This is a genomic window from Streptococcus sp. A69 (genome assembly GCF_058556195.1).
Genome location: NZ_JBZUJU010000003.1, coordinates 1 through 57,671, shown reverse-complemented (window position 1 = coordinate 57,671; position 57,671 = coordinate 1). Strand labels below are relative to the sequence as shown.

The window sequence follows — 57,671 nt, the reverse complement described above, 5'->3', positions numbered from 1 at the left end:
AATATTGCGCGTACTTGCGCTGCGACCACTTCTCCCCTTCACATCATCAAACCGATGGGATTTCCTATTGATGATCGCAAGATGAAGCGGGCTGGTTTGGATTACTGGGATAAGTTAGAGATTCATTTTTATGACAGTTTGGAAGATTTTATGTCTCAGATGAAGGGTAAACTCTATCTGATTTCGAAATTCGCGGAAAAGGTGTACTCTGAGGCAGATTTATCGACTGACGAAGCCCATTATTTTCTCTTCGGACGTGAAGACAAGGGCTTGCCTGAGGACTTTATGAGAGAACATCCTGAGAAAGCTCTCCGTATTCCTATGAACGATGAACACGTCCGCAGTCTCAATGTTTCCAATACGGTCTGCATGATTGTCTATGAAGCCCTTCGTCAACAACATTTTGCTGGTTTAGAACTCGTTCACACCTATGAAGCGGATAAATTGAAATAAACAAAATGCTTGCACTTGCAAGCGTTTTTTGTTATGATTAAAGGGTCTTCAGGGCTGGGTGAAATTCCCGACCGGCGGTGATTTTAACTAGCTATTTTAGCTTTCTCGTCGTTGTCTTGTCTCGATATACTTTAAGTATTATCTTCGACTGCGACGCCTAGGTAAATCTAAAATATCTTAGCCAAATAAGTCCGCGAGCGCAAGCTGATGTGGTGTGATTCCACAACCGACAGTATAGTCTGGATGGGAGAAGACGAAAGAATAGCTTTGTCTGTTCGGATGAGTTTATAGATAAATTGCAACCGCTTGCTCTAAAGAGTGAGGGGGAACTTTTGGGATATAAAAAGTGAGAATAGATAGAGGGATTCTTTCCAACTTCTTCTGATTTTATAGAAAATTGGAGGAACCTGTTATGACAAACACACGTCGACTTTCGACCATTGCGATTTTATCAGCCATTTCATTTGTGCTGATGTACTTTGACTTTCCGCTCTTGCCAGCGGCGACCTTCCTCAAGATCGAGTTTAGTATCTTACCAGTCCTTGTGGGCTTGGTGGTGATGGATTTGCCTGCTGCTCTAGGGATTCTCTTGTTGCGATCACTCTTGAAGTTGCTTCTCAATAGCCAGGGAGTGAATACTTACATTGGCTTGCCAATGAATATCGTGGCCTTGGGAGTTTTTGTTATTGCTTTTGGTTTGATTTGGAAAAAGGAACGCAGCACCCTTCGTTTCCTACTAGCATCTCTAGCGGGAACTGTCGGCTTGACTGCTGCTATGTTGGTTCTCAACTATGTCTATGCGGTTCCTTTGTACGCGCAGTTTGCCAACTTTGATATTGGAAAAATTTTGGGACTTTCCAACTACCTAATGACCATGGTTTTACCTTTTAACTTGATTGAGGGTATCATCTTTGCCGTTTCATTCTGGTTGTTATACGTCCTCTTGAAACCAACCTTAAAACATTATGAGAGATAAACAAATATTTTTAATGAAGGGCAGTTTTGCCCTTTTACTTTTCGTCCTTCTTGGCTATATGGTTAAGTTCTATCCTGAAACGTTGGTCGGTTTTGATCAACCAATTCAGACTGCCCTTCGTGGGGACTTGCCAGATTATTTGACAGTTCTGTTCCGTACCCTTACGCATTTGATTGATATTCCAGTGATTATCACCTGGGTTACCATCGCAGCCTTTATCTTTTATCGTAAGCAGTGGAAGATAGAAAGCTACTTCATGGCGGGTAATCTAGCCTTAGCCGGTCTTTTAATCGTGACCTTCAAAAACATCTACCAGCGCCCACGGCCAGCTATCTTACACTTGGTAGAGGAGAAGGGTTTTTCTTTTCCAAGTGGCCATTCTCTGGCTGTAACCTTGATGGTAGGCACTCTGATTGTCATTCTCAGTCAACGGATGAAAAATCCAGTCTGGAGAAAAATCGTGCAAATCGTCCTTGGCCTCTACCTAGTCAGTGTGCTGCTATCTCGGGTCTATCTGGGAGTTCACTACCCATCAGATGTTCTTGCCAGTCTCTGTGTGGGCTTGGGAGTCTTGTTTATCGAATTTCCTTTCTATGACAAGCTTCGCTTCCAATGGCGATTTAAAGGCAAGCAGAAGTGAGTATCGAATTCCCTTGAGGAGAAAGAAATGAAAGGGAAAGCAGATGAAACAGATCTTACAAATAGATAGTGCATTGCGTCTTGTTCCTTTTTATATTGAAATTAGTCTGGTCTAACTTGTTTTTTAACTAAAAATTTGATAAACTATGTAGTAATCGAATAGAAATCCGCAAGACTAGTAACTCAAGGGAAGTATATCAGGGAGGAGAGCCGTGACTGCAAGCTCTCTATATGAAAGCTGGGTGAATTCACTTGCGCATGGATTTAGAAATGAAGGTCTGACTTGTCAGATGAAACGGATGGTACCGCGTGTCAACGCTCCGAGTGGAGTTTTTGACATGTGGTTTTCTTTTTATCTACGAGCGACTGATGGAGGAATTATGTCAACTATTGAAGAACAATTAAAAGCGCTTCGCGAAGAAACGCTGGCTAGCTTGAAGCAGATTACTGCTGAAAATGAAAAAGAGATGCAAGAATTACGTGTCTCTGTCCTTGGTAAAAAAGGGTCGCTTACTGAAATCCTTAAAGGGATGAAGGATGTATCGGCTGAAATGCGCCCTGTCATCGGAAAACACGTTAATGAAGCTCGTGATGTCTTGACAGCAGCCTTTGAGGAAACAGCGAAACTCTTGGAAGAAAAGAAAGTCGCAGCTCAACTTGCTAGTGAGAGCATCGATGTAACACTTCCAGGTCGTCCTGTTGCGGTTGGTCACCGTCATGTTCTTACACAAACCAGTGAAGAAATCGAAGATATTTTTATCGGGATGGGTTACCAAGTCGTGGATGGTTTTGAAGTGGAGCAAGACTACTATAACTTCGAGCGTATGAACCTTCCAAAAGATCACCCAGCTCGCGATATGCAGGATACTTTCTACATCACAGAAGAAATCTTACTCCGTACTCACACGTCTCCAGTTCAGGCGCGTGCTATGGACGCCCATGATTTTTCAAAAGGTCCTTTGAAAATGATCTCACCTGGGCGTGTATTCCGTCGTGATACGGACGATGCGACCCACAGTCACCAGTTCCACCAAATCGAAGGCTTGGTTGTTGGGAAGAACATTTCTATGGCAGATCTTCAAGGAACCCTTCAATTGATCGTTCAAAAAATGTTTGGTGAAGAGCGTCAGATTCGTCTGCGTCCATCCTATTTCCCATTCACAGAGCCATCTGTCGAGGTGGATGTTTCTTGCTTTAAGTGTGGTGGAGAAGGCTGTAACGTATGTAAGAAAACAGGTTGGATCGAGATTATGGGTGCTGGTATGGTTCACCCACGTGTCCTTGAGATGAGTGGTATTGATGCAACTGTTTACTCTGGCTTTGCCTTTGGTCTTGGTCAAGAGCGTGTTGCTATGCTCCGTTACGGAATCAATGATATCCGTGGTTTCTACCAAGGCGATGTCCGCTTCTCAGAACAGTTTAAATAAGATTGAAACCTGAAACACAGTCCTATACAGTCCTAGTCATTTTCTCTTGATGAGAATGGTGAGGACTGACTCGAAGAAAAAGAAAGGAATTGAAAAGAACTTACTTGTGGGTTCTTACAATCAGAATTATGCTTGTATCTTATAAATGGTTAAAAGAATTGGTGGACATTGATGTGCCATCACAAGAGTTGGCTGAAAAAATGTCAACTACAGGGATTGAGGTCGAAGGTGTGGAATCACCTGCTGCTGGTCTCTCAAAAATTGTCGTCGGTGAGGTCTTGTCTTGCGAAGATGTGCCAGAAACTCACCTCCATGTTTGTCAGGTTAACGTTGGCGAAGAAGAAGCACGTCAAATCGTTTGTGGTGCACCGAATGTGCGTGCTGGTATTAAGGTTATGGTGGCTCTTCCAGGAGCTCGTATTGCTGACAATTACAAGATTAAAAAAGGGAAAATCCGTGGCTTAGAGTCACTTGGAATGATCTGTTCACTTGGTGAATTAGGTATTTCTGACTCAGTTGTACCAAAGGAATTCGCAGATGGTATTCAAATCTTGCCTCAAGATGCTGTTCCTGGGGACGAAGTCTTTTCTTACCTAGACTTGGATGATGAAATCATCGAACTTTCTATCACACCAAACCGTGCAGACGCTCTATCTATGCGTGGAGTAGCGTACGAAGTGGCAGCCATCTATGACAAGGCAGTCAACTTTAAAGAATTCAGTTTAATAGAAACAAATGAAGCTGCAACAGATGCCCTTTCTGTAGGCATTGAGACAGACAAGGCGCCTTACTATGCAGCCCGTATCTTGGACAATGTGACCATCGCACCAAGTCCGCAATGGTTGCAAAATCTTCTTATGAACGAAGGCATCCGTCCGATTAACAATGTGGTCGACGTGACCAACTATATCCTACTCTACTTTGGTCAGCCTATGCATGCCTTTGACTTGGATACCTTTGAAGGCAATGACATCCGTGTGCGTGAAGCGCGTACTGGTGAAAAGTTGGTGACCTTGGACGGTGAAGAACGTGACTTGGAAACAAATGACTTAGTCATCACTGTGGCTGACAAACCAGTAGCCCTTGCAGGTGTCATGGGTGGAGAGGCTACAGAAATCTCTGAAAATTCTAGTCGCGTTGTGTTAGAAGCAGCTGTTTTCAATGGCACATCCATTCGTAAGACTAGCGGACGCCTTAACCTTCGTTCGGAATCATCTTCTCGTTTTGAAAAAGGGATTAATGTGGCAACAGTCGATGAGGCCTTGGATGCTGCAGCGAGCATGATTGCAGAACTTGCAGGTGCGACGGTGCGTAAGGGTATCGTTTCAGCGGGTGCGCTTGACACTTCTGATGTAGAAGTATCTTCAACTCTGGCTGATGTCAACCGTGTCCTTGGTACGGAGCTTTCATATGCTGATGTGGAAGATGTCTTCCGTCGTCTTGGCTTTGGTCTTTCTGGCAATGCAGACAGCTTTACCGTTAGTGTTCCACGTCGTCGTTGGGATATCACCATCGAAGCGGACCTCTTTGAAGAAATCGCTCGTATCTATGGTTACGATCGCTTGCCAACTAGTCTTCCAAAAGATGACGGTACAGCAGGTGAATTGACTGCGACACAAAAATTGCGCCGTCAAGTTCGTACCATTGCTGAAGGAGCTGGTTTGACAGAAATCATCACCTACGCTCTAACAACGCCTGAAAAAGCAGTTGAGTTTACAGCTCAACCAAGTAACCTTACAGAACTCATGTGGCCAATGACTGTGGACCGTTCTGTCCTTCGTCAAAATATGGTTTCAGGTATTTTGGATACAGTTGCCTACAACGTAGCACGTAAGAATAAAAACTTGGCTCTTTACGAGATTGGAAAAGTCTTCGAGCAAACGGGTAATCCAAAAGAAGACTTGCCAAATGAAATTAACAGCTTTGCCTTTGCCTTGACTGGCTTAGTCGCCGAAAAAGACTTCCAAACAGCAGCAGTTCCTGTTGACTTCTTCTATGCCAAAGGAATTTTGGAAGCCCTCTTTGCTCGCTTGGGTCTTGAAGTGACTTATACAGCAACTTCTGAAATTGCTAGTCTTCACCCAGGACGTACAGCCTTGATCTCACTCGGTGACCAAGTTCTTGGTTTCCTCGGACAAGTCCACCCTGTGACAGCTAAGGCTTATGATATTCCTGAGACTTATGTGGCTGAGCTTAACCTTTCAGCTATTGAAGCAGCCCTTCAACCAGCTACTCCATTTGTGGAAATTACTAAATTCCCAGCAGTCAGCCGTGATATCGCACTTCTCTTGAAAGCAGAAGTGACTCACCAAGATGTGGTTGATGCGATCAAATCAGCTGGCGTGAAACGTTTGACAGATATCAAACTCTTTGACGTCTTCTCAGGTGAAAAATTGGGACTTGGTATGAAATCAATGGCCTATAGCTTGACCTTCCAAAATCCAGAAGATAGCTTGACAGACGAAGAAGTCGCACGCTATATGGAAAAAATCCAAGCATCACTCGAAGAAAAAGTCAATGCAGAAGTGCGTTAATTCATCAATCCATCCTTCGGGGTGGATTTTTAGTTTTAGGAGAACAGTTCAGAAGAGAAAAGCGACAGTTGAGGAGGAAACTATCTCAGAAATCCTTTAATGAACTATACTTAAGTTATTACTAGAGCGCTTAAAAAACTTAGATTTGGTAGATTTTTACTATAAATAATATCGATAAAAATGGACATAAATCGTTGTAAAGGCTATCAAAAAGGAGTATAATAAGTGCAACATATCTCGGAGGTGGAAGATGCTAGAAGTAAGAAATCTAGAGAAAAGTTTCGGTTCCAAGCAAGTCTTGTTTGGTGTCGATTTTCAGGCAAGTCCAGGACGGATTCTGGGCTTGGTCGGGAAGAATGGGGCTGGGAAAACAACGATTTTCCACAGTATGTTGAAATTTTTGGAGTATCAAGGAGAGATCAGTCTGGATGGGCAGGAGATTCGTCAGGAAACCTATGCTCGGATTGGCTATCTACCTGAGGAACGCAGCCTCATGCCCAAGCTGACAGTCCTTGAACAAGTTCGCTACTTGGCTACTCTAAAGGGCATGGATGCTAAGGAGGTCAAGGAAAAACTCCCTCAATGGATGGAAAGACTTGAAGTGAAGGGCAAATTGACCGACAAAATCAAGAGTCTTTCTAAAGGGAATCAACAGAAAATTCAGCTGATTATCACCCTAATCCATGAGCCAGACTTGATTATCCTGGATGAGCCTTTTAGTGGTTTGGATCCAGTCAATACCGAGTTGCTCAAACAGGTCATCTTGAAAGAGAAAGAGCGCGGTGCAATCATTATCTTTTCTGACCATGTCATGACCAATGTTGAGGAACTTTGCGATGATATCCTGATGATTCGTGATGGACGTGTAGTCTTGCATGGACCAGTTCAGGATGTTCGCAATCAATACGGGAAAACACGTCTCTTTGTTTCAAGTGAACAAAGCAAGGAAGAATTGGAAAAACTTCCTCACGTCAAACAGGTGATCTTGACCAAGCAAGGTAGTTGGAAATTGATTCTAGATGATGAGAGCGCTGGAAGAGAACTCTTCCCAATCCTCACTCAAGGTCAATACATCGCGACCTTTGACCAGCAAGCTCCAACAATCGATGAAATCTTTAAACTAGAATCAGGGGTGGAAGTATGAGAAATATGTGGGTTGTAATGAAGGAAACCTATCTTCGACATGTTAAGTCATGGAGTTTCTTCTTTATGGTGATTTCGCCGTTCCTCTTTTTAGCCTTATCTGTAGGAATCGGCTTTCTCCAAGGGTCTTCTATGGCCAAGAATAGTAAGATAGCAGTAGTAACAACTGTACCATCTGTGGAAGAAGGGCTCAAGGGTACCAATGGTATCAACTTTGATTATAAGGATGAAGCCAGTGCCCAAGCTGCTATCAAGGATGAAAAAATCAAGGGTTACCTAACCATTGATCAAGAGGATAGTGTCATCAAAGCCGTTTACCATGGTGAAACTTCTCTTGAAACAGGCATCAAGCTAGCAGTAACCAATAAACTCAATGAGCTTCAATACCAACTGAATCGTTCGGCAGCCAATTTGTCTCAAGAACAGGAAAAACGCCTGAGTCAAACCGTTGATTTTACTGAGAAGATTGATGAATCTAAGGAAAACAAAAAAATTGTTCAAACCATTGCGGCCGCAGGGCTTGGTTTCTTCCTTTATATGATTTTGATTACCTATGCTAGTGTCACTGCTCAGGAAGTGGCTAGCGAGAAAGGAACCAAAATCATGGAGGTGGTCTTCTCTAGTATCCGAGCAAGTCATTATTTTTACGCTCGCATGCTGGCTCTGCTTCTTGTGATTTTGACTCATATTGGCATTTACGTCGTGGGTGGGCTGGCTGCCATTCTGCTCTTTAAAGACCTACCAATCTTGGCACAATCTGGTATTTTAAACCATATAGGAGAGGCCTTCTCGCTCAATACCTTATTGTTTGTCTTGGTTAGCCTCTTTATGTATGTAGTTTTGGCAGCCTTCCTTGGTTCCATGGTTACTCGTCCTGAAGATGCCGGTAAGGCCTTGTCGCCATTGATGATCTTGATTATAGCAGGCTTTATGGGGGTAACAGCCTTGGGCGCTGCAGGAGACAATTTGGTTTTGAAAATTGGGTCTTACATTCCCTTTATTTCGACCTTCTTTATGCCATTTAGAGCCATCAATGGTTATGCAAGTGATTTAGAAGCTTGGATTTCACTAGCGATTACAGTCGTTTTTGCGGTGACTGCAACAGCCTTTATCGGACGCATGTATGCCAGCCTAGTCCTTCAGACAGATGACTTAGGTCTATGGAAAAGCTTCAAACGTGCCTTAGCTTACAAATAGCAATAGAAACCTCGTTTTCACGAGGTTTTTGTGATATTTTAAAGGTTAAATAGGGAAAATTATTTTTCATATCTATTGACTTTTAGTAGTAAAATTTGGTATGATAGTAGACGGTATTGTTTACCCCATTTGTAAGGCCCCGGAACCTTTCAAATACCCCGCGGACCGGAACATCCGCCCAGTAAACAAAAACGATATTCATATAGGAGAAATCATGAACAAAACTACATTCATGGCTAAACCAGGCCAAGTAGAACGCAAATGGTACGTTGTTGACGCAACTGATGTACCTCTTGGACGCCTTTCAGCAGTTGTTGCTAGCGTACTTCGCGGAAAAAACAAACCAACATTCACACCACACACTGATACAGGTGACTTCGTAATCGTTATCAATGCTGAAAAAGTTAAATTGACTGGTAAAAAAGCAACTGATAAGATCTACTACACTCACTCAAACCACCCAGGTGGATTGAAACAAATCTCTGCTGGTGAACTTCGTTCTAAAAATGCAGTACGTTTGATCGAAAAATCAGTTAAAGGTATGCTTCCACACAATACTCTTGGCCGCGCTCAAGGTATGAAATTGAAAGTATTCGTTGGAGCTGAGCACACTCACGCTGCACAACAACCAGAAGTTCTTGATATTTCAGGACTTATCTAAGGAAAGGAACAATAAAGTATGTCACAAGCACAATATGCAGGTACTGGACGTCGTAAAAACGCTGTTGCACGCGTTCGCCTTGTTCCAGGAACTGGTAAAATCACTGTTAACAAAAAAGATGTTGAAGAGTACATCCCACACGCTGACCTTCGTCTTGTAATCAACCAACCATTCGCAGTTACTTCAACTGTAGGTTCATACGACGTTTTCGTTAACGTTGTAGGTGGTGGATACGCTGGTCAATCAGGAGCTATCCGTCATGGTATCGCTCGTGCCCTTCTTCAAGTAGACCCAGACTTCCGCGATTCATTGAAACGCGCAGGACTTCTTACACGTGACTCACGTAAAGTTGAGCGTAAGAAGCCAGGTCTTAAGAAAGCTCGTAAAGCATCACAATTCTCAAAACGTTAATCAATACGATACTATCAACGTTTACAGACATTCAAGAGAACTCTCTTGGATGTCTTTTTTGTTTCAAAAAATCAAAGTTCACCCCAAATATTTGAACCTTGAATTTCCGTGAATAGGTTCCATTACGACTATTACCAGAATTATAGCCTACTTTATCGTAAGGTTCATACCCTAAAAGGGCTGATAATTCTGCTTTAAGCAGGTCGTTCATAGCTGTTTCAAGAGAAGAACGAAAAAATTCATCGATATCTCGTTTTTTGAGTAGGAAGTTAAGAAATTCTGTGGTAAACTGTGTTATAGAAGTAAATCTCTTTCTAGTAATGTTTCGCAACTCTACTATAACGGATTTGTTCCTTTTTGTGTTTACACAATTTATTTTACACTACCTGGTCGAATAACATTAGAAACGAATGTCTTTTATGTTTTAGGTATAGCACAATAGTGGGAATACAGGTAGTATTGTACTGAGAGGTATCTTATGTTTAGTAAACTAAGTGACCATGACTTTAAAAAAGGAGTCTTTAGAACAAAGTTCAGTCAATTAGTAACTCCATTAGGAAAAGAATCTGACTGGGCTCATTCAAAAGGTCCAGAATATCTTTGGATTGGATTAGCTCTGCAATATGGAAATCGAATAGAGCAAATGGAAAGAATGAGGTTAGCTCTGAATAATTTATCAAAAGCATTAGATTTAGAAACAATCTTGCCTTTACCGGCAATGAGTTTAATACTTAATTTAGATATTGATGAGAAGAAAATTTTTGTTGAATCATTAAGTTCTGTTTTCGACTTATCAATATTTTCTCCGCTTTCAATAGTTTTACCTGATAGCGAAGAGGTTTTGAGTAAAAATTTTTACAGCAAGAGTCACTCTTTTAATCAAAGACTAGATATACTTGTTAAAGTACTAAATGAAGTATCTGACCAATCTAGTCAATTATCAACGGATATAAGATATTTTTTACTGTATTACAAGATGCTACAGGGAAAAATTAAATTTGTAGAATCGCAGTTACACATGGTAGACGGATTAAGTAAGTACCCCTACTTAGACGTATCGGATCCAGAAATGAGAATTATTCGTCCTCAGATTCGCTCAATGGAGGTAGCTTTATCAATGTCCGAAGATATGAATTATCCTTATAGTAAAAGATTTTGGAACAATATTAGTCAACTAACTGATTGTGAGGTATATTCAATTGTTATGGATAGAAGTAATGCTATAGATTTGAATAAGATAAAAGATACAGTATCTTCGGCATTAAAATATTACAGAGATATGCTTCAAAGTATAGAGCCTTTTAACGAGAAACTCTATGTTCTAACTAGTATCCTAACTTATTCTTATAAGCGGTCGCTAGAATTAATGAATCATGATTTGCAATATACGATTTCAGGTCGTTCCATAGTAAGATCGTGCATTGAAAACTATGTGATGACAAAATATTTAATTGCTGAAGAAGAAAAACACAAAAATATTTGGGAAGAATATCAATATTATGGTATTGGTGGATATAAACTAATTTCAGAACGCTATATAGAAAATCAGCCTGAATTAACAAACTCTCATATTAATTTTGAATATCTAAATTTACTAATATCTGAATTTCAAAATAAAGAATTTATAGATATGGATACTAGATATTTCGGAAATGGGAATATAAGACAAAAGTTTAAACAAGTTGAGGAAGATGATTTATATAAATATCACTATGATTATGATTCTCAATTTGAACATGGACTTTGGGGAGCGATTAGAGAAAGCTCAATTTTGAAATGCACATCTGCTGGACACCAATTCCACGGTATTCCCGATGTAGACGATATTCAAAAATTACCTGATGTTAGTCATGATCTGGTGATGGTTTTAACAAAGCATCTATCAGTCATTAAAGAAGTGTTTCCTATTCCAAGTGAGCAAATAGAAGGTGATAGTTTATGCTAGAAAGACTAAGACAATCACAAAATGAATATTTAGAGTTACTGAAGAGAGTTAGAGGGGACTTGGACTTAGAGAATGTAGCTTATCATTTAGATAAAATTAGAAATTTTTGGTTTAGAAAACAAAAATTATTAGAGATGTGTAGCCAATATCTCTTTAATAATTCGAACACATATTTTTATACAGCAGTTTCTAAATTTAATGTAGATAACTCAGATAAGAACATCCTCTTTGCATTAGGGAATTATCAAATATTTGACGATCCAATACTATCCTATTTAGAAGTAATGGAAACAGGAAATACAGTACATCAAATAGAAAGATACTTCAAAAAATTAAAAGAAAAAATTGTAGAGTCAATAGATGATTTGATAGTTTTATTAGAAAAAGAGATTCCAAATTTTTACGTATTACCACTAAGATTTTCTAGTTCAACTATCAACAAAGAAAAAGTTGATATCAGACCGTTTATTGAAAACTTCTTTATAGAAGGCATTGATTTTAATAATTTACACAAGTACGAGAATATAGATACTGTGGTCGTGCATGAATACTTGTCGCATATATTACTCTTTGATTATGATGATCCTACACAAGCGATAAAAGACCGTTTAAAACAATATCGAATTGAGTACTCAGATATAGTCCCACAAGATATGAATGATACAGAACTTTTCCGATTTATTATCTATGGCTATTTCAGCCAAACTATGGATATTTTTCTGACTTCCTACTCTTTCAATATTTCCCCATTCTTTTCTAGATTAACTACATACATAAATTATAATGTTTTCTTATTAAATATCGTGCACAATTCGAAAAAAGAAAAACTAGAACATTTCTTAAAAATGTCAAGATTAATTTTACCCATTTGGTTTGAATACGATAAAAAAGGAGTTGAGCTAAGTATTTCTGAAATACGTGAAAGAGCAAAAAATATAAACTTTTCAGAACGTATAAGAGAGATTTATAATGCTCTTGATGACTTCAACACCAAAGAGCAGTTGATTACTGAGGTTGAGAATTGTGTACATTTATTGATAAATTATGAAGGTAGAGGTTGCTAGTAATGTTGTTTCTCAATAACATAAGCTCCGAAAAAGAATTTTTTGGTAATCTAATGATAATCCATTGTTTGTAAGATTAGGTTATAAGTGTTTATTTCCAACGAAAATGAAGTTTGAATGCTTAATTTAATAGGCTTTTACAGATATTTGATTTTTGTTACCCAAAACTAGGCGTGAAAAAAGCTCGTAAAGCATCACAATTCTTAAAACATTAATCAATACGATTATATCAACGTTTACAGACATTCAAGAATTTTCTCTTGGGTGTCTTTTTTGTTTCAAAAATACAAAGTTCACCACCCTATCAATGATAGATTGTGTCGTTCCTGAGACGTTTTTGTACTCTCAAGATTTAAGTAGCTATACAAAGCTTAGCTTGAAGTATGAACATTTTGGTATAGGAGGCATTCACTTTTTTAACACTTCTTAATTCGATTATTATAATATATGTTTTAAAATGGCAATCATTTTGATATAATTGTAGATGAAAAAATGAAAAGAGGATAACATTATGCCTTTCACTGATTTAGAAAATTTATTGCCGGATGAAGAAATTTTGATGGAGGGATTTGCTAATTGGAATACGACTTTAAATTCAAAAGGTGGTAAGCTGTTCTTAACAAATAAAAGAATTATTTTTAAAGCTCACTTAATCAATTTTGGGAAAAAGTATTTTGAATGTTACTTAGATGAAATTTATGTTGAAAAAAATACAATCACAATATTTGTTGTTTCTAATTTAGTCTCTTTTACAATTAGTTTTAGAACGAAAAATGGTGAAGAACATTCGTTTGTAGTTACTAGGGGGGATAAAGATTTATGGGTTTCTAAAATTAGTGAAGCTGTATTAAATACAGTTCAATCTAATCTATCAGTTCCGAGTGAGTTATCTGAAACTGAAAAACAAGAGATTAAATCTAATGTAGGTGTGGTTTGTTGTGGAGGTTGTGGAGCCTTTGTTGTTTCTGTTGCTGGCCAACCTACAAAATGTAATTACTGTGGTCGTTTAATCTAATAGGAGAAGATAATGGGACTAATAAAGACAACTATTGGCAGTGTATCCGGAGTTTTGGATGATCAGTGGAAAGAATATTTTTATTGCGATAGCTTACCTGCTACAGTATTAATAAAAAAAGGTTTAAGTACAAGAAAAACACACGAAGATAATATTATAGCTAACGGAAGTATAATTGCTGTTAATCAAGGTCAATGTGCTCTTATAATAGAAGATGGAGAAATAATAGATATCGTTTCAGAACCTGGACAGTTTATTTGGGATTCTTCAACCTCTCCATGTGTTTTTACTGGGAATCTTAAAGATAGTGTTAGGGAATCATTTAGAGAAATTTCTAAGCGTTTTCAATTTCAAGGAACTACTGGTAAGGACCAGAGAATTTATTTTATTAATTTGAAACTAATTGAAAATAATCTCTTTGGCACCCAAACCCCCATTGCTTTTAGATTTGTGGACATCTCTATCAATGCGGATTTTGATTTACATATTCAATGTAGAGGTCGTTTTTCTTACCAAATTATTGATCCTATTAAATTTTATTCTAATATTGCAGGTAACGTTGAAGATGTTTATCATTCAAGTGAGATTTGTGAACAACTGAGGGCAGAGTTCATGAATTCGTTTTATATTGCGCTAAGTTCAATTTCCTCGATTGGTATGAGACCAAGTGAGTTATTAAAATATACTAATGTTATTGTGAATGAAATGAATAGCAATATGGAGGATTCTTGGGGAAATTTAAGAGGAATTAAATTAATATCAATTGCATTTGAAGCAATTAATTTACCTGATGAAGAACAAAAAATATTGACAAATTTACAAGAGAAGAGGGCGTATTCGACTCAAGATGTTGCTCTTGGTCACTTTAATCAAGCACGTGGAGATGCTTTGAGAATGGCTGCTTCAAATGAAAATGGGAATATTTTAGCATTTGCTGGAGTTGACATAGCAATGAATAAGGGAGAAGAAATCACTCGTTCACTAGAAACTAATCAAGATTTAAAAAATAATTCAATAGAATTAAGATTACAGCGATTAGACCTACTAAAAGACAAAATTTCTCAGGAAGCTTACGATAAAAAAATAGAAGAAATATTAAGTGAAATCTAAATATGACTTATCTTCATCAGTACTTCTGTAAATTCATATTGTTATAATATATATTTGAACAAGCAAAGATTTTTAAATATACATTTACCGTTCTTTAGATGTAAATCATGTAAAATCGGGTACTACTTATAATAGATATTAATTTTTCTTTACTAAGAAATTCCCCTATTTCGATTAAACTTGTTCAAATTTTATGAAATTAATCAGTAGATATAGTTCCGAAAAGCCTAGGTATTGCGCCGTTTTTAGTTCAAGTAAAAACAATACTTTCCAAACCAGGTCCTAAGAAAGCTCGTAAAGCTAGCCAGTTCTCTAAACATTAATTATCTGGGAGTTATCAATCTTTCCAGACATTCAAGAATTTACTCTTGGATGTCTTTTTTGTTCAAAATAGATAAGTGGTGCTGTTTAAACTTGTTTTTTCTAGTGGACAATCGTTCACTTTTTTTATATAATAAAACTAAACCGGAATGGTTGAGTTTTGAAAATATAAGCTCGACCATCAATTTGTCTTTCTAAGGGAGATAATGTCCATTAAAGCATCACACTAGGAGGTGAATCATGTACCAACCAGAAAAACTCAAGGCTCGGAGAAAAGAGTTAAAATTGACACAGAAGGAAATTGCAGAGGAGTTGGGGATTAGTTTTCAGGCTTACTCGGCTTGGGAACGTGGGGTCAAGGAACCATCCAAGGAGAAGGTTGCTCAGCTAGAGAAGATTTTAAAAGTCGCAAAAGGCTATTTCACCCAGATAGAGATTGTCCGTCTCTACAATAGCCTCTCCAAGCAAGGGAAAGAAAAGATTGTTCTTTATGCTCGCAATCTGGCTCAAGAGGAACAAGTTCAGAAAGTGACAGCCATGCCAGAGCGTCTCTACGAGTATCACGTCTATGAACGCATGTCAGCAGGGATTGGGGCTTCGATCTATGATGACAGAAATTTTGATACGGTCTACTTTAATGAAGAACTAGCCCATGATTTTGCGTCCTGGGTCTCTGGGGATTCCATGGAGCCTAAATATCAAAATGGTTCTGTGGCTCTGATTCGGGAAACAGGATTTGATTACGATGGGGCGGTTTACGCAGTGGTTTGCAACAACCAGACCTATATCAAACGAGTTTATCGTGAGGAAGATGGCTTGCGTCTGGTCTCTATCAATCCCAAATACAAGGATATTTTCATCTCCTATGAGGAAGATCCTCGGATAGTGGGGATTATCGTTGGAAACTTTGTGCCAATGGAGGGCTAGCCTATGGGCTACTTTGATTATTCCAGAGAGCCCAAAAGTGATATTGCCTTTGTCGATATGAAATCCTTTTATGCCAGTGTCGAGTGTGTGAAAAGGGGCTTGCATCCGCTGAAGACCTCACTTTGTGTCATGAGTCGCGCGGATAATTCGACTGGCCTGATCCTAGCCTCCTCTCCCATGTTTAAGAAGATTTTTGGAAAGTCAAATGTTGGCCGGGCCTATGATCTGCCCTTTGATATCAAGACCCGCAAATTTTCCTACTATAATGCCAGAAAGCAGGGGTTGCCTACAGATTCAGACTATGTGCGCTACATCGAAGATTGGGCTCAAGTCACCTTGATTGTCCCTCCTCGGATGGACGAGTACATCGCAGTCAATATGGAAATCCAGCGAATCTTTCAAAACTATGGGAGTCCAGAGGATATTTATCCTTACTCTATCGATGAGGGCTTTATCGATCTAACCAGTTCGCTCAACTATTTCATCCCAGACAAGAATCTCTCTCGCAAAGACAAGCTGGATATGCTTTCTGCTCGTATCCAGAGGGATATTTGGAGGCAGACAGGGATTTACTCTACAGTAGGTATGTCCAATGCCAATCCCTTACTGGCTAAGTTGGCACTGGATAATGAGGCCAAGCACACCCCGACCATGAGGGCTAACTGGTCTTACCAAGACGTGGAAGAGAAGGTTTGGGCCATTCCCAAGATGACGGACTTTTGGGGGATTGGCAGGCGGATGGAGAAACGCTTGCATGCTCTGGGGATTTTTTCTATCAAGGAATTGGCCACCAGCAATCCAGACCAGCTACAGAAAACACTTGGTCAGGCTGGCCTGCGTTTGTGGTTTCATGCTAACGGGATTGATGAGAGTAATGTTCATAAACCCTATAAAGCCAAGTCCCAAGGCTTGGGAAATTCTCAAATCTTGCCGAGAGACTACGTGAAGTTACGGGATATTGAAATTATTCTCCGAGAAATGGCGGAGCAGGTGGCTATTAGACTGAGAAGGGCGGGCAAGAAAACAACCCTTGTCTCTATCTATGTCGGTTTCTCTAAAGAGGAGGTCAGGCCGTCTATTCACACACAAATGAAGGTCGAACCGACCAACAATACAGCTATCTTAACGGATTATGTTTTGAAGCTATTTCATAATAAATACACTTCTGGAGCGGTCAGAAGTGTCGGAGTCAACTATTCAGGATTTGTAGACGAGTCCTTTGGTTTGATCTCCCTCTTTGATGATGTTGACAAGTTAGAAAAAGAAGAAAGGCTCCAGACAGCTATTGACTCCATTCGGCAACAATTTGGTTTCACTTCTCTCTTAAAGGCCAATGCACTGGAAGAAGCCTCTAGGAGTCTTGCTAGAAGCAAGCTGATTGGTGGGCATTCTGCTGGAGGATTAGATGGATTACAATGATTGATCGTTCTTATTTACCTTTTCAATCTGCGCGAGACTATCAAGATCCAGGGATGCAGAAGTGGATGGGCTTTTTCCTCTCAGAGCATACCAGCTCGCTTGGTGAAGAAAAAAATCGTGTTGATTTTTCGACGAATTTGAATTTAGTTGAGAAGCTACGCTTGCTTTCTCAGCTTTATGTTGGTCAATTAAAGGGATGTTTTGTTGTCAAGGAAAGAAAGCAAAAAATGACAATCATCGGCGAGGTGAGTGAATTATCACCTCAAACTCTATCTATTAGGACAAATGAGGGATATAGGCTGGTAGGGATTGTAGATATCCTCGAAATTCGACTGTGTGAGGAGGAAGTTTATGACTAGAAAAGAGCTGTATGAAAACAAACTACAGATGGATTATTTTTCAGATAGTTATATCCGCTTTGAAGAGGATTTCCAAAAATACTCTGCCATGAATGTTCCCTTGACTTTTTTGATCGATGATATCCTACGAACCATGGCAATGAATCAGAAGAACTACTTCGTCTTGAACAAGGAAAATGCCAAGGATGGGCGGGAGCATCGCTTTTATTTTAGGGTGGTGACGGAAAAAGAGTCTCCTAGAAATCGAACTTATGCATATGCTGGAGTCGAGAATACTGACCAACAGCTCTATTTTGGTTGAAAGGATACGTTTAAAAAGAAATTAGAGTATTTTTTGGAGAGACTCTTGGATGGTTTGGGGGTCTGTTTTGGAAGAGAAGCGCTCAAGTACTTGCCCATCTCGGCTAATGAGAAACTTAGCAAAATTCCATTCGATTCGTTTTCCTAGAGGACCAGCTTTCTTGTCTTTTAGCCAAACATAAAGAGGATCTGCTTCCTTGCCGTTGACCTTGATCTTGGCAAAGCGAGGGAAAGTTGTCTGATAGTGTAGGCTGCAGAAGCTATTGATTTCCTCTGCGCTGCCGGGTGCCTGTCCCATAAATTGATTGCAAGGGAAATCTAGGATTTCAAAGCTCTTATCTTGATAGCGTTCATAGAGTTCTTGAAGTCCCTGGTACTGGGGTGTTAAACCACATCCAGTAGTAGTATTGACAATCAAGAGAACTTTGCCACGATAGCTCTCCAGGGGAGTTGCTTGGTTATTTTGGTTTAAAACGGAAAAATCATATATACTAGTCATTTTTCTATATTCTCCTTCTGCCTTCCTGATTCAGAGTGTTTCATTTCGTGTTCCGATAAAAAGGCGCAGGTCATGGTTCCAAAGATGGCACCAATTCCCAAACCTAAGACTAGTAAAGGGAGCGTTTTATCGAACTGGGAGAGGTTGTCCCAAAAGGTATTGAGGGGGAGATGCTGAACAAAGAGTTTGTGAAAGGCTGATAAGACAAACAAGCCAATTGGAATACTGATAAATACGCCCCAACTACGAAGGTTAATCTGGCTTTTGCTGTAGCTTTTGTGATGGATTTCGGACAGGTCATCCTTGTCTAAATGTAAGTTGCGAACTGCTAGTCTCGCCCTAGATGAGAGGACGAAGATAAGTCCAAAATAGAGGTAGGGCGTGGCATCTCGAACCAACTCTATGAAGCGTCCAAATAGGAGATAGAACAAGAAGAGTAGGAGGGAGGAGTAAACGATTTGGATCAAGGCACGAGCACAAGCCTTGTAAATCATCTCTTGACGGCATTCATCAAAAGGCCCTTGTATGTGAAAGAATAGTTTAAGTAAGCGAGTGGTGAAATCTTCTTTTTTCATGGGAGTAACCTCCTAAATGAGCGATTTTTGATTGACTTCTTTAAAGAGTTGATAGAGAGTATAGAAGTAAACCAAACTAAAAATGATACAGATTATTAGAAATACCAGGTATCTCCAATCCATAGGATTTGTTAAAAGTTGTGGAAAGGATACGAGGATAAAACAGAGAGATGCGTTTAGAAGACGTATTTTTTTTGATTGGATTTTCTCTGGAATCTCTGTCCCTTGTTCAATACAGGAAGGAATAAAAGAAAGATAATCAAGAAAGGATGCTCAATATGTCCAGAAAGTAGGAAAAAGGTAACAAAGATACTGATAAAAACATGACTGTTCAGTAGTTTAGCTAGTGATTTCATAAGGAACCTCCTAGTCGTCTTCTTGGTCTTTCTTGGCTTTTTGAATGCGAAGAGAGACAACAATTTGCATCATCAGTCCAAAAAAGAACGCTCCCAGTATCGTTTTTAAAATATGTTTTGAATTCAGAAGAGAACTGATGAAATTTGGATTTTCACTGGTTAAGGTATCGATGAGTGGCATTATAAAAAATATCGCTATTCCATAGATCAGACCAGCTTTTAGACCAGGAAAATGTAGCTGTTTACTTTCTTTCTTACTTAGCATTTCGGGATCAATGGCTGTGATGCCCGTTTTCTTGGTTTGAGAGACTACATAGAGGGCAGCCATCATCGAAATACCAAACACCACGAGAGGATAGCCGATAGCGACAATTTGCGGGTATTTATAGGCAAGAACGAGCGGGATAAGATTGCCAAATGTCATCAGATAAAAGAGAACGATAAAGACCTGATTCCCGATACGATCGGCCTCGCGCCGTTTGTGTTCGTCAAGGGGACCAGAAATACCGTATATGCGTTTGATGAGTTTTTCAGTGAGAGTTTCTTTTTTCATTTGTTTGCTCCTTTTTTAAAAATCGTCTTCCCAAAAGAGGCTATTGAGGTCAGTTTGGAGGCTGCGGGCGAGGTTGAGACAGAGTTCCAGGGTTGGATTGTACTTGTCGTTTTCAATCATGTTGATGGTCTGTCTCGAGACACCGATATCTTTGGCGAGCTCGAGCTGAGAAATGCCCAGTTCCTTGCGGAATTCTTTCACACGATTCATAGGGTCTCCTTTCTGGTATGTCGTATATATTTGACTACATTATATTCTTTTGGAGATGAGATGTCAAGTATATATGACATATTTTTGAGAATTATTTTCGAAGAAACTTAGCCTTGTCTGACAAGTGCAAGCTGGTCAGATTTGTGGTAAAATAGATAGGATATGACAAAAGAATTTCATCATGTAACGGTCTTGCTTCATGAAACGATTGATATGCTTGACGTAAAACCTGACGGTATCTACGTTGATGCGACTTTGGGCGGAGCAGGCCATAGCGAATATTTATTAAGTAAATTGAGCGAAAAAGGGCATCTCTATGCCTTTGACCAGGACCAGAATGCCATTGACAATGCGCAAAAACGTTTGGCACCCTATATCGAAAAGGGGATGGTAACCTTTATCAAGGATAACTTCCGTCATTTGCAGGCACGTTTGCAGGAGGCTGGTGTCCAGGAAATTGATGGAATTTGTTATGACTTAGGGGTGTCCAGTCCTCAGCTGGATCAGCGTGAGCGTGGCTTTTCTTATAAAAAGGATGCGCCACTGGATATGCGGATGAATCAGGAAGCTAGTCTGACGGCCTATGAGGTGGTCAATCATTATGACTATCATGACCTGGTTCGGATCTTTTTCAAGTATGGTGAGGATAAGTTTTCTAAACAGATTGCTCGTAAGATTGAGCAAGCGCGTGAGGTGAAACCAATTGAGACAACGACGGAGTTGGCAGAGATTATCAAGTCGGCCAAGCCTGCCAAGGAGCTCAAGAAAAAGGGGCACCCTGCCAAGCAGATTTTCCAGGCTATCCGAATCGAAGTCAATGATGAGCTGGGCGCTGCAGATGAATCCATCCAGCAGGCCATGGACATGCTGGCTCTAGATGGGAGAATCTCGGTCATTACCTTCCATTCGCTGGAAGACCGCTTGACCAAGCAATTATTCAAGGAAGCTTCAACAGTGGAAGTTCCCAAAGGCTTGCCCTTCATTCCAGATGACCTTAAGCCCAAGATGGAATTGGTATCCCGCAAGCCAATCTTGCCAAGTGCTGAAGAGCTAGAAGCCAACAATCGTTCGCATTCAGCCAAGTTGCGCGTGGCTAGAAAAATTCACAAGTAAGAGGAAAAACATGGCAGAAAGAATCGAAAAAACAAGCCAGTTATTGCAAACGAAGTTTAAAGGTTTTTCACGTGTGGAAAAGGCCTTCTATGTTTCGATTGCTGCAACAATGATTATCTTGGCAATTAGCGTTGTGTTTATGCAAACCAAGCTATTACAAGTTCAGAATGAATTGACCAAGGTTAATGCTCAAATCGAGGAAAAGAAAACAGAGCTCGACGATGCCAAGCAAGAGGTCAATGAATTGATTCGTTCAGAACGTTTGAAAGAGATTGCAAACTCTAAGGATTTGCAGCTGAATAACGAAAATATCCGAGCGGCGGAGTAAGATATGAAACAGTGGAAAGAAAAAATCATCCGTTATGCCGTTCGTAATCGCAAATCTCCAGAAGAAAACCGCCGAAGAGTAGGGAAAAGCCTGAGTTTATTGGCTGTCATACTCTTCGCTGTCTTTTTGGTCAACTTTGCGGTCATTATCGGAACGGGTAAAAAATTTGGTAAGGACTTGGTTCAAGAAGCAAACAAGGTCCATCAAACAACCAAGACGATTCCTGCAAAACGGGGAACCATCTACGATCGTAATGGAACGCCTATTGCTGAGGATGCGACTTCTTATAATATCTATGCCGTTATTGACAAGACCTACAAGTCAGCAACAGGCAAAATTCTCTATGTAGAGGATTCTCAATTTAATAAGGTAGCTGAAATTTTCCATAAGTATCTGGATATGGAAGAGTCCTATGTCAAAGAACAGCTTTCTCAACCAGATCTGAAACAGGTATCTTTTGGTACCAAGGGAAATGGGATCACCTATGCCAATATGATGGCTATTAAAAATGACCTCAAAACTGCTGGTGTTGAGGGAGTTGACTTTACAACTAGCCCTAACCGCAGTTATCCCAATGGACAGTTTGCTTCTTCCTTTATCGGTTTAGCGCAACTCCATGAAAATGAGGATGGCACCAAACGTTTGATTGGGACATCTGGATTGGAGAGTTCTTTAAATAACATTCTCGCAGGTACAGATGGGATCATTACCTATGAGAAGGATCGTCTGGGAAATATTGTTCCGGGTACAGATCAAGCTTCTCAACAAACGGTAGATGGAAAGGATGTCTACACAACCCTTTCTAGTCCCTTACAATCCTTTATGGAAACCCAGATGGATGTCTTTCAGGAAAAGGTAAAAGGCAAGTATATGACGGCTACCTTGGTCAGCGCTAAGACAGGGGAAATCCTGGCTACAACTCAACGGCCAACCTTCAATGCCGATACCAAGGATGGCATCACAAAAGACTTTGTCTGGCGTGATATCCTCTATCAAAGTAACTATGAGCCAGGATCGACCATGAAGGTGATGATGTTGGCCTCAGCCATTGATAACAATACCTTCCCTGGTGGCGAATACTTTAACAGTAGTGAATTGAAACTAGCAGATGTGACCATTCGAGACTGGGACGTCAATGCAGGGTTGACTAGTGGTGGCACCATGACCTTCTCCCAAGGTTTTGCCCACTCAACTAATATCGGAATGACCTTGCTTGAGCAAAAGATGGGAGATGCAACTTGGCTGGACTACCTCAACCGTTTTAAGTTTGGGGTACCGACCCGTTTTGGTTTGACAGACGAGTACACAGGTCAATTACCTGCTGATAACATTGTCGATATCGCCATGAGTGCATTTGGACAAGGGATCTCTGTCACCCAGACTCAGATGCTTCGTGCCTTTACAGCCATCGCCAATGATGGAGTTATGTTGGAGCCGAAATTTATCAGCGCCCTCTATGACCCAAATGACCAGTCTGTTCGTAAGTCTCAAAAGGAAATCGTCGGAAATCCTGTATCAAAAGCGGCAGCGTCCTCTACTCGGGATCACATGGTCATGGTCGGAACAGATCCTGTCTACGGTATCATGTACAACCACAGTACAGGAAAGCCTAATGTCAATGTTACGGGTCAGAATGTTGCCCTCAAATCAGGGACTGCTCAGATTGCCGATGAGAAGAATGGGGGCTACCTAACAGGTGAAACCAACTATATCTTCTCCGTTGTGTCGATGCATCCTGCAGAAAATCCTGACTTTATCCTCTATGTGACGGTGCAACAGCCAGAGCATTATTCAGGCGTTCAGCTAGGAGAGTTTGCCAACCCAATCCTTGAGCGAGCTTCTGCTATGAAAGAATCCCTCAATCTTCAGTCAACTGCCAAGAGCTTAGATCAGGTCAGCAAGACGACAAGCTATGCCATGCCAGCTACCAAGGACTTTACTCCGGGAGACCTAGCAGAGGAATTGCGTCGTAACCTTGTCCAACCAATCGTTATCGGAACAGGAACCAAGATCAAGGAACTCTCGGTTTCTGAAGGAGATAATTTGGAAGCCAATCAGCAAATCTTGATCCTGTCAGATAAGGTCGAAGAAATGCCTGATATGTATGGCTGGACAGATGAAAATGTGCAAACATTTGCCAAATGGCTGAATATAGAAGTCGAGTGGGAAGGTAGTGGCAAAACGGTCAAGAAACAAAGTGTCCGTGCCAATACAGCCCTTAAAGACATTAAAAAAATGAAAATAACTTTAGGAGATTAAGATGATTAGTTCCATTAGTGCTGGAGTTCTAGCCTTTCTATTGACCTTGATAGGTATTCCAGCCTTTATCCGATTTTATCGAAAAGCACAGATTACAGGTCAGCAGATGCACGAGGATGTCAAGCAACACCAAGCTAAAGCTGGAACTCCAACCATGGGAGGTCTTGTCTTCCTGATCGTTGCAGTTGTTGTGAGCTTCCTTGTCGCTCTCTTTACCCAACAATTGACCAACAATGTCGGCATGATTTTGTTTATCTTGGTTTTGTATGGTTTGGTAGGTTTTTTGGATGATTTCCTCAAGGTATTTCGTAAGATCAACGAAGGCTTGAATCCTAAGCAAAAGCTTGCTCTCCAACTCCTTGGAGGAGTGATTTTCTACCTCTTTTATGAGCGTGGTGGCGACATGCTTTCAGTCTTTGGCTACCAAGTACATCTGGGTATTTTCTATATCTTCTTTGCCCTTTTCTGGCTAGTTGGCTTTTCAAATGCGGTGAATCTGACGGACGGGATCGACGGCTTAGCAAGTATTTCCGTAGTGATTAGCTTATTGGCCTACGGTGTGATTGCTTATGTACAAAATCAACTGGATATCCTTCTTGTGATTCTTGCCATGATTGGTGGTTTGTTAGGTTTCTTCGTCTTTAATCACAAGCCTGCCAAGGTTTTCATGGGAGATGTAGGAAGTTTGGCTTTAGGTGGGATGCTGGCAGCAATCTCTATGGCCCTCCACCAAGAATGGACCCTTTTGTTGATTGGGATTATCTATGTCTTTGAGACAAGCTCTGTTATGATGCAGGTTACCTACTTCAAACTTAGTGGTGGGAAGCGTATTTTCCGTATGACGCCTGTCCACCACCATTTTGAACTTGGAGGATTCTCAGGCAAGGGCAATCCTTGGAGTGAGTGGAAGGTTGACTTCTTCTTTTGGGGAGTTGGGCTCCTAGCAAGTCTCTTGACCCTAGCCTTTTTGTACCTACTGTAAAACTAAGTTTTGATGATAAAATAAAACAGGATGAAGGTGATCTTCATCCTGTTTTTGTGATGTTAAAAGTTAGTTGGATTCATCCTTTCTTCCATTTAACATAAAAGTGGCTGTGAGGGCTAGGCTAAGGCCTGCTAAGAAGAGGAGTGGGTTGGACGCTTCTCCTGTCGCTGGAAGTTCTTCTTTAGGAGAATGATTTCCAGTTTTAGCAAGGCTCGGACTAGCTGGAAATTGTTCAGCCTCGTGTGCTGAGGTTTCTGCATCTGAAGCACTTGGTCTTTCCTCTGTGTTAGAGCTTGTTCCAGTAGCTTGATAGACGACAGCATAGGTACTGAAATGATTAGTGATGAATTCTACCTTTCCGTCTCGAACGGTGAAATCAAGGGCTTGCAACTCCTTGGTCGGAGTAATATAGTAGACCTTTTCTACGTTAGCTGAAATAGGCAAGCGAACTAAGACAGAGCTTTTTGGCTGCAAGCTATGATCGGTTGGATTTTTAAGCTGTAGGTCGTAAGCATCATAGGTCTTGCCAAAGAGTTCCTGAGCTAGGACATGTCGGCTAGAAACGTGAGAAATTCCCTCTAAGTTGCTGGCTCCACCAATGATTTCTACTCCAGTTTCCTTATCTTTCAAGACTTGAACTGGATAGTCAGGAAGGCTAAGGGTTGGAGCAGCCTGATCTCCGCTAGTTCCGATAGGTTTATTGTATTCAGGTTTTTCAACAGTAGGAGCTTCCTCTTGACCAGCCGTTCCGATAGGGATGGTGTATTCAGGTTTTTCAACAGTAGGAGCTTCTTGTTCTCCCACAGTTCCGATAGGTTCGGTGTATTCCGGAATGTCAACAGTAGGAGCTTCTTGTTCTCCGACAGTTTCGATAGGGTTGGTGTATTCCGGAATTTCAACAGTAGGTGGCTCTTCTTGTCCTGCAGTCCCGATAGGCTCGGTGTATTCCGGAATTTCAAGAGTAGGAGCTGGTTCGTCTCCCTTACTTGTAGTTGGCTGGCTCTCGTCAACCTTCTTCTCATCTTTTTTAGTAAAGACAGCTACGACAGGGCTACTTGTGGTAGTTTCTTGAATGGCATAAGCTTCAATCGCTTTTCCAGTTTGTCGATCAGTAGCTTCAGGGATTGGGATTTGAACTTGATTGTCTTGGATTGATAGCACGGTCTGATCCCCACTTGTAACCAGATGCGTTTGGTCCACTTTGCGTAATACCAGAGGATCTTTGAGACCAGGGAAGGTTACAGCGATGGCTTCCCAGTCTCCAGATGGTAGGGTTAAGGAAATTTCTTTGTCATTTTCCTTGAGAGGAGCGATACTTGGGCTATCTAGACCAACAGCAGGTGCTTTGATGATATCAAAGGAGTCTAGAGAGATTTTCTTGCGACCTTCTGGCGAATCTGGGTCAACTTGTAATGTCAAGGTGTGCGGACCGTCAGTAAGGTTTGTAAATTCGCCAATAAAAGCTCTCTTTTCAGTTGCACCTGAAGTGTAGAAGTCTAGACTTGGCATTTCTTTGCCATCTAGTGTAACACGTGCTCGTCCAAGGGCAAGGCTCTTCAAACCATAGATACGAATGCCTGTTCCTGTGAAGGTAATGGTTGCCTGAGCTTCTGAAGCTACGCTAGAGTCGCTGTTGTTGATGTCAGCGTATTTTTCCGTACCTCCGTAGAGTTCAGGGTCAGACCAGTCCTTAAACTGGGGACCATACTGGATGCGCGAATCACGGTCATCCATTTTTTCAATCGTACTTCCTTTTCCAGATAGGATCTTGAAGTAGTCTAAGGAAATTTTCGAGCGTTCACTTCCACGTCCTTTATGCTCACGTTTAACACGAAGAGTCAATGTATGTGGTCCGTCTGATAATCCTGTGAAGCGACCGATGAGGCTACCTTTTTCAGTTGCCCCAGCAGTGTGGAAATCAAGCTCGCCGATCTCTTTTCCATCAATTTTAGCAGTGGCAAGACCTAGTTCAGATGATTTTAGTCCATAGATTTCGATGCCAACACCAGTGAAAGGAATAGTTGCAGTGATATCTTCGTCTGTGTAGTCACCTTTTGAAAGGTCAGCAAATTTTTCTGTTCCTCCAAATAATTCTGAATCTGCCCAGTTTCCAAAGGCGGCTCCGTACTGGATACGGTTATCTCGGTCGTCCATCAACTCGCTGTAGGTTTCGACAGTGGCCTGTTCAGATACTTGTGTGGAAACTTCGCCCAGCATCGCCTTGACAGTATAGGTGTAGGCATGTTGAGGGTCTAGTGATCGGTCAATAAAGTGGGTTTGATTGGTTACAAATTCTCTAGTTGCAGAGGCTTGGCCAGACGCGTCTTTCACTTGTCTTTGGATGACATAGTGGGTAGCGCCTTCTACTTGGTTAAATGTAAGTTCAGCAGTGACTCCATTTTGTCGAACGGCTGTCAGACTGGTTACACGACCAGGGAAGTGTTCAAAGGTAATGACGTCACCTTTTTGTGTTGCCAGTTGGATGCGATTGTTTTTGAGAATCGTTGCTTTGACTGGTTTGCCATTGACCTTGATTTGGCTGGCTTCGATATTTGGATAGTCTACAACCAAGTCTCCACCGACATTTGAAAGGAAGGACAAGCTTTGCAGGTTTTTATCTTTCCACTTCATGCTAACTTCAAAGTTACCACGGGCAACCAAACCAGAAACCTGACCGTCTTTCCAAGCATCAGGAAGGGCTGGCAATGGCGCAATATAGCCTGTATGAGATTGGAGGAGCATTTCTGCCATCCCACTGGTTGCTCCAAAGTTTCCGTCTATTTGGAAAGGCGCGTGGGTATCCCAAAGGTTTTCTAGGGTTGAATACTTGAGCTGTTCAGCGAGCAAGCGATGGGCACGGTTACCGTCCAGCAAACGAGCCCAGAGGTTGATTTTATTGGCCTTAGACCAACCAGTACCACCATCTCCACGGTGGTTCAAGGTAGCACGCGCAGCTTCTAGGTATTCAGCCTGGTCCTTGCTAAAGAGCGTACCTGGGAAGAGACCAACTAGATGGGAAACGTGACGGTGGTGATTTTCAATCCCTTCATTGGTGAATTGCGGACTGTCCTCCTCGTACCATTCCTTTATGCGTCCCTCTTTATTGATGTGAAGTGGTTTTAGTTTGTCAAATTTAGCCTTGACCTCTGTGACTAAGTCTTGGTCGACTTTCAGATGGTTGGCGACCTCCATGTAGTCGTGGAAGAGCTGCCAGACTAGCGACTGGTCAAAGGTATTTCCAATCGTGATGGTCCCGTGTTCTGGTGAGTAGGATGGAGAAGATACCCAACGGTCGCTGGCCTTGTCATAGTGCAAGAAGGAGTTCCAGAACTTAGCGGTTTCCTTGAGCATTGGATAAATCTTCTCTTTGAGATAAGTCTCATCCTTGGTGAATTTATAGTAGTCATAGACGTTCTGCATCATCCAGGCATTAGCTGCTGGCGACCAACCCCAGTAATAATTCCAACCCGGAGTAGTCCAGCCAAATGGTGTTGCTTGAGTGTGGACCAGCCAACCATTTTCTTGCCCGTCTTTGGATTCGATACCAGCGTATTCTTTGGCAGCGATACGACCATAATAGCGCATGTCGTCAATATAATTGATCATTGGCTTGGCAGTTTCAGCAAGGTTGCTCATGTAGGCTGGCCAATAGTTCATTTGCAAATTGACATTGAGGTGGTAGTCAGCGTTCCAAGGTGGATTGTCTACAGCATTCCAGACTCCCTGTAGGTTGGCAGGAAGGGCATCCGTCTTATCACGAGACGAACTAATCAATAGATAACGACCATATTGGAAGAAGAGTTCTTCCAGCTTTTGCCCTTTGCTAGGGTTATAGCTTTGAAGGGCCTCTTTTGTCGTTTGAGCAGTCTTGCTTCCACCTAGATTTAGTTTAACACGATTAAAGAGACTTTGATAATCCTTGATATGGTCCTTTTTAAGTGTCTCGTAGTCTTTGGCCTTAGCGGCTTCTACAATCCCTTTAACCGTTTTTTCGAGGTCAATGTCTTTTCGATAGTTGGTTTTTGGATTCTGAGCAAAGTTTGTCTTGGCGCTGAGATAGAGGGTTGCATAGCTTGCACCTGTAACGGTTAGAGTCTCATTTTGAACAGTCACCTTTCCGTCTGTTTTAATTCCTAGATAGGATGCAAATTTGAGGCCGTTATCTTTGACAGTTCCTTTTAGAAGGATTCCATGTTCATCTGTAGTAACATGTCCGTTCTTATAGTTGGAATATTCCCAAGAGTAATCACCATTAGCAAGCAAATCCTCAGTCAAGCTGTTCCAAAGAGTAAAGTCAAGCGTCTTGTTTCCTTTTTTAGTCAAGTGGGTCACGGTGACATCATCAGGATAGCTGGAGAAGGTTTCACGTTTGAAGGTCGTCCCATCTTGAGTGTAAGAAGTAGTCGTAGTGGCTTCCGTGATATCCAAACCACGGTGATAATCTGTTACGGTATCCAGGCCTTTCTTCTGATTGTTAAAGACCATGAAGATATCACCAAAGGCTAGGTAACGTCCATACTGGGCATTATTTGGCCCAACTAAATTTTGTTCAGCCAGTTGTTTGGCTTTTTGGCGGTCACCATCTTCGAGAGCCTTACGAATTTCTGCCAAGACCTTGTAGCGATCCTTGTAGTTCCCACCATTATAGTCGGTGCTATCAGGCTGGGGACCTCCTGACAAGAGGGTCTTTTCGTTATACTGGATTCTTTCTTCACCGATTAGACCAAAGACCTTAGCTCCCATCTCACCATTCCCAACTGGAAGGGTTTGTTTTTCCCATCCATCATAAGAGGGAGCTGTTGGTTGATCGTAGTTGAGTTGGTAGTTTTCTTGCTTTGTCACGGGTAGCTCGGTATTTTCATTCTCCTTGTTTTCGTTTGATTCAACAATAGCCTCAGCACTAGTTTGGCTATTTGTAGCTTGTGGAGTCTCAGCAGGTTTACTTTCAGCAGGATTGCTTTCGACATCTGACTTCTCAACTAGAGCTGGTTTAGTGGTCTCAGTCGGTTCAATCTGCTCTGATCCACTATCAGGTTTAATAGTAGTCTCGACAATACTTGGGGCATTTTGTTGTACTTCAATACCATCAGCTGAGACTGTATGACTAGATAGAAAAACAGCCCCCAGCAAAACAGAAGCAGTCCCAACCGTTAGTTTGCAGATGCTATAGCGACAGGATTTCTCCCAAAATATTTTCTCCCTAGAAATTTCTATTTGTTTTGGAACCGTTTATATTTTGTAAAACAAAGCCCTATATTTTTTCTATTTAAATCCCATTCTACTGATTACCTATTATTTGTCAAGAGGTTTCTAGTGAAAAACATATTTGAGATTGCTTTTTCTTAAAATAGTAGAATAAGCAGGATAGAGTCACTCTTTTCCAATGATCAACTAGAAGATCATTTATTACCAAAAAACGGTTGAGAGTATCCCCAACTGTAAGTGTTTATTTCGGATGCCTTTTGGCAAAGTCAACAAAGTGAAATTTTTCTAATTTATGGCGACTTTCGGTGAACTGAAACTGGCGCCCGTCTTGGAGATAGACTTTTGACTTGATTGAAACGACATAAGGGTCTTTACCTATGTCCATGAGAATCTTGTCCCTATCGTTACTATGATCGATAGTGATTTCCTTTTGAGCATAATCAATAAGAAGTTTGAGGTCATCCTCTATATAAGAATAGATAGAATGCTCAGCAATTTGGCGAGTGACATTTGGGATTAGTTCCATATCCAGATAGTCCGTATCCAGAACCGATACTAGGTCATCCACCACACGCTGGCGGACCACCTTCCACACCATCCTAAACTCTGGAAAGCCGGTTATCAGTGAGGACTTTTTATCGATAATGATCTTGTCCAGACTGACGACATTAGTCTTAGAGCGAAGTCCAAGTTCCTGGACCAGTTCTTGGTAGCTGGTTAGGTTGGAGACAGGGAAATTGACCGTTTCTTCTTTGACGACTTGAGAACCTTGCCCTTTTATCTTTTTGATCAATCCTTCCTCTTGGAGTAAGGAAAGAGCCCTTCGGACAGTATCACGACTCACTTGATATTGGTTCATGAGGTCGTGCTCACTAGGAAGGAACTCTCCGATAGCGTAAGTCTCATTTTGAATGTTTTCTTGTATTTGCTTAAATAATTGTTGGTATTTCTTCATCTTGCTTCCTTATACTCTTCGAAAATCAAATTCAAACCACGTCAGCGTCGCCTTACCGTACTCAAGTACAGCTTGCGGCTAGCTTCCTAGTTTGTTCTTTGGTTTTCATTGAGTATTAAATGGGTTTTGAGTCTTATTCTATACATACTTGTATCTATTTTACCATACAAGTGTACGAAATTTTACAAAAAAATCCTCTATTTATACCAAACAAGTTGCATACAAGTTTGGTATCGTTTACAATAGAACTATCAAGTCAAGCATGCTTTGACAAGTATAAGGAGAATCAAATGGGAAAATTTGAACAAGAAGCCAAAGATCTGCTTCAAGCAATCGGAGGTAAGGAGAATGTCACTGCCGTAACCCACTGTGCGACACGGTTGCGGTTTGTTCTAGGAGATGATAAGAAGGCTAATGTTAAAGCTATCGAGTCAATTCCAGCTGTTAAAGGAACCTTTACAAATGCAGGTCAATTTCAGGTAATCATTGGAAATGACGTGCCAATATTCTATAATGACTTTACGGCTGTTTCAGGCATTGAGGGTGTTTCTAAAGAAGCAGCCAAGTCGGCAGCTAAGAGCAATCAAAATATTGTCCAACGTGTCATGACCACTCTAGCGGAGATTTTTACTCCGATTATTCCAGCCTTGATTGTCGGAGGACTGATCCTCGGATTCCGTAATGTCTTGGAAGGTGTCCATTGGTCGATGTTGGATGGCAAGACCATCACAGAATCCTCTCAGTTTTGGGCAGGGGTTAATCACTTCCTCTGGTTGCCGGGTGAAGCTATCTTCCAGTTCCTACCTGTAGGGATTACTTGGTCTGTTTCTCGTAAGATGGGAACCAGCCAAATCTTGGGAATTGTGCTCGGGATCTGTTTGGTATCGCCTCAGTTGCTCAATGCCTATGCGGTTGCTTCTACTTCAACAGAAGAGATTGCAGCAAACTGGGTTTGGAATTTTGGATACTTCACTGTTAATCGTATCGGTTACCAAGCCCAAGTTATCCCAGCCTTGCTTGCAGGTTTGAGTCTATCTTATCTAGAAATCTTCTGGCGCAAGCATATCCCAGAAGTGATTTCCATGATTTTTGTACCTTTCTTGTCTTTAATTCCAGCTTTGATTTTGGCTCATACTGTCTTGGGGCCAATCGGTTGGACAATTGGTCAAGGACTTTCATCAGTTGTCTTGGCAGGATTAACTGGTCCTGTTAAATGGCTCTTTGGCGCGATATTTGGTGCCCTCTACGCTCCATTTGTCATCACTGGTTTGCACCATATGACCAATGCCATCGACACACAATTGATTGCGGATGCCGGCGGAACTGCCCTCTGGCCAATGATTGCTCTTTCCAATATTGCCCAAGGTTCTGCCGTATTTGCCTATTATTTCATGCACCGTCATGATGAGCGTGAGGCTCAAATTTCACTTCCTGCAACCATTTCAGCATATCTCGGTGTTACAGAACCAGCCCTCTTTGGGGTCAATGTCAAATACATCTATCCATTTGTAGCTGGGATGATTGGTTCTGCTCTTGCAGGTATGCTTTCTGTGACATTTAACGTGACTGCTGCTTCTATCGGTATCGGTGGATTGCCAGGTATTCTTTCTATTCAACCACAATACATGCTTCCATTTGCAGGAACTATGTTAGTCGCTATTGTTGTACCAATGCTCATGACTTTCTTCTTCCGTAAGGCAGGTTTCTTTACAAAAACAGAGGACGATACAGCCTTGCAAGCAGAATTCGTTGCCCAAGAAGAAGCAGAATTTGTCAGTCATGAACCAGTAGAACTTACTCCAGTAGAAATTGTTAGCCCACTGACTGGTCAAGTAAAAGAACTAAGTCAAGCAACTGATCCAGTCTTTGCTTCAGGTGTCATGGGACAAGGTCTAGTCATTGAACCAAGCCAAGGTGAGTTGACTTCTCCAGTCAATGGGACAGTGACGGTTCTTTTCCCTACCAAGCATGCCATCGGTATTGTCTCTGATGAGGGAGTGGAATTACTCATCCACATCGGTATGGATACAGTAGGTCTTGATGGCAAAGGATTTGAAAGTCATGTAGCCCAAGGAGCCCACGTCACAGTTGGTCAGAGACTAATTAGCTTTGATATAGATGCTATCAAGGCTGCGGGTCTCGTAACAGAAACTCCTGTTATCATCACCAACCAAGATGCTTATACAGCGACTATTACTGGAACTTATCCGACGATAATTCAAGCTGGTCAACCGCTCATGCTTGCAACACGGATCTAATTAAAATAGCACAAATAGGGAAGGAACACAGGTTCCTCCCTTTTATCGGAAAAGGAGAAATAGATGACACTTGATAAACGAAAAGTAGTCTATCAAATCTATCCAAAATCATACAAAGACACTACTGAAAATGGCATTGGAGATTTCCGTGGGATTATCGAAAAAATCCCCTATCTAGCCAAGCTAGGTGTGGATATGGTCTGGCTCAATCCATTCTACCCAAGTCCTCAACGGGATAATGGTTATGATATTTCAGATTATATGGCTGTGAATCCCCTTTTTGGTGATATGGCTGATTTTGAAGAGATGGTGCGTGTTGGTAAAGAGTACAAGATTGACTTTATGTTAGATATGGTGCTCAATCATTGTTCGACCGAGCATGAATGGTTTCAGAAAGCCCTGGCTGGTGACAAGTACTACCAAGACTTTTTCTTCATCCAAGATCAACCGACAGACTGGCAGTCTAAGTTTGGTGGCTCTGCCTGGGCGCCTTTCGGGGATACAGGGAAATACTATCTCCACCTTTTTGATGAAACCCAGGCTGACCTTAATTGGCGCAATCCCAATGTCCGCAAAGAGCTTTTCAAGGTCGTTAATTTCTGGCGTGACAAGGGGGTCAAAGGTTTCCGATTTGATGTGATTAATTTGATTGGTAAGGATGAGGTCTTAGTGGATTGCCCTGACAATGAAGGAAAGCCAGCTTACACAGACAAGCCTATTGTTCATGACTATTTGCGCATGATGAACCAAGCCACTTTTGGAACAGACGATAGCTTTATGACAGTTGGGGAAATGTCCTCAACCACCATGGAGAACTGTGTCTTCTATTCGTCACCTGACCGTCAGGAATTATCCATGACCTTTAATTTCCATCATCTCAAGGTAGATTACAAGGACGGGCAAAAGTGGACCCGAGCTCCCTTTGATTTTGAAGAGTTGAAAAGTCTTTATCATAGCTGGGGTAAAGAGATGAGTGACAAAAACGGATGGAGCGCCCTTTTCTGGAACAATCACGACCAACCTCGTGCTTTGAACCGTTTTATTGATATTCAACATTTCCGAAACGAAGGGGCGACTATGTTGGCGGCAAGCATTCACTTGTCACGTGGAACGCCTTATATCTACATGGGTGAGGAAATTGGGATGATTGACCCAGACTATGATTCCATGGCTGACTATGTGGATGTCGAGTCCATCAATGCTTATCAGATGCTCTTAAAAGAAGGGAAAAGTGAACAAGAAGCTTTCCAGATTATCCAGGCCAAGTCACGAGATAATTCACGCATTCCCATGCAGTGGGATGCTTCAGAAAATGCTGGTTTCTCAAAAAGAACTCCTTGGCTGAAGGCAGGAAAATCCTACCCTCATATCAACGTAGAAAATGAAATCCAAGGCCCAATTTTCATCTTCTACCAAGACTTGATTCGACTTCGTAAGGAAATGCCGATCATTTCAGAAGGAAGCTACAAACCAGCCTTTGAAGATAGTAAGCAAGTCTATGCCTTTGAACGTCAGTATGAGGATGAAAAGTTACTGGTCCTCAATAACTTTTATGCCACAGAAGTAGAAATTGAGCTATCAGCAGCCTACCAAAATGGACAGATTCTGATTTCAAACTATGAAGATGTCGAAGTGTCTGAAAAAATTCTGCTCAAACCTTATCAAACACTGGCTATTTATGTAAAATAGTACTCTTCACTCTTCGAAAATCTCTTCAAACCGCGTCAGCTCTATCAGCAACCTCAAAACAGTGTTTTGAGCAACTTGCGGCTAGCTTCCTAGTTTGCTCTTTGATTTTTATTGAGCATAAACGCAGCAAGGAGCTCTCTTTCATCGAAATGAGGAGCTCCTTTTTTGTCGCCTATTGCCCTTTTTGAAAGCGTAAAACAAACTAGTCAGGAAAGTCACTTTATGGTATAATATAGAAGACTCAAAAAGAAACAGGAGAAAAAGAATGGACTTACTTTTAGCAATTATCTTGATTGTGCTAGCTTTTCTAGGAGGAGCTCTTGGAGGGATGTACTTGGTTCGTAAGCAAATCGAAAAAGAATTTGCAGACAACCCACGTTTGAACGCTGAGGCAGTTCGTGCTCTCTTGAGTGCAAATGGTCAAAAACCAAGCGAAGCCAAGGTACAACAAGTTTACCACCAAATTATCCGCCAACAAAAAGCAGCCCTTGCTAACAATAAAAAGAAATAAATAGGAAAAGTCTGGGATGAAAGTTCCAGACTTCTCACTATGTTCAATAGTTCTCAAGGATAAGACTTTTTCCTTGCATTCTATTGATATTTGATTATGATTAAGAGAGGCAGTTGCCATTCTATCAAGCTGTCTATCCGTTCATTTAGAACAAGTAATCATGATGAACTATCAATCAGAAAAGAGACTAGAAAGAAGACTATATGGATAATCGACCAATTGGTTTTTTGGATTCGGGTGTCGGGGGCTTGACCGTTGTTCGTGAGCTCATGCGCCAGCTTCCCCATGAAGAAATCGTCTATATTGGAGATTCGGCACGGGCGCCCTATGGTCCCCGTCCTGCTGAGCAAATCCGTGAATATACTTGGCAGTTGGTCAACTTTCTTTTGACCAAGGATGTTAAGATGATTGTCATTGCTTGTAATACTGCGACTGCGGTCGTCTGGGAAGAGATCAAGGCCCAACTAGACATTCCTGTCCTAGGTGTGATTTTGCCAGGAGCTTCGGCAGCCATCAAGTCCAGTCAAGGTGGGAAAATTGGGGTGATTGGAACTCCCATGACGGTCCAATCAGACATCTACCGTCAGAAAATCCATGATCTGGATCCAGACTTACAAGTGGAGAGTTTGGCCTGTCCTAAGTTTGCTCCCTTGGTGGAGTCAGGTGCCCTGTCAACCAGTGTCACCAAGAAAGTAGTCTATGAAACCCTGCGTCCCTTGGTTGGAAAGGTGGATAGCCTGATTCTGGGTTGTACCCATTACCCACTCCTTCGCCCTATCATCCAAAATGTCATGGGACCTAAGGTTCAGCTCATCGATAGTGGGGCAGAGTGTGTACGGGATATCTCGGTTTTGCTTAACTATTTTGAAATCAATCGTAGCCGAGATGCTGGACCACTTGATCACCGTTTTTACACAACAGCCAATAGCCAAAGTTTTGCCCAAATTGGGGAAGAATGGCTGGAAAAAGAGATTCATGTGGAGCATGTAACTTTATGACAAACAAAATTTATGAATACAAGGATGACCAGGACTGGTATGTCGGTGTCTGGGATGTCTATGGAGGCATCTACAGTCTCATCAAAGATCCTCTTGAGCTTGATTTTATGGATTTAGCGCGGATTTTTCGTGATGAGGAAAATGGCTTTCCAATTACGATAACGGTGATGCGCTGGTCTTCCAACTACCGTCTGCTCTCCTTTATCGTTGAGATTTTAAATGCGGAAGCAGGACGTAACTTGGAAGTCATCCAACGTCAGGGAGCCTTACTTTTAATTGAAAATGGACAGCTTTTGCATGTCGAACTGCCTAAAGAAGGGGTCGATGTTCAAGACTTCTTTGAAACTAGTAAGGTTAGAGAAACCTTGTTGATTGCGACTCGTAACGAGGGCAAGACCAAGGAGTTCCGAGCTATCTTTGACAAGTTAGGCTACGATGTGGAAAATCTCAATGACTATCCAGATCTTCCTGAAGTAGCTGAAACAGGCATGACATTTGAAGAAAATGCCCGCCTGAAGGCAGAAACCATTTCCCAACTAACTGGCAAGATGGTTCTAGCAGATGACTCAGGCCTCAAAGTCGATGTCCTTGGTGGTTTGCCAGGTGTCTGGTCAGCCCGTTTTGCAGGAGTGGGAGCGACTGACCGTGAAAATAATGCCAAACTCTTGCACGAATTGGCCATGGTCTTTGATCTCAAGGACCGTTCGGCTCAGTTCCATACGACCCTAGTTGTAGCCAGTCCAGGTAAGGAAAGTTTGGTGGTTGAAGCTGACTGGCCGGGCTACATTAACTTTGAACCCAAGGGGGAAAATGGCTTTGGCTATGACCCGCTCTTCCTTGTAGGAGAAACTGGGAAAACAGCAGCAGAGCTAACCCTTGAAGAAAAAAATAGCCAATCTCACCGCGCCTTAGCCGTTAAGAAACTTTTGGAGGTATTTCCATCATGGCAAAGCAAACCATCATTGTAATGAGTGATTCCCATGGCGATAGCTTGATTGTGGAAGAAATCCGTGACCGCTATCTGGGTAAAGTTGATGCCATTTTTCACGATGGTGACTCAGAACTCCGTCCAGACTCTCCGCTCTGGGAGGATATCCATGTCGTCAAAGGAAATATGGACTTTTATGCTGGCTACCCAGAACGTTTGGTGACTCAACTTGGTCCAACCAAGATCATCCAGACCCATGGACACTTGTTTGACATCAATTTCAACTTTCAAAAATTGGATTTCTGGGCTCAGGAAGAAGATGCCGATATCTGTCTCTATGGTCATTTGCATGTGCCAAGTGCTTGGATGGAAGGAAAGACACTCTTTCTCAATCCAGGCTCCATCAGCCAGCCACGAGGAACCATCAGAGAATGCCTCTATGCTCGTGTGGAGATTGATGGCAGCTATTTCAAAGTAGACTTTTTGACACGTGATCATGAGATTTATCCAGGCTTATCCAAGGAGTTTGCTCGATGATTGCCAAGGAATTTGAAGCATTTTTACTGGAGCAGGAAGAAACTTTTCTTACCCCTGCCGAGAATCTAGCAGCTTTGATTGATACCCATAACGCTGACCATGCGATCTTGGTGTTGAGTCAAATCACCTATACCCGTATTCCTGTTGTGACCTTTGATAAACGCTTTGTCGGGACCATTGGTCTGAGAGATATTTTGGCATATCAAATGGAGCAAGGTTTGACAGATGAACAGATGGCGACGACAGACATCGTCAATATGACCAAGACGGACGTAGCAGTCGTCGCTCCAGACTATAATATCACTGAAGTCCTCCATAAACTGGTAGATGAACCTTTCTTGCCGGTCGTAGATGATGAAGGAATTTTCCAAGGAATCATCACGCGCAAGTCCATCCTCAAGGCAGTTAATGCCCTTTTGCATGACTTTAGTAAGGAATATGAGATTCGATGCAAATGAGAGATAGGATTTCAGACTTTTTAGAAGAAAAGCAGGGCTTGTCTGCCAATTCAAAGCAGTCCTATAGGTATGATCTGGAGCAATTTTTAGATATTGTAGGGGAGCGGATTTCTGAGACAAGTCTCAAGATGTACCAAGCCCAGCTAGCCAATCTAAAAATGAGCGCCCAGAAACGGAAACTTTCGGCCTGTAACCAATTCCTCTTCTTTCTCTATCAAACAGGAGAGGTGGGCAGTTTTTACCGCTTGGAATTAGCCAAACAAGCTGAAAAGAAGACCGAAAAGCCAGAATTGCTAGATCTAGAGTCTTTTTGGCAGGAAAGTGATTATCCAGAAGGACGCTTGCTGGCACTTCTTATCTTGGGAATGGGGCTCTTGCCGAGTGAGATTTTAGCTCTCAAGGTTGCAGATATCAATCTGGATTTTCAGGTGTTGCGAATTAACAAGGCTTCCCAACAGAGGATTGTCACCATACCCACGACCTTGATTCCGGAGCTAGAACCCTTGATGGGGCAGACCTATCTTTTTGAAAGGGGAGGGAAAGCCTATTCTCGTCAGTGGGCCTTTCGTCAGTTGGAGTCCTTTGTCAAGGAGAAAGGTTTCCCAACCTTATCCGCTCAAGCCTTGCGGGAACAGTTCATTCTAAGACAGATAGAAATGAAAGTCGATTTGTACGAAATTGCAAAAAAACTAGGATTAAAAACAGTCCTGACCTTAGAAAAATATAGATAATGGATATTAAATTAAAAGATTTTGAAGGGCCTCTGGACCTGCTCTTGCACCTAGTCTCAAAGTACCAGATGGATATCTACGATGTGCCCATTACAGAAGTTATCGAACAGTATCTAGCCTATGTCTCAACCTTGCAGGCCATGCGTCTGGAAGTGACGGGCGAGTATATGGTCATGGCTAGTCAGCTGATGCTGATCAAGAGTCGCAAGCTCTTGCCAAAGGTAGCAGAAGTGACAGACTTGGAGGATGATCTGGAGCAGGACCTTCTCTCTCAAATCGAAGAATACCGCAAGTTCAAGCTCTTGGGTGAGCACTTGGAGGCTAAACACCAAGATCGTGCCCAGTACTATTCCAAAGCGCCGACAGAGTTGATTTACGAAGATGCGGAGCTTGTGCATGACAAGACGACCATTGACCTCTTTTTGGCTTTTTCAAATATCCTAGCCAAGAAAAAAGAGGAATTCGCTCAGAATCACACGACCATCTTGCGGGATGAGTATAAGATTGAGGATATGATGGTTATCGTAAAAGAGTCCTTGACTGGACGAGATCAATTGCGTTTGCAGGATTTGTTCAAGGAAGCCCAAAATATCCAAGAGGTCATTACCCTCTTTTTGGCGACCTTAGAGTTAATCAAAACCCAAGAACTGATCCTTGTTCAAGAGGAGAGTTTCGGAGATATCTATCTCATGGAAAAGAAGGAAGAAAGTCAAGAGGCACAAAGCTAGACTTGATAGAGAGGAAAGATGAGTACTTTAGCAGAAATAGAAGCGCTCTTGTTTGTAGCAGGTGAAGATGGGATTCGAGTCCGTCAGTTGGCTGAACTCCTATCGCTTCCCCCGACAGGCATCCAGCAGAGTTTAGAAAAATTAGCTCAAAAGTATGAAAAAGATCAGGATTCGAGCTTGTCCCTGATTGAGACTGGTGGAGCATACAGATTGGTGACCAAGCCTCAGTTTGCAGCGATTTTGAAGGAATACTCCAAAGCTCCCATCAATCAGAGTTTATCTCGGGCGGCCCTTGAGACCTTGTCCATTATTGCCTATAAGCAACCCATCACACGTATAGAAATCGACGCTATTCGTGGGGTTAATTCGAGTGGAGCTTTGGCAAAGTTACAGGCTTTTGAATTGATACGAGAAGACGGGAAAAAAGAGGTGCTTGGACGCCCTAACCTCTATGTAACGACGGATTATTTCCTAGATTACATGGGGATTAACCATTTGGAAGAACTGCCAGTGATTGATGAGCTTGAGATTCAAGCTCAAGAAAGCCAATTATTTGGTGAAAGGATAGAAGAAGATGAGAATCAATAAATATATTGCCCACGCAGGTGTGGCCAGTAGGAGAAAAGCAGAAGAACTGATCAAGCAAGGCTTGGTAACGGTCAACGGCCAAGTGGTGCGTGAACTAGCAACCACTATCAAGGCTGGCGACAAAGTCGAAGTGGAAGGTCAACCAATCTACAACGAAGAAAAGGTCTACTATCTGCTTAATAAACCACGCGGTGTGATTTCCAGTGTGACAGATGACAAGGGCCGCAAGACTGTTGTGGACCTCTTGCCCAATGTCAAAGAGCGCATCTACCCTGTGGGACGTTTGGACTGGGATACATCAGGTGTCTTGATTTTGACCAATGATGGGGACTTTACAGACGAGATGATTCACCCACGTAATGAGATTGACAAGGTCTACGTTGCGCGTGTTAAAGGTGTGGCCAATAAGGATAATCTCCGTCCCTTGACCCGTGGTCTTGAGATTGATGGCAAGAAAACCAAGCCAGCTGTTTACGAAATTCTCAAAGTGGATCCAGTCAAAAATCGCTCAGTAGTGCAGTTGACTATCCATGAGGGGCGTAATCATCAGGTTAAAAAGATGTTTGAAGCCGTCGGTCTTCAAGTGGATAAGTTGTCTCGGACACGTTTTGGACACTTAGACTTGACAGGTCTTCGTCCAGGAGAATCCCGTCGTCTTAATAAAAAAGAAATCAGCCAACTACACACTATGGCTGTAACCAAGAAATAATGAAACGAATCTTAATAGCGCCAGTACGCTTTTACCAACGTTTTATCTCACCGGCCTTTCTACCCTCTTGTCGCTTTGAGCCGACTTGTTCCAACTACATGATTCAGGCTATTGAAAAACATGGCTTCAAGGGTGTTCTGATGGGCCTGGCTCGGATTTTACGTTGCCACCCCTGGTCGCCAATAGGAAAAGATCCTGTCCCAGACCACTTTTCCCTCAAACGTAATCAAGAAAAAAAATAACCCAACATCAGGTGATGTTGGGTTTTCTTGCTTATTTCAAAGCTTTTTGTGCGTCTTCAATCATGAGTTTAGTTGATTCAAGCCCGCCACCGCTTAGATACCAGAGGTCTGGTGTTAGTTGGATAATTTTACCATTTTTAGTGGCAGGAGTTTCAGCGATGAGGGCATTTTCTAGGACGCCATCGTTGCTAGAGTTGTCCCCACCGATGGCAAGGGTACGGTTGATGACAAAGAGGATGTCAGGATTGATTTCTTTGACACTTTCAAAGCTGACTTCCTGGCCATGGCGAGAATCTTCAAATTTGGTGTCAGTTGGCTTGAATTTCAAGGTTTGATACAAGAAAGAGAAACGAGATTGAGCACCAAAGGCAGCCATTTTTCCTTCATTGAGGAGGATAGCAAGGGCTTTTTTGTCAGAACTTTCGTTTTTAGTAGCGACTTCTTGGATGCTCTTATCTAGGTTAGCTAATTCTTCTTTAGCTTTCTGTGTACCAGTTTCGCCAAAGGCGCTTGCTAGAGATTCGATGTTAGCCTTGGTTGAAGTCCAGTAGTCGTCCTTGCTTGCTTGGAAGAGGACTGTTGGAGCGATTTCTTTGAACTTGTCTACGAATTTTTGGGTACGTGGAGAAGCGATAATCAAATCCGGTTCAAGAGCAGCAATGGCTTCTAGGTCTGGCTCAACCATGGAACCCACATTGTTGACATTTCCTGCAAGATCTTTTAGGTAAGTCGGCACAGTTTTTGTAGGCATTCCGACGATATTCTTTTCAAATCCTAAAGCGCGAATAGTATCCGCAGCACCGAGATCAAAGGTCACAATCTTTTCAGGAACCTTTGAAAGTTTGACCTCATCTAGTGAACTTTTAATGGTTACTTCTGTTTGAGCAGAACTACTTGTCTCTGTTTGCTTCGTAGTTTTAGTTGTACTACATGCACCAAGTAAGAGCAAGAAGCTAGCCGCTAGGGCAGTGAGATAAAGTTTAAGGGATGTTTTCATAATTTCTCCTTTTTAAAATATGATAACGATTTAGGGGGCTCTTAGATAGGCTTGTTAGCTAAGAGACAGAGGGTTCTCTGACATGAGTTCAGAATAGCTAGCTATAGATACAGATCTTTTTGCCATTGATATCAGCCAGCGTGATGGGAATCTCATAGAGTTGACTGAGCAGGTCAGCCTGCATGATTTGAGCAGTCGTTCCCTTGCAAAAGACTTGACCGTCTTTAAAGGCAACAATTTCATCCGCATACTGGCTAGCCATGTTGATATCGTGGAGGACGATGATAATGGTCTTCCCTAGTTCCTCCACCAGTTGCCGAAGTATCTGCATCATGCTGACGCTTTGCTTGATATCGAGATTATTAAGCGGTTCGTCCAGCAAGATAAAGTCTGTATCCTGGGCTAGTACCATAGCGATAAAGACACGTTGCAACTGTCCACCAGACAGGCTATCAATGTAGCGGTCTTTTAAGTTTGTCAGTTCCAGATAGTCCAGAGTTTCTCGGATTTTTCCCCAGTCTTCTGCCTTCAGTCGACCATGGCTGTAGGGAAAACGTCCAAAGCTGACCAGTTCTTCTACAGTCAATTTGGCTTGGTAATTGATCTTCTGCTTTAGGATAGTCAGTTCTTTGGCTAGTTCTTGCGAATTCCAACTCTCGATTTCACGCCCTTTGATACTAAGAATTCCCTGATCTTTCTTGGTCAGTCTGCTCATGATGGAGAGAAGAGTTGATTTTCCAGCACCATTTGGACCAATGAAGGCTGTCAGTTTATGAGGACTGACTTCAAGCGAAATGTCTTGCAAAATATCTTGTTTTTGAATGGATTTGTCAATGTTTTCCAGTTTCACCGACGTGCCCTCCTGTAAAGTAAGATAAAGAATAAGAAGCCACCCACACTCTCAATAATCATGCTGATGCGAATTTCCAGCGCAAAGACTCGTTCGATGAGGGCTTGCCCCAAGGTCAAACTGATAAATCCAATCAGAATAGCCACGATAAAGAGCAACTTGTGCCGATAATCTTTGACAATCAGGTAAGTGAGATTGGCCAGCATAAAGCCGAAGAAGGCCATAGGCCCTACCAAGGCAGTGGCTGTTGAGGTCAAAAGCACGATGCCCCAGAGGAGTTCTCTCTGTTCTTTTTCAACATCTAGTCCCAGTATCTGAGCCGTTTCTCTTTGCAGGTGCAAGACATCCAGAACGACTGCTTTTCGAAAGAAAAATATTGTTAAGGCGAGGATGATCAGAGAACCGATGGCTAGGATGGAAGTGTTGAGATGCTGAAAGGAGGCAAAGAGACTGTTCTGCAGTTTATCGTATTCATTTGGATCCATCAGGACTTGGAGGAAGGTACTGATATTTCGAAAGAGACTTCCCAGGGCTAGGCAGATTAGCAGAATGAAAACCAGATTTTGCTTCATCAGCGTCTTCAAGTAGCCTTGTAAGGCGAGAAAGAAGAGGGATTGAAGCAGAAGCAAGACTAGAAATTCTAAGATAGGAGACTTTCCAAGCTGTAGAAATTTGCTTTCAAATATTAGTAGCAGGGTCTGTAGCAAGACATAGAAGGATTCGATTCCCAAAATACTTGGCGTCAGGAAGCGATTTTCCGTCAGGGTTTGAAAACTAATGGTCGAAATTCCAGTAGCGATAGCTACCAAGAGATAAACGATGATTTTTTGGGAACGCAGCTTCCAAGCAAAGACAGATAGGTGACTAATAGGCCAAAAGTAGAGGAGACAAGCTCCGATGGCCAGAATAATGAGAAGGCAGAAGAGCTTGGTATGTTTGCTTTTAGACAGCATCCTTTTGTCCCCCTCTCCATAGCAGTAAAATAAAGACGAGACTACCGATGATTCCTAGTAGGAGACTGACAGACAGCTCATAGGGCCGAATCAAGATTCGAGAGAGGAGGTCGCAGGCTAGAACCAGATTGGCTCCGACCAGAGCGACGATGAGTTTGGTTTGACTCAAATTATCTCCATAGCGCTTGCGGACAAGATTGGGCACGATGACCCCGAGAAAAGGCAAGGCACCCACGGTAATCATGGTGACGCTTGTCGTTAGCGCCACCAGAAAGAGAGCCAGTTTTTCAAGTAGGGAGTAAGAAATTCCTAAACTCTCACTGGTTTCTTTTCCTAGATTCATAATGGTAAAGGTTTGGGATAATTTCCAAACGGCTATCAGGATAATGAGGCCTAAGAAGAGCCACTCATACTGATGAGTCTGAATCATGGAGAAGGAGCCCTGGGCCCAAGCAGTCATACTCTGAACCAGATTGAAACGATAGGCGATAACTTCTGTGACAGAACCGATAATCTCACTATAGATAATTCCGATCAAGGGCAACATCCACCTTTCCTTTACAGAAAAAATAGTCATAAAGGCCAGAAAGAAGAGGGTAAATAAGATGGATGAGCCAAAAGCAAAGAGCATCTTTTGGGTCAGACTCGCAGATGGAAAGACAAAGAGGCTTAACACCATTCCCAGTTTGGCGGCTTCTGTCGTTCCGACTGTGCTTGGGGCAGCAAACTGATTTTGAGTAATGGTCTGCATGAGGAGTCCTGCCATGCTCATACTAGAGGCTGCAAGGAGAATACTGATGGTTCTTGGAAGACGCGACTCTTGAAAGAGAAGCCAGGTCTGTTGGTCAAAAGCAAAGAATTTTTCCCAAGAAAAATCACTGGTTCCAATGGTAATGGAGAGAAAGACCAGGAGTAGAAGTAAGCCTGTTAAAATATGAGAGAGTTTCATGCCCCGTCCTTTCTTGTAGATTTGGTATCGAAAGATACCTGCGGATATAAATGTAACACGATTTCTTTAATCTGTCAATGAATTTTCTGACAATTTAATGTAAAAAGAAAGAAAAATTCCTGAAATAACATCTGCCCCTCTCTTTTATTGGAAAACTGAGTAAAAACCAATCTACCTTCCCACTATCCTTCTCCTATAAAAAGTGGTAAAATGGAGGACAGAAAGAAGGAACTGATATGACAACATTATTTTCAAAAATCAAAGAAGTAACAGAGCTTGCTGCGATCTCAGGCCACGAAGCGCCTGTCCGGACTTATCTTCGTGAAAAATTGACACCGCACGTGGATGAAGTAGTGACAGATGGCTTAGGTGGTATTTTCGGTATCAAGCATTCAGAAGTTGCGGATGCCCCACGCGTCTTGGTCGCTTCTCATATGGACGAAGTTGGTTTTATGGTCAGCGAAATTAAGCAAGATGGAACCTTCCGTGTGGTTGAAATCGGTGGCTGGAACCCTATGGTGGTCAGCAGTCAACGCTTCAAACTCTTTACTCGTGACGGTCGTGAAATTCCAGTGATCTCAGGTTCTGTCCCTCCACATTTGACACGTGGAACAGGTGGACCAACTATGCCAGCTATTTCAGATATCATTTTTGATGGTGGGTTTGCAGACAAGGCTGAAGCAGAAAGCTTTGGTATCCGTCCAGGTGACACCATTGTCCCTGATAGCTCCGCTATCTTGACAGCCAATGAAAAAAATATCATCTCAAAAGCTTGGGATAACCGCTATGGTGTCCTCATGGTAAGCGAGTTAGCAGAAGCCTTGTCAGGTCAAAAACTCGGAAATGAACTCTATCTTGGTGCCAATGTCCAAGAAGAAGTTGGTCTCCGTGGCGCTCATACTTCCACAACTAAGTTTGACCCAGAAGTTTTTCTGGCAGTTGACTGTTCGCCAGCAGGTGATGTCTACGGCGGCCAAGGTAAGATTGGGGATGGAACCTTGATTCGCTTCTACGATCCAGGTCACTTGCTTCTCCCAGGTATGAAGGATTTCCTTTTGACAACGGCTGAAGAAGCTGGCATCAAGTATCAATACTACTGTGGAAAAGGTGGAACAGACGCTGGCGCAGCTCATTTGAAAAATGGTGGGGTTCCATCAACAACTATCGGTGTTTGCGCTCGTTATATCCATTCTCACCAAACTCTCTACGCGATGGATGACTTCTTAGAAGCCCAAGCTTTCTTGCAAGCCTTGGTGAAAAAATTGGACCGTTCAACGGTTGATTTGATTAAAAATTATTAAGCATAAGGGAGGCGGTCAGGATGGCAGAACCAAACCTAGAAAGCCTTATAAGAGATCTCTACAACCATGCTCGTCAGGGCTTGAGTGAAGATTTAGTTGCTGCTCTCCTAGAGACTGCTAAAAAACTACCCACTACAAATGAGCAATTACTAGCAGTCCGACTCTCAGGACTGGTCACCCGTGAATTGCTCATCAATCCCAAACACCCAGCACCTGAGTTGATCAACTTGGCGCGTTTTATCAAAAGAGAAGAAGCCAAGTACAGGGGCACTGCAGTTTCTGCTATTATGTTTGGTGAACTCTTTAAAATGCTTTGATTCCATTGTGAATCAAAGCATTTTTTATATGCTCCAAAAGAAATTCTTAATGAGGAGACGAAAAAAGCCATCCCATTCAGGATAGCTTTTAGGTACTTAGATTTGTTCAGCGATGACCTTTTCAGCTAGGTTAATAGCATGGTCAGACACACGAGTGTAGTGAGAAATGATGTCGATAAAGTTGACCCCGGCTTGTGTAGAACACTCACCCTTGTTAAGGCGTTTGATGTGGGTCTTTCTGAGAACGCGTTCCATATTGTTGATTTCTTTATGGCGTTCAATCAGACTCTGAGCTTTTTCAATATCATTGTTTTCCACACTATCAAGGGCATCCTTGATGAATGCAGTTGTTGCTTGATAAATCTCAGCTAATTCCTCTAAAGCAGCATCAGAAAATTGAACATTCTTACGTTGGAGGTAGTCGGTTAGGTTGAGCAAGCCTTCTGCATGGTCCCCAATCCGTTCCAAATCACGAGATGAATCGAGGATATTGGTTAAGATTTCACTTTCCTTTTGGCTCAATGATTCGCTAGAAAGACTAATCAGGTAGCGAGTCAGTTTCTCGTCAATTGTGTTAATGGCTTCTTCAGTCTTGTGGACTTTTTCCGCTAGTTTTTCATCTAGATTTATGATGTAGTCGTAGGAAAGGTCAAAAGCTTTTGAAGCATAGTTCCCCAAGTGAAGCAGTTCTTTTTTGGCATTTCCTAGAGCGATAGAAGGAGCCTGCTTGATGAGTTGTTCATCCAAGTAGAGAGCTTCGTATTTGACAACCTCATCTTCACCAGGAATGAGCTTGGTCACAATGTAAGCCAAGGCACCAATGAATGGGAACTGGATAATGGTATTTGTAATATTAAAGGTTCCGTGGGCAAAGGCAATGGTCATTTCTGGAGCTAGATTGAGAGTAGATTCAAACCATTGAATCAAGCCAGTGAAAGGTACAAGAAAGACAATACAGATGACCGTACCAATCACGTTAAAGACGACATGGGCACCGGCAACACGTTTGGCAGCGATATTGGCTCCAAGAGAAGCAATGATGGCTGTAATGGTCGTTCCGATATTATCACCAAACAAGACCGGTAGGGCACCTTGTAGGTCAATCAAACCACTTGCGTACAGGTTCTGTAAGATACCGATAGTTGCGGATGAAGCTTGAATGAGTAGGGTCAGTCCAGTTCCGACAAAGACACCTAGAATAGGACTCTTACTTAGTTCAACCATGTAGTCTCTAAAGACTTGCAGGTCTTTTAGGGGCTCCATTGCACCGCTCATAAGATTGAGGGCGAAGAAGATACCACCCACACCAAAGATAATCCGTCCGATGTTATTGATGGAGCGATTCTTGGTGAAGAAAAGACAAACAGCTCCGATAAAGAGCATAGGTAAGGCATAATCTCCTAGCTTAAAACCGATGATAAAGGATGTAACGGTGGTTCCAATATTGGCACCCATGACAATACCGATAGCCTGACGCAAGGTCAAAAGTCCCGCACTGACTAGTCCCACTGTAATGACAGTAACACCAGAACTTGATTGAATCAGCGCCGTCATACCGATACCAACCAGCACACCGAAGAAGGGATTGCTGGTATATTTGTCAATGTAAAAACGAAGGCGATCTCCAGCAGCTTGTTGCAAACCGTCTCCCATGGTCTTGATACTATATAAGAATAGCCCCAGACCACCTAAAAAGTGAAATAAAATTTCCTGCCAATTAATGGACATTTCTTTTTCCTCCGAAAAATAATCGCGGAATTTCTCCCATTCTATTTTAAAGGATAAAAGTAAATCTAACAAGTGTTTAGATGAAATTTTCCTAAGAAAAGGCAACTTGCTTTAAAAATAGGGAGTAAATTTACTTTCCAAGAGTGGTTTTATTCAATCATGTCCAAATTTTACTGATTATTATCCTAGCTATAGTTTTTGTGTCAAGTATATTGACAACGCTTTCATATAAGATAAAATGAAGATGATCCTGTTCTGGTGTTGTGCACTGAGAACAGTTACTGTTTATCTAAAAAGTAAAGCGCTTACTTTTTATTTTATTAGGAGGATAAGATGAAAGATCTATTTTTTGAAAAACGGTGCCGTTACAGTATTCGCAAGCTGTCAATCGGAGCTTGTTCCTTGATGATTGGTTCAGCTCTATTTGCGAGTCCAGCCCTTGCTGAACAAGTCACTGCCCCTGAAACAGCTACTAATACGAGCGCTCAAGCGGCAAATGTGAGTGAAACTGCTAATCCAGACACTGTAGCTATCGAAAAGCAATTAGAGGAAACTGAAAACAAAGTAGCTGAGCAACCCATTTCAGAAAACACTCCAGCAATAACGGATTTAGTTAATGAAAAAGAAGAAGCGAAGCCAACTCCGACGGATAAAGCTGAAAAACCTGCTCAACCAACTGAAAAAGAAGAAGTCAAACCAGAGGAAGCTCCTCAAGTAGCTGAAAAGAAAGCGAACAAACCAACTCTAGCAGACGTTCCTAAAAATGAAGAAAAGAGTCTCCGACCAAAAGAAATCAAATTTGATATATGGGAGGATTTGTTGAAATGGGAACCGGGTGCGCGTGAGGATGATCCCATCAATCGTTCCTCAGTTGAACTCGCCAAGCGCCATAGAGGTCAGTTGGTTAACGAAAAAGCAAGCAGAAGAGCTAAAGTTCAGGCGCTAGCAAACACGAACTCAAAGGCTAAAGACCACGCTTCTGTTGGTGGAGAAGAATTCAAAGCCTACGCCTTTGATTACTGGCAATATTTGGATTCAATGGTCTTCTGGGAAGGCCTAGTCCCAACTCCAGATGTCATTGATGTAGGGCACCGTAATGGAGTTCCCGTTTATGGAACCCTCTTTTTCAACTGGTCAAATAGCATTGCCGACCAAGAGAAATTTGCAGCTGCCTTGAAACAAGACGCAGATGGCACCTTCCCTATCGCACGAAAACTTGTCGATCTTGCTAAGTACTATGGCTTTGATGGCTATTTCATTAATCAGGAAACAACAGGGGAATTGGTAGCACCTCTTGGTGAAAAAATGCGCCAATTCATGCTCTATACAAAAGAATACGCAGCTAAAGTCAACCATCCAATCAAGTATGCTTGGTACGATGCCATGACCTACAAATACGGTCGATACCACGAAGATGGACTGGGAGAATACAACTACCAGTTTATGCAAAAAGAAGGTGACAAGGTCCCTGCAGATCAATTTTTTGCCAATTTCAACTGGAACAAGGAAAAGAATGACTACTCTGTAGAGATGGCAAAATGGCTAGAACGTAGTCAATATGATGTCTTTGCAGGCTTGGAATTGCAACAAGGTGGTTCTTATAAGACAAAAGTCAAATGGGATGCTCTCTTAGATGAAAATGGCAAGTTGCGCTTGTCACTTGGACTTTTTGCGCCAGATACGATTACCAGCCTAGGAAAAACAGGTGAAGACTACCATAAGAACGAAGACATCTTTTTTACAGGTTACCAAGGAGATCCGACAGCTCAAAAACCAGCAGACAAAGAGTGGTATGGAATTTCCAATTTGGTTGCGGACCGCACACCAGCAGTAGGACGAACCTTCACGACCTCCTTTAATACAGGTCATGGTAGAAAATGGTTTGTAGATGGTAAGGTTTCTAAGGATTCTGAGTGGAACTACCGTTCGGTTTCAGGTGTCTTGCCAACATGGCGCTGGTGGCAGACTTCAACGGGTGAAAAACTCCGTGCAGAATATGACTTTACAGATGCCTACAATGGCGGAAACTCTCTTAAATTCTCAGGTGATGTAGCTGGTAAGACGGACCAAGATGTGAATTTGTATTCTACCAAACTAGAAGTAACGGAGAAAACCAAACTTCGGGTTGCCCACAAGGGAGGAAGAGGCTCGAAAGTTTATATGGCCCTCTCTACGACTCTAGACTACAAATTTGAGGATGCGGAGGCATGGAAAGAACTGACTCTTTCTGACAACTGGACAAATGAAGAAATTGACCTTAGCTCACTAGCAGGTAAAACCATCTATGCGGTTAAACTCTTCTTCGAACATGAAGGTGCTGTAAAAGATTATCAGTTTAACCTAGGTCAATTAACAATTTCAGACAATCACCAAGCACCACAATCGCCGACGGGTCTTTCTGTGGTGAAACAATCTCTTAAAAATGCCCAAGAAGCTGAAGCAGTGGTCCAGTTTGCGGGTAACCAAGATGCAGACTTCTATGAAGTCTACGAAAAAGATGGGGACAACTGGCGTTTGTTGACAGGTTCATCTGCTTCAACCATCTACTTGCCAAAAGTTAGCCGCTCAGCTAATGCGACTGGTAGGACTCAGGAATTGAAAGTCGTTGCAGTTGGTAAAAATGGACTTCGTTCCGAAGCGGCGACGGCATCCTTTAACTGGGGGATGACTGTTCAAGATACCACTCTCCCAAGACCTTTAGCTGAAAATATTGTTCCAGGTGCAAAGGTTATCGGTAGCACTTTCCCAAATACTGAAGGTGGAGAAGGCATTGAAGGTATGTTGAACGGCACCATTACTAGCTTGTCAGATAAATGGTCTTCAGCTCAGTTGAGCGGTAGTGTGGATATTCGCTTGACCAAGCCACGTACTGTTGTTAGATGGGTCATGGATCATGCGGGAGCTGGTGGAGAATCCGTAAACGACGGTTTGATGAACACCAAGGACTTTGACCTTTATTATAAAGATGCGGATGGTGAATGGAAGTTAGCTAAGGAGGTCCGTGGCAATAAAGCACACGTGACAGATATCACTCTTGATAAACCAATCATCGCTCAAGACTGGCGTCTAAAAGTTATCACTTCAGATAATGGGACACCTTGGAAGGCCATTCGTATCTACAACTGGAAGATGTATGAAACCCTGGACACAGAAAGTCAAAATATTCCAATGGCTAAGGTAGCTGCTCGTTCGCTTGGAAACCATCAAGTTCAACTCGGCTTCTCTGATGTTCCAGCAGGCGCAACCATCACCGTTTACGACAAGGCTGATTCACAAACACCGATTGCAACTTTGAAGTCTGAAAATGGTGGTGACCTAGCAACAGCACCATTGGCCTTTGACAAGCAACCAAATCTACTCTATTATCGTACCCAACTACCTGGTAAAGAAATCAGTAACACCTTGGCTGTAGCTATTCCACAGGATGAGAGAAAGATTGCTGCAGTTAGTCTTGAAAAAGGACTTAAGAAGACGGTTTATAAAGAGGGAGAAAAACTGGACCTCAGAGGCGGAACACTCCGCGTTCAATACGAAGGGGGACAAGCTGACGAGCTGATTAACCTTACTCACTCAGGTGTGACGGTATCTGGATACGATGCTCATCAAAAAGGAGAACAGAAGCTCACAGTCAGCTACCTTGGACTTCCAGTTGCTGGTAATTTAAACGTACAAGTGACTGGTCAAGATGAAGGAAAACCAAAAGAAGTAGCAGGTTTGTACATTACTAAGAAACCGAAAACAGACTATCTAGTAGGGGATCAACTGGATCTTGCAGAAGGTCGCTTCGGTGTTCTCTATGATGATGAGACAGAAGAAAGCCATGCCTTCACAGATCAAGGTGTTGAAGTTACGGGCTACGATGCTCAAAAGACTGGTCGTCAGACCTTGACTCTTCATTACAAGGGACACACAGCTGAGTTCGATGTCTTGGTTTCTCCAAAAGCAGCTGTCAACGACGAGTACCTCAAACAAGAAATTACTGCTGCCCAAGGCCGTCAGTCAACCCTTGCCTACACCTTCTCAAGCGAGGACAAACAAGCAGCACTAGTAGAGAAGCTCAATGTAGCGAAAGCTGTAGCAGAAAACCATAATGCTAGCCAAGAAGAAGTCAATCGGGCTTTGAATGAGTTGAAACAAGCAGGGACAGCCTTGGATGGAAATCAACGTTATCAGACTGCTAGAGAAGAGTTGGAAGGCTTGCTCGAATCCGTCCGTGAAAAAGATTCTCAAGCTGAGTTGATTGCCCAAGCTGAAGCCTTATTATCTTCACAAACACCAACTCCACAAGCTTTTGTGGACATGAAAGAAAAGCTGAATAAGAAACTAGCTCCTGCAGAAGAAAGTCATCATGTTGGTAGCATGGATCCAAATGAAGTGGCCCCGACGGTTGAGTCCCTCCCTGAGCTAGTTGTGGAAACTGAAACAACAGCCTTCGAACGTCAGGAGCGACCAAACTCCGAATTTCTCAAAGGACAACGCCGTGTTGTGCAAGCTGGAGTTGAAGGTCAAGTTCGCCACTTTGTAGAAGTAGATAGCCAAGGCAAACGCACTCTTCGTTCGACTGAGGTAGTCAAGGAATCAATCCCAGAAATCACCGAAGTTGGTACAAAAGTTCTATCAAGCAACCAACCAGCTGAAGGTGTGAAAGATTTAGTTTTAGCAACTCCGAAACTAGAAATTGAAGAAGTTGCAGTAGCCTTTGAACGTCAAGAACATCCAAACTCAGAACTTCTGAAAGGTCAACGTCAACTTGTCCAAAAAGGAGAGGAAGGGGAAATTCGTCGCTTTGTAGAAGTAGATGCTCAAGGCAATCGTACCCTTCGTTCGACTGAAGTTCTCAAGGAAGCTCTTCCAGAAATTGTTGAAGTGGGAACGAAAGAAGAGCAAGTCTCACAAACAAGGGATCAAGCGCTCTCAGCAACATCGGCAAAAGTTAAAGAAGCAAGTAAAGAACTTCCAAATACTGGAGCGACAAGGGAAGCTAGCCTAGTAGCGCTGGGACTCCTCGGAGTGATGAGTGGCTATGGCCTACTTGCTAGAAAGAAGAGAGAAGACTAATCGGTTTGAATATTGGATTTTCTCGTAAAAACTAAAAACAAGGTTTGGCTGTAGATTAGTCAGACCTTGTTTTTAGTTTTGAAATTGAAGAGTAAATTTGAAGCTAGATTTTTGTTATTCAATTCCTTGGATAAATTTTTGAAAACGATAGGTGTCGAAATAAATATTGGATGCAACTAATTTATCAAACTCATCGAATTTCAGAAATTCTGCGACATCCAGTTCGAGTTCTTTTCCTTGAGGAGAATGTAGACGGTAGCGATTTAAAGCTGAGACTGTTCGACCATCAACAAGTAATTGCTTCACTTCAAGATGCTGGCTCAAAGCATAGAATTGGCCTGCGCCTTGCAAATAAATATCACGTCCTTGTCGAATTTCTATACTATCGCACATGCCATAATCAAAGTTTTCAGCTACGAAATCTTCCCAGCCTCCCTCATTTACTGCCGTAAAATAGCTTTCTGCAAGTGTTTTTGTATCCATTTGGAACCTCCTGTAAAATAATTGGGCTATGATGAATATCATGAAATATTTTGCCCACTTAAGAGTATACAAAAGGCAATATGACTACAGGTTGTCATATTGCTGAAGATTTTTTTTGAGAGTACTGACCAGTAGATTTTGTAAGTGACTTGGAGATACGACCTTTACTTGATAACCAAAGCTTAAGAGTAAATCAAAAAATGCAGGAGTTAAAGCTCTGAATGCCTGAACTTTTATTATTTCGTCCTCGACTCTGATTTCTTCTTCCGTGAAGTGATCGTAGATTTTTGGGAGTGCAAATCTTGTAAAAACTAGTTCGATTTCTTCTCTTTGCCCCTCCACTTTATGTTTTGGGGGATTTAAAAAAAGCTCTAACTTTTCTTGAGATAAACGTGGATAATCGAATGGTTTATCTTTTATCTCCACTAGTTCTAGTTCACGAATTCGAGTTAATTTAAAAATACGAAAATCTAATTTTTCTAAGCAGTAACCGATAACATACCAAGCATTCAGTTTATAGATCAATCTGTATGGAATAACTGTTCGCTGACTTTTCTCTTGTTTTTTCGAATAGTAAGAAAAAGAAATCATCTGTTCAGTTTGTATCGCTTCCTCAATTTCTAGTAAATAATTTGTATTAAGAGTCCAGGAACTGAGATCAAAGTAAAAAGGACTGTTTGCTCTTGTAATTTCTTGAGAAGACAGCTTGTGTCGATACTGTCAAGACTTGAATGACCAACGATTTTACTAACATTTTGGCTCATATTAATGATAAACTGTTTCTCTTCCTCAGTGAAAAAGTTTCTGTCTATCTTATAGTCGCTTGGTATATAGAAACCTCCCTTATCTCCACGTTCCGAATAGATTGGGATTCCCGCTAAACTGAGTGTATCCATGTCCCTATATACAGTTCGAGTAGATATTTCAAACCTCTCTGCAATCTCTTTAGCTGTTATCCTCTTCTTATTTAAAAGAGACAGTAAAATATAGATTAGTCTTTCTAATTTCATGGTAGCAATTCCCCTTCTTTTAATCTCAAATAGCACAAACTGAAGAAACTATTTTAGTTATATTGTATAATAAGAAACCTAGCAATTCAAAAAGAAGGACTGTAGAGTTTGGAATATTAAGGATTAAAATGTTAGAAAAAGAATGGTATAGAAGTAATTAGGCAGATCAATCAAGAAATTTTCCTAAATTATTCCAACCGAATTATGTGAAAATTTCTATTTCCCTTACTGAAATCCTAGGTTTTTAGGTTAATAGATAGAAGAATGAACAAGAAAAGTTTAGGGTTTTTCTATCTCTTTTGCGGATTTTGTGATATAATTAACACATATAAAAAAAGAAGGAGTCATATCTAATGGCAAAATTGACTGTTAAAGACGTTGACTTGAAAGGGAAAAAAGTTCTCGTTCGTGTTGACTTCAACGTACCTGTTAAAGATGGCGTGATTACTAATGACAACCGTATCACTGCAGCTCTTCCAACTATCAAGTACATCCTTGAACAAGGTGGACGTGCAATCCTCTTCTCTCACCTTGGCCGTGTAAAAGAAGAAGCAGACAAAGAAGGTAAATCACTCGCTCCTGTAGCTGCTGACTTGGCTGCTAAGTTAGGACAAGAAGTTAAATTTATCCCAGGTGTTACACGTGGTGCTGAATTGGAAGCAGCAATCAACGCTCTTGAAGATGGACAAGTTCTCTTGGTTGAAAACACTCGTTTCGAAGATGTTGATGGCAAGAAAGAATCTAAAAATGATCCTGAACTTGGTAAATACTGGGCATCACTTGGAGATGGTATCTTCGTAAACGATGCATTCGGTACAGCTCACCGTGCACACGCATCTAACGTTGGTATCTCAGCAAACGTTGAAAAAGCTGTTGCTGGTTTCCTTCTTGAAAACGAAATTGCTTACATCCAAGAAGCTGTTGAAGCTCCAGAACGTCCATTCGTAGCGATTCTTGGCGGTTCAAAAGTTTCAGACAAGATCGGTGTTATCGAAAACTTGCTTGAAAAAGCTGATAAAGTTCTTATCGGTGGTGGGATGACTTACACATTCTACAAAGCTCAAGGTATCGAAATCGGTAACTCACTTGTTGAAGAAGACAAATTGGATGTTGCGAAAGCTCTTCTTGAAAAAGCAAACGGCAAATTGATCTTGCCAGTTGACTCAAAAGAAGCAAACGCATTTGCTGACTACACTGAAGTGAAAGACACTGAAGGTGAAGCAGTAGATCCAGGTTTCCTTGGTTTGGATATCGGTCCAAAATCTATTGCTAAATTCGATCAAGAATTGACTGGTGCGAAGACAGTTGTATGGAACGGACCAATGGGTGTATTTGAAAACCCAGACTTCCAAGCTGGTACAATCGGTGTAATGGACGCTATCGTGAAACAACCAGGAGTGAAATCAATCATCGGTGGTGGTGACTCAGCTGCCGCAGCGATCAACCTTGGTCGTGCAGACAAGTTCTCATGGATCTCTACTGGTGGTGGAGCATCAATGGAACTCCTTGAAGGTAAAGTATTGCCAGGATTGGCTGCACTCACAGAAAAATAAGAGTATAATTAAGAAGATGGTTTCGCCATCTTCTTTTTAATTTAATTTATAAACATGTGGAATTTTTCTATAAATGGAGAGAAAAAAAGAGTAAATATTTGCATCTTGCCTTGTAAAGTGTTAATATAAGAAGTAACGACTAAATTTAGATAAGGAAATGGCTTATAATGAAAAATAAAAAAGAAGTCTATGGATTTCGTAAAAGCAAAGTTGCGAAAACTTTGTGTGGAGCTGTTTTAGGAACTGCTTTGATTGCTTTTGCAGACAAAGCAGTATTTGCTGACGAAGTTACAGAGACAACTAGTACAAGTACGGTTGAGGTAGCTACTACAGGAAACCCAGCCACAAATTTACCTGAAGCTCAGGGTGAAATGAGCCAAGCCGCCAAAGAAAGCCAAGCTAAGGCTGGTTCTAAAGAGTCAGCTTTGCCAGTAGAAGTATCATCAGCTGATTTGGATAAAGCAGTTGCTGATGCAAAATCCGCAGGAGTTAAGGTGGTTCAAGATGAAACAAACGACAAAGGAACAGCCACAACTGCTACAGACAATGCTCAAAAACAAGATGAGATTAAAAACGACTATGCTAAACAGGCTGAAGAAATAAAGACAACGACTGAAGCATATAAAAAAGAAGTCGCAGCTCATCAGGCTGAAACAGATAAAATCAATGCTGAAAACAAAGCAGCGGATGACAAGTATCAAAAAGATCTAAAAAGTCATCAAGAAGAAGTTGAAAAAATCAACACTGCCAATGCAACAGCTAAAGCAGAATATGAAGCTAAGCTAGCACAATATCAAAAAGATTTAGCAACTGTCAAAAAAGCAAACGAAGATAGTCAACAGGATTATCAAAATAAACTTTCAGCTTACCAGACAGAATTAGCTCGAGTACAAAAAGCTAATGCTGAAGCTAAAGAGGCATATGATAAAGCAGTAAAGGAAAATACTGCAAAAAATGCAGCGCTTCAAGCTGAAAATGAAGCGATTAAACAACGTAATGAAACTGCCAAAGCAAACTATGACGCAGCGATGAAGCAGTATGAAGCAGACCTTGCAGCTATTAAGAAAGCTAAAGAGGATAATGATGCTGATTATCAAGCTAAATTAGCAGCTTACCAGGCAGAGTTGGCACGTGTTCAAAAGGCAAATGCTGATGC

General features: G+C 41.8%; 50 protein-coding genes, 3 pseudogenes and 1 riboswitch (1 of these 54 running past the window's edge). Of the genes and pseudogenes, 38 read left to right on the top strand and 15 right to left on the bottom strand.

The annotated features are described in order from the left end of the window. The 9 genes from AC4ME5_RS07800 to rpsI form a co-directional block, all read left to right on the top strand. A protein-coding gene (locus AC4ME5_RS07800) for a tRNA (cytidine(34)-2'-O)-methyltransferase (RefSeq protein ID WP_221161195.1) crosses the window boundary here: on the top strand, positions 1-453 show its 3' portion. Its footprint begins 51 nt before the window's first position; the window shows 453 of its 504 coding nt (coding positions 52-504); its start codon lies off the left edge, out of view; its stop codon occupies positions 451-453. A gap of 40 nt (positions 454-493) precedes the next feature. Continuing rightward, a riboswitch (FMN riboswitch) is annotated at positions 494-712 on the top strand. A 153-nt stretch (positions 713-865) separates the two neighbouring features. Continuing rightward, positions 866-1,429, top strand: a complete 564-nt coding sequence (locus AC4ME5_RS07795; RefSeq protein ID WP_221161194.1) for an ECF transporter S component — start codon at positions 866-868, stop codon at positions 1,427-1,429. Continuing rightward, a complete protein-coding gene (locus tag AC4ME5_RS07790) occupies positions 1,419-2,069 on the top strand; it encodes a phosphatase PAP2 family protein (RefSeq protein ID WP_491800462.1) in 651 nt (216 codons plus the stop codon). The genes AC4ME5_RS07795 and AC4ME5_RS07790 overlap by 11 nt, the downstream gene beginning before the upstream one ends. Before the next feature lie 379 nt (positions 2,070-2,448). Next, positions 2,449-3,495, top strand: a complete 1,047-nt coding sequence (gene pheS / locus AC4ME5_RS07785) for a phenylalanine--tRNA ligase subunit alpha (RefSeq protein ID WP_000103747.1) — start codon at positions 2,449-2,451, stop codon at positions 3,493-3,495. Positions 3,496-3,623: 128 nt separating this feature from the next. Further along, positions 3,624-6,029: a phenylalanine--tRNA ligase subunit beta gene (pheT, locus tag AC4ME5_RS07780; RefSeq protein ID WP_491800461.1), complete on the top strand. Its 2,406-nt coding sequence runs from the start codon at positions 3,624-3,626 to the stop codon at positions 6,027-6,029. A 250-nt stretch (positions 6,030-6,279) separates the two neighbouring features. Next, positions 6,280-7,173, top strand: coding sequence for an ABC transporter ATP-binding protein (locus tag AC4ME5_RS07775; protein WP_491800460.1), 894 nt, complete (start codon positions 6,280-6,282; stop codon positions 7,171-7,173). Beyond that, positions 7,170-8,369 carry an ABC transporter permease gene (locus AC4ME5_RS07770; protein ID WP_491800459.1) on the top strand — a complete coding sequence of 400 codons (1,200 nt, stop codon included), beginning with the start codon at positions 7,170-7,172 and terminating at the stop codon, positions 8,367-8,369. Before AC4ME5_RS07775 ends, AC4ME5_RS07770 begins: the two co-directional genes overlap by 4 nt. 214 nt (positions 8,370-8,583) lie before the next feature. Then, positions 8,584-9,030, top strand: coding sequence for a 50S ribosomal protein L13 (rplM, locus tag AC4ME5_RS07765; protein ID WP_001044624.1), 447 nt, complete (start codon positions 8,584-8,586; stop codon positions 9,028-9,030). 18 nt (positions 9,031-9,048) lie between these two features. After that, on the top strand, positions 9,049-9,441 hold the full coding sequence (gene rpsI / locus AC4ME5_RS07760) for a 30S ribosomal protein S9 (protein ID WP_000075973.1): 393 nt from the start codon (positions 9,049-9,051) through the stop codon (positions 9,439-9,441). A 76-nt stretch (positions 9,442-9,517) separates the two neighbouring features. On the opposite strand, the pseudogene AC4ME5_RS07755 reads toward rpsI, so the two are convergent. Beyond that, positions 9,518-9,739 (bottom strand): annotated as a pseudogene (locus AC4ME5_RS07755) (transposase); the annotation flags it as partial. A gap of 180 nt (positions 9,740-9,919) precedes the next feature. On the opposite strand from AC4ME5_RS07755, the gene AC4ME5_RS07750 reads away from it, so the two are divergent. From AC4ME5_RS07750 to AC4ME5_RS07715, 8 genes are all read left to right on the top strand, one after another. Then, on the top strand, positions 9,920-11,386 hold the full coding sequence (locus AC4ME5_RS07750; protein WP_491800458.1) for a DUF5677 domain-containing protein: 1,467 nt from the start codon (positions 9,920-9,922) through the stop codon (positions 11,384-11,386). Then, a complete protein-coding gene (locus AC4ME5_RS07745) occupies positions 11,380-12,450 on the top strand; it encodes a hypothetical protein (protein WP_491800457.1) in 1,071 nt (356 codons plus the stop codon). The genes AC4ME5_RS07750 and AC4ME5_RS07745 overlap by 7 nt, the downstream gene beginning before the upstream one ends. Positions 12,451-12,961: 511 nt before the next feature. Beyond that, positions 12,962-13,465 carry a hypothetical protein gene (locus AC4ME5_RS07740; protein WP_268702612.1) on the top strand — a complete coding sequence of 168 codons (504 nt, stop codon included), beginning with the start codon at positions 12,962-12,964 and terminating at the stop codon, positions 13,463-13,465. Between the two features lie 12 nt (positions 13,466-13,477). Further along, on the top strand, positions 13,478-14,575 hold the full coding sequence (locus tag AC4ME5_RS07735) for an SPFH domain-containing protein (RefSeq protein WP_268702613.1): 1,098 nt from the start codon (positions 13,478-13,480) through the stop codon (positions 14,573-14,575). Between the two features lie 561 nt (positions 14,576-15,136). Continuing rightward, positions 15,137-15,823 (top strand): XRE family transcriptional regulator, encoded by a 687-nt coding sequence (locus AC4ME5_RS07730; RefSeq protein WP_491800456.1) that lies wholly within the window; start codon positions 15,137-15,139, stop codon positions 15,821-15,823. Positions 15,824-15,826: 3 nt separating this feature from the next. Then, positions 15,827-17,242 (top strand): Y-family DNA polymerase, encoded by a 1,416-nt coding sequence (locus tag AC4ME5_RS07725; RefSeq protein WP_491800455.1) that lies wholly within the window; start codon positions 15,827-15,829, stop codon positions 17,240-17,242. Continuing rightward, positions 17,239-17,601 carry a hypothetical protein gene (locus AC4ME5_RS07720; RefSeq protein WP_061409684.1) on the top strand — a complete coding sequence of 121 codons (363 nt, stop codon included), beginning with the start codon at positions 17,239-17,241 and terminating at the stop codon, positions 17,599-17,601. Before AC4ME5_RS07725 ends, AC4ME5_RS07720 begins: the two co-directional genes overlap by 4 nt. Then, positions 17,594-17,902, top strand: a complete 309-nt coding sequence (locus tag AC4ME5_RS07715) for a DUF5960 family protein (protein WP_491800454.1) — start codon at positions 17,594-17,596, stop codon at positions 17,900-17,902. Before AC4ME5_RS07720 ends, AC4ME5_RS07715 begins: the two co-directional genes overlap by 8 nt. A gap of 21 nt (positions 17,903-17,923) precedes the next feature. Here the strand turns inward: AC4ME5_RS07715 and AC4ME5_RS07710 are convergent, their stop codons facing one another. The 5 genes and pseudogenes from AC4ME5_RS07710 to AC4ME5_RS07690 all read right to left on the bottom strand — a co-directional run bounded on the left by AC4ME5_RS07710 (position 17,924) and on the right by AC4ME5_RS07690 (position 20,094). Beyond that, the gene (locus AC4ME5_RS07710) at positions 17,924-18,400 is read right to left on the bottom strand and encodes a glutathione peroxidase (RefSeq protein ID WP_491800453.1); all 477 of its coding nucleotides are present in this window, start codon (positions 18,398-18,400) and stop codon (positions 17,924-17,926) included. Next, entirely contained in the window at positions 18,397-18,975 is a 579-nt protein-coding gene (locus AC4ME5_RS07705; protein ID WP_491800452.1) for a DUF3278 domain-containing protein, read from the bottom strand. The genes AC4ME5_RS07710 and AC4ME5_RS07705 overlap by 4 nt, the downstream gene beginning before the upstream one ends. Positions 18,976-18,987: 12 nt before the next feature. After that, positions 18,988-19,331, bottom strand: a pseudogene (locus AC4ME5_RS07700) (hypothetical protein). Between the two features lie 10 nt (positions 19,332-19,341). After that, positions 19,342-19,884 carry a DUF3278 domain-containing protein gene (locus AC4ME5_RS07695; RefSeq protein ID WP_491800451.1) on the bottom strand — a complete coding sequence of 181 codons (543 nt, stop codon included), beginning with the start codon at positions 19,882-19,884 and terminating at the stop codon, positions 19,342-19,344. A gap of 15 nt (positions 19,885-19,899) precedes the next feature. Continuing rightward, the gene (locus tag AC4ME5_RS07690) at positions 19,900-20,094 is read right to left on the bottom strand and encodes a helix-turn-helix transcriptional regulator (protein WP_001082470.1); all 195 of its coding nucleotides are present in this window, start codon (positions 20,092-20,094) and stop codon (positions 19,900-19,902) included. Positions 20,095-20,256: 162 nt separating this feature from the next. Between AC4ME5_RS07690 and rsmH the strand changes: the two genes are divergently transcribed. From rsmH to mraY, 4 genes are read left to right on the top strand one after another with little or no spacing between them, the layout of a single operon-like run. Further along, positions 20,257-21,207 carry a 16S rRNA (cytosine(1402)-N(4))-methyltransferase RsmH gene (gene rsmH, locus AC4ME5_RS07685; protein WP_000159388.1) on the top strand — a complete coding sequence of 317 codons (951 nt, stop codon included), beginning with the start codon at positions 20,257-20,259 and terminating at the stop codon, positions 21,205-21,207. 10 nt (positions 21,208-21,217) lie between these two features. Further along, positions 21,218-21,535, top strand: coding sequence for a cell division protein FtsL (ftsL, locus tag AC4ME5_RS07680; RefSeq protein ID WP_000840795.1), 318 nt, complete (start codon positions 21,218-21,220; stop codon positions 21,533-21,535). A 3-nt stretch (positions 21,536-21,538) separates the two neighbouring features. Continuing rightward, positions 21,539-23,794 carry a penicillin-binding protein PBP2X gene (pbp2x, locus tag AC4ME5_RS07675; RefSeq protein ID WP_491800450.1) on the top strand — a complete coding sequence of 752 codons (2,256 nt, stop codon included), beginning with the start codon at positions 21,539-21,541 and terminating at the stop codon, positions 23,792-23,794. 1 nt (position 23,795) lies between these two features. Continuing rightward, on the top strand, positions 23,796-24,776 hold the full coding sequence (gene mraY / locus AC4ME5_RS07670; protein ID WP_491800449.1) for a phospho-N-acetylmuramoyl-pentapeptide-transferase: 981 nt from the start codon (positions 23,796-23,798) through the stop codon (positions 24,774-24,776). 69 nt (positions 24,777-24,845) lie between these two features. On the opposite strand, the gene AC4ME5_RS07665 is transcribed toward mraY, so the two are convergent. After that, positions 24,846-29,987, bottom strand: coding sequence for an SIALI-17 repeat-containing surface protein (locus AC4ME5_RS07665; protein ID WP_491800481.1), 5,142 nt, complete (start codon positions 29,985-29,987; stop codon positions 24,846-24,848). Positions 29,988-30,225: 238 nt separating this feature from the next. Next, positions 30,226-30,939, bottom strand: coding sequence for a trehalose operon repressor (gene treR / locus AC4ME5_RS07660; RefSeq protein WP_096422778.1), 714 nt, complete (start codon positions 30,937-30,939; stop codon positions 30,226-30,228). A 290-nt stretch (positions 30,940-31,229) separates the two neighbouring features. Between treR and treP the strand changes: the two genes are divergently transcribed. The 12 genes from treP (at position 31,230) to yidD (ending at position 41,316) form a co-directional block, all read left to right on the top strand. Continuing rightward, positions 31,230-33,197: a PTS system trehalose-specific EIIBC component gene (gene treP / locus AC4ME5_RS07655; RefSeq protein WP_491800448.1), complete on the top strand. Its 1,968-nt coding sequence runs from the start codon at positions 31,230-31,232 to the stop codon at positions 33,195-33,197. A gap of 63 nt (positions 33,198-33,260) precedes the next feature. Beyond that, positions 33,261-34,886 (top strand): alpha,alpha-phosphotrehalase, encoded by a 1,626-nt coding sequence (gene treC, locus AC4ME5_RS07650; protein ID WP_491800447.1) that lies wholly within the window; start codon positions 33,261-33,263, stop codon positions 34,884-34,886. 265 nt (positions 34,887-35,151) lie between these two features. Further along, positions 35,152-35,397 carry a YneF family protein gene (locus AC4ME5_RS07645; protein ID WP_000364980.1) on the top strand — a complete coding sequence of 82 codons (246 nt, stop codon included), beginning with the start codon at positions 35,152-35,154 and terminating at the stop codon, positions 35,395-35,397. A gap of 203 nt (positions 35,398-35,600) precedes the next feature. Continuing rightward, the gene (racE, locus tag AC4ME5_RS07640; protein WP_491800446.1) at positions 35,601-36,395 is read left to right on the top strand and encodes a glutamate racemase; all 795 of its coding nucleotides are present in this window, start codon (positions 35,601-35,603) and stop codon (positions 36,393-36,395) included. Beyond that, positions 36,353-37,363, top strand: coding sequence for a nucleoside-triphosphate diphosphatase (locus AC4ME5_RS07635; RefSeq protein ID WP_491800445.1), 1,011 nt, complete (start codon positions 36,353-36,355; stop codon positions 37,361-37,363). Before racE ends, AC4ME5_RS07635 begins: the two co-directional genes overlap by 43 nt. Then, positions 37,339-37,860 (top strand): metallophosphoesterase, encoded by a 522-nt coding sequence (locus AC4ME5_RS07630; protein WP_491800444.1) that lies wholly within the window; start codon positions 37,339-37,341, stop codon positions 37,858-37,860. The genes AC4ME5_RS07635 and AC4ME5_RS07630 overlap by 25 nt, the downstream gene beginning before the upstream one ends. Continuing rightward, a complete protein-coding gene (cbpB, locus tag AC4ME5_RS07625; protein ID WP_000560696.1) occupies positions 37,857-38,318 on the top strand; it encodes a cyclic-di-AMP-binding protein CbpB in 462 nt (153 codons plus the stop codon). Before AC4ME5_RS07630 ends, cbpB begins: the two co-directional genes overlap by 4 nt. Next, positions 38,315-39,049 carry a site-specific tyrosine recombinase XerD gene (xerD, locus tag AC4ME5_RS07620; protein ID WP_491800443.1) on the top strand — a complete coding sequence of 245 codons (735 nt, stop codon included), beginning with the start codon at positions 38,315-38,317 and terminating at the stop codon, positions 39,047-39,049. Before cbpB ends, xerD begins: the two co-directional genes overlap by 4 nt. Continuing rightward, entirely contained in the window at positions 39,049-39,777 is a 729-nt protein-coding gene (locus AC4ME5_RS07615; RefSeq protein ID WP_491800442.1) for a segregation/condensation protein A, read from the top strand. The genes xerD and AC4ME5_RS07615 overlap by 1 nt, the downstream gene beginning before the upstream one ends. 18 nt (positions 39,778-39,795) lie before the next feature. After that, positions 39,796-40,365, top strand: a complete 570-nt coding sequence (gene scpB, locus AC4ME5_RS07610; protein ID WP_000105285.1) for an SMC-Scp complex subunit ScpB — start codon at positions 39,796-39,798, stop codon at positions 40,363-40,365. Further along, a complete protein-coding gene (locus tag AC4ME5_RS07605; RefSeq protein WP_001222211.1) occupies positions 40,352-41,074 on the top strand; it encodes a pseudouridine synthase in 723 nt (240 codons plus the stop codon). The genes scpB and AC4ME5_RS07605 overlap by 14 nt, the downstream gene beginning before the upstream one ends. Beyond that, on the top strand, positions 41,074-41,316 hold the full coding sequence (yidD, locus tag AC4ME5_RS07600) for a membrane protein insertion efficiency factor YidD (protein ID WP_247941821.1): 243 nt from the start codon (positions 41,074-41,076) through the stop codon (positions 41,314-41,316). Before AC4ME5_RS07605 ends, yidD begins: the two co-directional genes overlap by 1 nt. A gap of 31 nt (positions 41,317-41,347) precedes the next feature. Here the strand turns inward: yidD and AC4ME5_RS07595 are convergent, their stop codons facing one another. The 4 genes from AC4ME5_RS07595 to AC4ME5_RS07580 all read right to left on the bottom strand — a co-directional run bounded on the left by AC4ME5_RS07595 (position 41,348) and on the right by AC4ME5_RS07580 (position 45,065). Beyond that, positions 41,348-42,313, bottom strand: a complete 966-nt coding sequence (locus AC4ME5_RS07595) for a siderophore ABC transporter substrate-binding protein (RefSeq protein WP_084938860.1) — start codon at positions 42,311-42,313, stop codon at positions 41,348-41,350. A 97-nt stretch (positions 42,314-42,410) separates the two neighbouring features. Further along, positions 42,411-43,163 (bottom strand): iron ABC transporter ATP-binding protein, encoded by a 753-nt coding sequence (locus AC4ME5_RS07590; RefSeq protein WP_033583384.1) that lies wholly within the window; start codon positions 43,161-43,163, stop codon positions 42,411-42,413. Beyond that, positions 43,160-44,116, bottom strand: a complete 957-nt coding sequence (locus AC4ME5_RS07585) for an iron chelate uptake ABC transporter family permease subunit (RefSeq protein ID WP_491800441.1) — start codon at positions 44,114-44,116, stop codon at positions 43,160-43,162. Before AC4ME5_RS07585 ends, AC4ME5_RS07590 begins: the two co-directional genes overlap by 4 nt. Next, positions 44,106-45,065, bottom strand: coding sequence for an ABC transporter permease (locus tag AC4ME5_RS07580; protein ID WP_491800440.1), 960 nt, complete (start codon positions 45,063-45,065; stop codon positions 44,106-44,108). The genes AC4ME5_RS07585 and AC4ME5_RS07580 overlap by 11 nt, the downstream gene beginning before the upstream one ends. 236 nt (positions 45,066-45,301) lie before the next feature. Here AC4ME5_RS07580 and pepA point away from each other — a divergent pair, with 236 nt between their 5' ends. Both pepA and AC4ME5_RS07570 read left to right on the top strand, forming a co-directional pair. Next, complete coding sequence (gene pepA / locus AC4ME5_RS07575) at positions 45,302-46,366, top strand: glutamyl aminopeptidase (protein ID WP_096422764.1); 1,065 nt, start codon at positions 45,302-45,304, stop codon at positions 46,364-46,366. 20 nt (positions 46,367-46,386) lie between these two features. After that, positions 46,387-46,683, top strand: a complete 297-nt coding sequence (locus tag AC4ME5_RS07570) for a bacteriocin immunity family protein (protein ID WP_000840146.1) — start codon at positions 46,387-46,389, stop codon at positions 46,681-46,683. 96 nt (positions 46,684-46,779) lie between these two features. Here AC4ME5_RS07570 and AC4ME5_RS07565 read toward each other — a convergent pair whose 3' ends face one another. Then, positions 46,780-48,411, bottom strand: coding sequence for a Na/Pi cotransporter family protein (locus AC4ME5_RS07565; protein ID WP_491800439.1), 1,632 nt, complete (start codon positions 48,409-48,411; stop codon positions 46,780-46,782). Between the two features lie 333 nt (positions 48,412-48,744). Between AC4ME5_RS07565 and AC4ME5_RS07560 the strand changes: the two genes are divergently transcribed. Next, positions 48,745-53,469, top strand: a complete 4,725-nt coding sequence (locus AC4ME5_RS07560) for an endo-beta-N-acetylglucosaminidase (RefSeq protein ID WP_491800438.1) — start codon at positions 48,745-48,747, stop codon at positions 53,467-53,469. Positions 53,470-53,583: 114 nt separating this feature from the next. Here AC4ME5_RS07560 and AC4ME5_RS07555 read toward each other — a convergent pair whose 3' ends face one another. Further along, positions 53,584-53,952, bottom strand: a complete 369-nt coding sequence (locus AC4ME5_RS07555; protein ID WP_025168475.1) for a hypothetical protein — start codon at positions 53,950-53,952, stop codon at positions 53,584-53,586. An 84-nt stretch (positions 53,953-54,036) separates the two neighbouring features. Continuing rightward, a pseudogene (locus AC4ME5_RS07550) lies at positions 54,037-54,962 on the bottom strand (helix-turn-helix transcriptional regulator). Positions 54,963-55,315: 353 nt separating this feature from the next. On the opposite strand from AC4ME5_RS07550, the gene AC4ME5_RS07545 reads away from it, so the two are divergent. Continuing rightward, positions 55,316-56,515 carry a phosphoglycerate kinase gene (locus AC4ME5_RS07545; protein ID WP_001096767.1) on the top strand — a complete coding sequence of 400 codons (1,200 nt, stop codon included), beginning with the start codon at positions 55,316-55,318 and terminating at the stop codon, positions 56,513-56,515. A gap of 167 nt (positions 56,516-56,682) precedes the next feature. Further along, a partial coding sequence (locus AC4ME5_RS07540; protein WP_491800437.1) for a putative cross-wall-targeting lipoprotein signal domain-containing protein occupies positions 56,683-57,671 on the top strand: 989 nt, incomplete at its 3' end.

Coding starts and splice junctions, on each gene's coding strand:
- AC4ME5_RS07790 (WP_491800462.1), top strand. CDS start 1,419: ATGAGAGATAAACAAATATTTTTAATGAAGGGCAGTTTTGCCCTTTTA.
- AC4ME5_RS07725 (WP_491800455.1), top strand. CDS start 15,827: ATGGGCTACTTTGATTATTCCAGAGAGCCCAAAAGTGATATTGCCTTT.
- AC4ME5_RS07605 (WP_001222211.1), top strand. CDS start 40,352: ATGAGAATCAATAAATATATTGCCCACGCAGGTGTGGCCAGTAGGAGA.
- AC4ME5_RS07580 (WP_491800440.1), bottom strand. CDS start 45,065: ATGAAACTCTCTCATATTTTAACAGGCTTACTTCTACTCCTGGTCTTT.
- treR (WP_096422778.1), bottom strand. CDS start 30,939: ATGAAGAAATACCAACAATTATTTAAGCAAATACAAGAAAACATTCAA.
- AC4ME5_RS07795 (WP_221161194.1), top strand. CDS start 866: ATGACAAACACACGTCGACTTTCGACCATTGCGATTTTATCAGCCATT.
- pheT (WP_491800461.1), top strand. CDS start 3,624: ATGCTTGTATCTTATAAATGGTTAAAAGAATTGGTGGACATTGATGTG.
- AC4ME5_RS07750 (WP_491800458.1), top strand. CDS start 9,920: ATGTTTAGTAAACTAAGTGACCATGACTTTAAAAAAGGAGTCTTTAGA.
- AC4ME5_RS07715 (WP_491800454.1), top strand. CDS start 17,594: ATGACTAGAAAAGAGCTGTATGAAAACAAACTACAGATGGATTATTTT.
- ftsL (WP_000840795.1), top strand. CDS start 21,218: ATGGCAGAAAGAATCGAAAAAACAAGCCAGTTATTGCAAACGAAGTTT.
- AC4ME5_RS07775 (WP_491800460.1), top strand. CDS start 6,280: ATGCTAGAAGTAAGAAATCTAGAGAAAAGTTTCGGTTCCAAGCAAGTC.
- yidD (WP_247941821.1), top strand. CDS start 41,074: ATGAAACGAATCTTAATAGCGCCAGTACGCTTTTACCAACGTTTTATC.
- AC4ME5_RS07735 (WP_268702613.1), top strand. CDS start 13,478: ATGGGACTAATAAAGACAACTATTGGCAGTGTATCCGGAGTTTTGGAT.
- AC4ME5_RS07615 (WP_491800442.1), top strand. CDS start 39,049: ATGGATATTAAATTAAAAGATTTTGAAGGGCCTCTGGACCTGCTCTTG.
- pheS (WP_000103747.1), top strand. CDS start 2,449: ATGTCAACTATTGAAGAACAATTAAAAGCGCTTCGCGAAGAAACGCTG.
- AC4ME5_RS07690 (WP_001082470.1), bottom strand. CDS start 20,094: ATGAATCGTGTGAAAGAATTCCGCAAGGAACTGGGCATTTCTCAGCTC.
- AC4ME5_RS07585 (WP_491800441.1), bottom strand. CDS start 44,116: ATGCTGTCTAAAAGCAAACATACCAAGCTCTTCTGCCTTCTCATTATT.
- AC4ME5_RS07695 (WP_491800451.1), bottom strand. CDS start 19,884: ATGAAAAAAGAAACTCTCACTGAAAAACTCATCAAACGCATATACGGT.
- racE (WP_491800446.1), top strand. CDS start 35,601: ATGGATAATCGACCAATTGGTTTTTTGGATTCGGGTGTCGGGGGCTTG.
- AC4ME5_RS07630 (WP_491800444.1), top strand. CDS start 37,339: ATGGCAAAGCAAACCATCATTGTAATGAGTGATTCCCATGGCGATAGC.
- AC4ME5_RS07705 (WP_491800452.1), bottom strand. CDS start 18,975: ATGAAAAAAGAAGATTTCACCACTCGCTTACTTAAACTATTCTTTCAC.
- AC4ME5_RS07770 (WP_491800459.1), top strand. CDS start 7,170: ATGAGAAATATGTGGGTTGTAATGAAGGAAACCTATCTTCGACATGTT.
- rsmH (WP_000159388.1), top strand. CDS start 20,257: ATGACAAAAGAATTTCATCATGTAACGGTCTTGCTTCATGAAACGATT.
- AC4ME5_RS07560 (WP_491800438.1), top strand. CDS start 48,745: ATGAAAGATCTATTTTTTGAAAAACGGTGCCGTTACAGTATTCGCAAG.
- AC4ME5_RS07745 (WP_491800457.1), top strand. CDS start 11,380: ATGCTAGAAAGACTAAGACAATCACAAAATGAATATTTAGAGTTACTG.
- AC4ME5_RS07565 (WP_491800439.1), bottom strand. CDS start 48,411: ATGTCCATTAATTGGCAGGAAATTTTATTTCACTTTTTAGGTGGTCTG.
- xerD (WP_491800443.1), top strand. CDS start 38,315: ATGAGAGATAGGATTTCAGACTTTTTAGAAGAAAAGCAGGGCTTGTCT.
- treP (WP_491800448.1), top strand. CDS start 31,230: ATGGGAAAATTTGAACAAGAAGCCAAAGATCTGCTTCAAGCAATCGGA.
- AC4ME5_RS07730 (WP_491800456.1), top strand. CDS start 15,137: ATGTACCAACCAGAAAAACTCAAGGCTCGGAGAAAAGAGTTAAAATTG.
- AC4ME5_RS07635 (WP_491800445.1), top strand. CDS start 36,353: ATGGCTGGAAAAAGAGATTCATGTGGAGCATGTAACTTTATGACAAAC.
- AC4ME5_RS07555 (WP_025168475.1), bottom strand. CDS start 53,952: ATGGATACAAAAACACTTGCAGAAAGCTATTTTACGGCAGTAAATGAG.
- rpsI (WP_000075973.1), top strand. CDS start 9,049: ATGTCACAAGCACAATATGCAGGTACTGGACGTCGTAAAAACGCTGTT.
- pbp2x (WP_491800450.1), top strand. CDS start 21,539: ATGAAACAGTGGAAAGAAAAAATCATCCGTTATGCCGTTCGTAATCGC.
- cbpB (WP_000560696.1), top strand. CDS start 37,857: ATGATTGCCAAGGAATTTGAAGCATTTTTACTGGAGCAGGAAGAAACT.
- rplM (WP_001044624.1), top strand. CDS start 8,584: ATGAACAAAACTACATTCATGGCTAAACCAGGCCAAGTAGAACGCAAA.
- AC4ME5_RS07545 (WP_001096767.1), top strand. CDS start 55,316: ATGGCAAAATTGACTGTTAAAGACGTTGACTTGAAAGGGAAAAAAGTT.
- AC4ME5_RS07720 (WP_061409684.1), top strand. CDS start 17,239: ATGATTGATCGTTCTTATTTACCTTTTCAATCTGCGCGAGACTATCAA.
- AC4ME5_RS07710 (WP_491800453.1), bottom strand. CDS start 18,400: ATGACTAGTATATATGATTTTTCCGTTTTAAACCAAAATAACCAAGCA.
- AC4ME5_RS07740 (WP_268702612.1), top strand. CDS start 12,962: ATGCCTTTCACTGATTTAGAAAATTTATTGCCGGATGAAGAAATTTTG.
- AC4ME5_RS07645 (WP_000364980.1), top strand. CDS start 35,152: ATGGACTTACTTTTAGCAATTATCTTGATTGTGCTAGCTTTTCTAGGA.
- AC4ME5_RS07595 (WP_084938860.1), bottom strand. CDS start 42,313: ATGAAAACATCCCTTAAACTTTATCTCACTGCCCTAGCGGCTAGCTTC.
- treC (WP_491800447.1), top strand. CDS start 33,261: ATGACACTTGATAAACGAAAAGTAGTCTATCAAATCTATCCAAAATCA.
- scpB (WP_000105285.1), top strand. CDS start 39,796: ATGAGTACTTTAGCAGAAATAGAAGCGCTCTTGTTTGTAGCAGGTGAA.
- mraY (WP_491800449.1), top strand. CDS start 23,796: ATGATTAGTTCCATTAGTGCTGGAGTTCTAGCCTTTCTATTGACCTTG.
- AC4ME5_RS07570 (WP_000840146.1), top strand. CDS start 46,387: ATGGCAGAACCAAACCTAGAAAGCCTTATAAGAGATCTCTACAACCAT.
- pepA (WP_096422764.1), top strand. CDS start 45,302: ATGACAACATTATTTTCAAAAATCAAAGAAGTAACAGAGCTTGCTGCG.